The sequence below is a fragment of the Achromobacter sp. UBA2119 genome (assembly GCF_002331005.1).
Taxonomy (GTDB): Bacteria; Pseudomonadota; Gammaproteobacteria; order Burkholderiales; family Burkholderiaceae_B; genus Achromobacter; species Achromobacter animicus.
This window is the reverse complement of the sequence record NZ_DCYD01000003.1, coordinates 94,456-150,644: the sequence shown is the minus strand read 5'-3', so window position 1 is coordinate 150,644 and position 56,189 is coordinate 94,456. Positions and strand designations below refer to the sequence as shown.

51 protein-coding genes (1 of these 51 running past the window's edge) are annotated in these 56,189 nt (G+C 65.5%); 32 read left to right on the top strand and 19 right to left on the bottom strand.

The window, feature by feature from the left end:
* A protein-coding gene (locus B3098_RS02490; RefSeq protein WP_286890563.1) for an MFS transporter crosses the window boundary here: on the bottom strand, positions 1-1,372 show its 5' portion. 80 nt of this gene lie to the left of the window's left edge; the window shows 1,372 of its 1,452 coding nt (coding positions 1-1,372); its start codon is at positions 1,370-1,372; the stop codon falls past the left edge of the window.
* A gap of 96 nt (positions 1,373-1,468) precedes the next feature.
* Here B3098_RS02490 and B3098_RS02485 point away from each other — a divergent pair, with 96 nt between their 5' ends.
* The 3 genes from B3098_RS02485 (at position 1,469) to B3098_RS02475 (ending at position 3,990) form a co-directional block, all read left to right on the top strand.
* Positions 1,469-2,347, top strand: a complete 879-nt coding sequence (locus tag B3098_RS02485; RefSeq protein ID WP_286890562.1) for a helix-turn-helix transcriptional regulator — start codon at positions 1,469-1,471, stop codon at positions 2,345-2,347.
* A 105-nt stretch (positions 2,348-2,452) separates the two neighbouring features.
* Positions 2,453-3,148, top strand: coding sequence for a PadR family transcriptional regulator (locus B3098_RS02480; protein WP_286890561.1), 696 nt, complete (start codon positions 2,453-2,455; stop codon positions 3,146-3,148).
* Positions 3,149-3,174: 26 nt separating this feature from the next.
* Positions 3,175-3,990, top strand: a complete 816-nt coding sequence (locus B3098_RS02475; RefSeq protein ID WP_286890559.1) for a siderophore-interacting protein — start codon at positions 3,175-3,177, stop codon at positions 3,988-3,990.
* A gap of 3 nt (positions 3,991-3,993) precedes the next feature.
* On the opposite strand, the gene B3098_RS02470 is transcribed toward B3098_RS02475, so the two are convergent.
* Positions 3,994-4,881 (bottom strand): LysR family transcriptional regulator, encoded by an 888-nt coding sequence (locus B3098_RS02470; protein WP_286890558.1) that lies wholly within the window; start codon positions 4,879-4,881, stop codon positions 3,994-3,996.
* 106 nt (positions 4,882-4,987) lie between these two features.
* Between B3098_RS02470 and B3098_RS02465 the strand changes: the two genes are divergently transcribed.
* Positions 4,988-5,848 carry an isocitrate lyase/PEP mutase family protein gene (locus tag B3098_RS02465; RefSeq protein ID WP_286890556.1) on the top strand — a complete coding sequence of 287 codons (861 nt, stop codon included), beginning with the start codon at positions 4,988-4,990 and terminating at the stop codon, positions 5,846-5,848.
* On the opposite strand, the gene B3098_RS02460 is transcribed toward B3098_RS02465, so the two are convergent.
* Both B3098_RS02460 and B3098_RS02455 read right to left on the bottom strand, forming a co-directional pair.
* Positions 5,842-8,739 carry a WG repeat-containing protein gene (locus tag B3098_RS02460; RefSeq protein ID WP_286890555.1) on the bottom strand — a complete coding sequence of 966 codons (2,898 nt, stop codon included), beginning with the start codon at positions 8,737-8,739 and terminating at the stop codon, positions 5,842-5,844. The two genes, B3098_RS02465 and B3098_RS02460, sit on opposite strands and share 7 nt — an antisense overlap.
* Before the next feature lie 2 nt (positions 8,740-8,741).
* Positions 8,742-11,867, bottom strand: a complete 3,126-nt coding sequence (locus B3098_RS02455; RefSeq protein WP_286890702.1) for a WG repeat-containing protein — start codon at positions 11,865-11,867, stop codon at positions 8,742-8,744.
* A gap of 421 nt (positions 11,868-12,288) precedes the next feature.
* On the opposite strand from B3098_RS02455, the gene B3098_RS02450 reads away from it, so the two are divergent.
* Positions 12,289-13,530 carry an MFS transporter gene (locus B3098_RS02450; RefSeq protein WP_279973603.1) on the top strand — a complete coding sequence of 414 codons (1,242 nt, stop codon included), beginning with the start codon at positions 12,289-12,291 and terminating at the stop codon, positions 13,528-13,530.
* A gap of 16 nt (positions 13,531-13,546) precedes the next feature.
* On the opposite strand, the gene B3098_RS02445 is transcribed toward B3098_RS02450, so the two are convergent.
* Positions 13,547-13,927 carry a cupin domain-containing protein gene (locus tag B3098_RS02445; protein ID WP_175137962.1) on the bottom strand — a complete coding sequence of 127 codons (381 nt, stop codon included), beginning with the start codon at positions 13,925-13,927 and terminating at the stop codon, positions 13,547-13,549.
* Between the two features lie 105 nt (positions 13,928-14,032).
* Here B3098_RS02445 and B3098_RS02440 point away from each other — a divergent pair, with 105 nt between their 5' ends.
* Together B3098_RS02440 and B3098_RS02435 are read left to right on the top strand one after the other, a co-directional pair.
* Positions 14,033-14,266, top strand: coding sequence for an Arm DNA-binding domain-containing protein (locus B3098_RS02440; protein ID WP_279973600.1), 234 nt, complete (start codon positions 14,033-14,035; stop codon positions 14,264-14,266).
* Positions 14,263-14,820 carry an ureidoglycolate lyase gene (locus B3098_RS02435; protein ID WP_286890553.1) on the top strand — a complete coding sequence of 186 codons (558 nt, stop codon included), beginning with the start codon at positions 14,263-14,265 and terminating at the stop codon, positions 14,818-14,820. The genes B3098_RS02440 and B3098_RS02435 overlap by 4 nt, the downstream gene beginning before the upstream one ends.
* Before the next feature lie 7 nt (positions 14,821-14,827).
* Here B3098_RS02435 and B3098_RS02430 read toward each other — a convergent pair whose 3' ends face one another.
* The gene (locus tag B3098_RS02430) at positions 14,828-15,403 is read right to left on the bottom strand and encodes a hypothetical protein (protein ID WP_286890552.1); all 576 of its coding nucleotides are present in this window, start codon (positions 15,401-15,403) and stop codon (positions 14,828-14,830) included.
* Positions 15,404-15,574: 171 nt separating this feature from the next.
* On the opposite strand from B3098_RS02430, the gene B3098_RS02425 reads away from it, so the two are divergent.
* Positions 15,575-16,690 (top strand): DUF1254 domain-containing protein, encoded by a 1,116-nt coding sequence (locus tag B3098_RS02425; RefSeq protein ID WP_286890551.1) that lies wholly within the window; start codon positions 15,575-15,577, stop codon positions 16,688-16,690.
* Positions 16,691-16,701: 11 nt separating this feature from the next.
* Positions 16,702-17,628, top strand: a complete 927-nt coding sequence (locus B3098_RS02420; RefSeq protein ID WP_286890550.1) for a LysR family transcriptional regulator — start codon at positions 16,702-16,704, stop codon at positions 17,626-17,628.
* A 17-nt stretch (positions 17,629-17,645) separates the two neighbouring features.
* Here B3098_RS02420 and B3098_RS02415 read toward each other — a convergent pair whose 3' ends face one another.
* The 4 genes from B3098_RS02415 to B3098_RS02400 form a co-directional block, all read right to left on the bottom strand.
* Complete coding sequence (locus B3098_RS02415; protein WP_279973592.1) at positions 17,646-18,452, bottom strand: SDR family oxidoreductase; 807 nt, start codon at positions 18,450-18,452, stop codon at positions 17,646-17,648.
* Between the two features lie 23 nt (positions 18,453-18,475).
* Complete coding sequence (locus B3098_RS02410; RefSeq protein ID WP_286890548.1) at positions 18,476-19,675, bottom strand: ABC transporter substrate-binding protein; 1,200 nt, start codon at positions 19,673-19,675, stop codon at positions 18,476-18,478.
* Positions 19,676-19,707: 32 nt separating this feature from the next.
* Complete coding sequence (locus B3098_RS02405; protein ID WP_286890546.1) at positions 19,708-20,640, bottom strand: 3-keto-5-aminohexanoate cleavage protein; 933 nt, start codon at positions 20,638-20,640, stop codon at positions 19,708-19,710.
* 234 nt (positions 20,641-20,874) lie between these two features.
* Positions 20,875-21,156 (bottom strand): peptidylprolyl isomerase, encoded by a 282-nt coding sequence (locus tag B3098_RS02400; protein ID WP_006385706.1) that lies wholly within the window; start codon positions 21,154-21,156, stop codon positions 20,875-20,877.
* A 262-nt stretch (positions 21,157-21,418) separates the two neighbouring features.
* Between B3098_RS02400 and B3098_RS02395 the strand changes: the two genes are divergently transcribed.
* The 8 genes from B3098_RS02395 to B3098_RS02360 all read left to right on the top strand — a co-directional run bounded on the left by B3098_RS02395 (position 21,419) and on the right by B3098_RS02360 (position 28,036).
* Positions 21,419-22,183: a FadR/GntR family transcriptional regulator gene (locus B3098_RS02395; RefSeq protein WP_175122268.1), complete on the top strand. Its 765-nt coding sequence runs from the start codon at positions 21,419-21,421 to the stop codon at positions 22,181-22,183.
* Positions 22,184-22,219: 36 nt separating this feature from the next.
* On the top strand, positions 22,220-23,578 hold the full coding sequence (locus B3098_RS02390; protein WP_175137953.1) for an aromatic ring-hydroxylating oxygenase subunit alpha: 1,359 nt from the start codon (positions 22,220-22,222) through the stop codon (positions 23,576-23,578).
* Positions 23,575-24,144 carry a 3-phenylpropionate/cinnamic acid dioxygenase subunit beta gene (locus tag B3098_RS02385; RefSeq protein ID WP_175137952.1) on the top strand — a complete coding sequence of 190 codons (570 nt, stop codon included), beginning with the start codon at positions 23,575-23,577 and terminating at the stop codon, positions 24,142-24,144. Before B3098_RS02390 ends, B3098_RS02385 begins: the two co-directional genes overlap by 4 nt.
* Positions 24,145-24,249: 105 nt before the next feature.
* Positions 24,250-25,242 carry a Bug family tripartite tricarboxylate transporter substrate binding protein gene (locus B3098_RS02380; RefSeq protein ID WP_286890527.1) on the top strand — a complete coding sequence of 331 codons (993 nt, stop codon included), beginning with the start codon at positions 24,250-24,252 and terminating at the stop codon, positions 25,240-25,242.
* Between the two features lie 5 nt (positions 25,243-25,247).
* Positions 25,248-26,441 (top strand): FAD-dependent oxidoreductase, encoded by a 1,194-nt coding sequence (locus B3098_RS02375; protein ID WP_286890526.1) that lies wholly within the window; start codon positions 25,248-25,250, stop codon positions 26,439-26,441.
* 19 nt (positions 26,442-26,460) lie between these two features.
* Positions 26,461-26,787 carry a 2Fe-2S iron-sulfur cluster-binding protein gene (locus B3098_RS02370; RefSeq protein ID WP_056324760.1) on the top strand — a complete coding sequence of 109 codons (327 nt, stop codon included), beginning with the start codon at positions 26,461-26,463 and terminating at the stop codon, positions 26,785-26,787.
* A 44-nt stretch (positions 26,788-26,831) separates the two neighbouring features.
* Positions 26,832-27,041, top strand: coding sequence for a hypothetical protein (locus B3098_RS02365; protein ID WP_056324762.1), 210 nt, complete (start codon positions 26,832-26,834; stop codon positions 27,039-27,041).
* 17 nt (positions 27,042-27,058) lie between these two features.
* Entirely contained in the window at positions 27,059-28,036 is a 978-nt protein-coding gene (locus B3098_RS02360) for a 2-hydroxyacid dehydrogenase (protein ID WP_286890524.1), read from the top strand.
* 81 nt (positions 28,037-28,117) lie between these two features.
* Here the strand turns inward: B3098_RS02360 and B3098_RS02355 are convergent, their stop codons facing one another.
* Together B3098_RS02355 and B3098_RS02350 are read right to left on the bottom strand one after the other, a co-directional pair.
* On the bottom strand, positions 28,118-29,110 hold the full coding sequence (locus B3098_RS02355; protein ID WP_224776933.1) for a Bug family tripartite tricarboxylate transporter substrate binding protein: 993 nt from the start codon (positions 29,108-29,110) through the stop codon (positions 28,118-28,120).
* Positions 29,111-29,275: 165 nt separating this feature from the next.
* A complete protein-coding gene (locus B3098_RS02350; RefSeq protein ID WP_286890522.1) occupies positions 29,276-30,292 on the bottom strand; it encodes an amino acid ABC transporter substrate-binding protein in 1,017 nt (338 codons plus the stop codon).
* 219 nt (positions 30,293-30,511) lie between these two features.
* Between B3098_RS02350 and B3098_RS02345 the strand changes: the two genes are divergently transcribed.
* Entirely contained in the window at positions 30,512-31,636 is a 1,125-nt protein-coding gene (locus tag B3098_RS02345) for an FUSC family protein (RefSeq protein ID WP_286890521.1), read from the top strand.
* Between the two features lie 52 nt (positions 31,637-31,688).
* On the top strand, positions 31,689-31,910 hold the full coding sequence (locus B3098_RS02340) for a hypothetical protein (RefSeq protein WP_175137947.1): 222 nt from the start codon (positions 31,689-31,691) through the stop codon (positions 31,908-31,910).
* Positions 31,911-31,952: 42 nt separating this feature from the next.
* On the opposite strand, the gene B3098_RS02335 is transcribed toward B3098_RS02340, so the two are convergent.
* Positions 31,953-32,885 carry a LysR family transcriptional regulator gene (locus tag B3098_RS02335; protein WP_279973573.1) on the bottom strand — a complete coding sequence of 311 codons (933 nt, stop codon included), beginning with the start codon at positions 32,883-32,885 and terminating at the stop codon, positions 31,953-31,955.
* A gap of 167 nt (positions 32,886-33,052) precedes the next feature.
* On the opposite strand from B3098_RS02335, the gene B3098_RS02330 reads away from it, so the two are divergent.
* A complete protein-coding gene (locus B3098_RS02330; protein WP_286890520.1) occupies positions 33,053-34,063 on the top strand; it encodes a Bug family tripartite tricarboxylate transporter substrate binding protein in 1,011 nt (336 codons plus the stop codon).
* A gap of 33 nt (positions 34,064-34,096) precedes the next feature.
* The gene (locus B3098_RS02325; protein ID WP_286890519.1) at positions 34,097-35,812 is read left to right on the top strand and encodes an N-acyl-D-amino-acid deacylase family protein; all 1,716 of its coding nucleotides are present in this window, start codon (positions 34,097-34,099) and stop codon (positions 35,810-35,812) included.
* 17 nt (positions 35,813-35,829) lie between these two features.
* Here B3098_RS02325 and B3098_RS02320 read toward each other — a convergent pair whose 3' ends face one another.
* On the bottom strand, positions 35,830-36,825 hold the full coding sequence (locus tag B3098_RS02320) for a LysR family transcriptional regulator (protein WP_286890518.1): 996 nt from the start codon (positions 36,823-36,825) through the stop codon (positions 35,830-35,832).
* Between the two features lie 235 nt (positions 36,826-37,060).
* Here B3098_RS02320 and B3098_RS02315 point away from each other — a divergent pair, with 235 nt between their 5' ends.
* Positions 37,061-38,005 carry a D-2-hydroxyacid dehydrogenase gene (locus B3098_RS02315; protein WP_286890517.1) on the top strand — a complete coding sequence of 315 codons (945 nt, stop codon included), beginning with the start codon at positions 37,061-37,063 and terminating at the stop codon, positions 38,003-38,005.
* A 75-nt stretch (positions 38,006-38,080) separates the two neighbouring features.
* Here the strand turns inward: B3098_RS02315 and B3098_RS02310 are convergent, their stop codons facing one another.
* Positions 38,081-39,049, bottom strand: coding sequence for a LysR substrate-binding domain-containing protein (locus B3098_RS02310; protein ID WP_414631255.1), 969 nt, complete (start codon positions 39,047-39,049; stop codon positions 38,081-38,083).
* A 176-nt stretch (positions 39,050-39,225) separates the two neighbouring features.
* On the opposite strand from B3098_RS02310, the gene B3098_RS02305 reads away from it, so the two are divergent.
* The 4 genes from B3098_RS02305 to B3098_RS02290 all read left to right on the top strand — a co-directional run bounded on the left by B3098_RS02305 (position 39,226) and on the right by B3098_RS02290 (position 46,262).
* Entirely contained in the window at positions 39,226-40,455 is a 1,230-nt protein-coding gene (locus B3098_RS02305) for a metal-dependent hydrolase family protein (protein WP_286890513.1), read from the top strand.
* A 49-nt stretch (positions 40,456-40,504) separates the two neighbouring features.
* Positions 40,505-41,860: an MFS transporter gene (locus B3098_RS02300; protein ID WP_286890512.1), complete on the top strand. Its 1,356-nt coding sequence runs from the start codon at positions 40,505-40,507 to the stop codon at positions 41,858-41,860.
* Positions 41,857-42,402, top strand: a complete 546-nt coding sequence (locus B3098_RS02295; protein WP_218342763.1) for a GAF domain-containing protein — start codon at positions 41,857-41,859, stop codon at positions 42,400-42,402. The genes B3098_RS02300 and B3098_RS02295 overlap by 4 nt, the downstream gene beginning before the upstream one ends.
* A 314-nt stretch (positions 42,403-42,716) precedes the next feature.
* Entirely contained in the window at positions 42,717-46,262 is a 3,546-nt protein-coding gene (locus tag B3098_RS02290; protein WP_286890511.1) for an autotransporter outer membrane beta-barrel domain-containing protein, read from the top strand.
* An 82-nt stretch (positions 46,263-46,344) separates the two neighbouring features.
* Here the strand turns inward: B3098_RS02290 and B3098_RS02285 are convergent, their stop codons facing one another.
* Positions 46,345-47,190 carry a DMT family transporter gene (locus tag B3098_RS02285; RefSeq protein ID WP_286890510.1) on the bottom strand — a complete coding sequence of 282 codons (846 nt, stop codon included), beginning with the start codon at positions 47,188-47,190 and terminating at the stop codon, positions 46,345-46,347.
* A gap of 45 nt (positions 47,191-47,235) precedes the next feature.
* A complete protein-coding gene (locus B3098_RS02280; protein WP_286890509.1) occupies positions 47,236-48,129 on the bottom strand; it encodes a LysR family transcriptional regulator in 894 nt (297 codons plus the stop codon).
* A gap of 110 nt (positions 48,130-48,239) precedes the next feature.
* Here B3098_RS02280 and B3098_RS02275 point away from each other — a divergent pair, with 110 nt between their 5' ends.
* From B3098_RS02275 to B3098_RS02250, 6 genes are all read left to right on the top strand, one after another.
* Positions 48,240-49,244, top strand: coding sequence for a Bug family tripartite tricarboxylate transporter substrate binding protein (locus B3098_RS02275; protein ID WP_286890508.1), 1,005 nt, complete (start codon positions 48,240-48,242; stop codon positions 49,242-49,244).
* A 66-nt stretch (positions 49,245-49,310) separates the two neighbouring features.
* Positions 49,311-50,030 (top strand): PIG-L deacetylase family protein, encoded by a 720-nt coding sequence (locus B3098_RS02270; RefSeq protein WP_286890506.1) that lies wholly within the window; start codon positions 49,311-49,313, stop codon positions 50,028-50,030.
* Positions 50,027-50,716 (top strand): 4-carboxy-4-hydroxy-2-oxoadipate aldolase/oxaloacetate decarboxylase, encoded by a 690-nt coding sequence (locus B3098_RS02265; RefSeq protein ID WP_286890504.1) that lies wholly within the window; start codon positions 50,027-50,029, stop codon positions 50,714-50,716. The genes B3098_RS02270 and B3098_RS02265 overlap by 4 nt, the downstream gene beginning before the upstream one ends.
* 188 nt (positions 50,717-50,904) lie before the next feature.
* Entirely contained in the window at positions 50,905-53,100 is a 2,196-nt protein-coding gene (locus B3098_RS02260; RefSeq protein ID WP_286890502.1) for a TonB-dependent receptor, read from the top strand.
* Between the two features lie 10 nt (positions 53,101-53,110).
* On the top strand, positions 53,111-54,280 hold the full coding sequence (locus B3098_RS02255) for a PepSY-associated TM helix domain-containing protein (protein ID WP_286890499.1): 1,170 nt from the start codon (positions 53,111-53,113) through the stop codon (positions 54,278-54,280).
* Positions 54,277-54,495 (top strand): hypothetical protein, encoded by a 219-nt coding sequence (locus B3098_RS02250; protein WP_286890497.1) that lies wholly within the window; start codon positions 54,277-54,279, stop codon positions 54,493-54,495. Before B3098_RS02255 ends, B3098_RS02250 begins: the two co-directional genes overlap by 4 nt.
* Positions 54,496-54,525: 30 nt before the next feature.
* Here the strand turns inward: B3098_RS02250 and B3098_RS02245 are convergent, their stop codons facing one another.
* Together B3098_RS02245 and B3098_RS02240 are read right to left on the bottom strand one after the other, a co-directional pair.
* Positions 54,526-55,155 (bottom strand): HAD family hydrolase, encoded by a 630-nt coding sequence (locus B3098_RS02245; RefSeq protein ID WP_286890495.1) that lies wholly within the window; start codon positions 55,153-55,155, stop codon positions 54,526-54,528.
* Between the two features lie 151 nt (positions 55,156-55,306).
* Positions 55,307-56,062 (bottom strand): hypothetical protein, encoded by a 756-nt coding sequence (locus B3098_RS02240; RefSeq protein ID WP_286890493.1) that lies wholly within the window; start codon positions 56,060-56,062, stop codon positions 55,307-55,309.
* Positions 56,063-56,189 lie beyond the last annotated feature (127 nt).

Sequence of the window (56,189 nt, the reverse complement as noted above, 5' to 3'; positions counted from 1 at the left end):
ACGCCTGCGCATGACGCTCCGCTGCGCTGGCTTCCGCGTAAGCCTCCAGCGCACCGCCATACAGCATGCCCGCCGCCGACAGGCCCAGCGCGGCGCCCACCTGCTGCAAGGTCGACACCACGCCCGCCGCCATGCCGGCCTGGCGGTCGTCGACCAGCCCCATCGCCAGGTTGACCAGCGGCGTGTTGACCGCGCCTTGCGCAGCGCCCAACCACACCAGCGCAGGCAGCAGCGTCCACGGCGACCGGCTGGCGCCGCCGATGCCGGTTTGCATCATCAGCGCCGCCGTCGCCCCGCCGTACAACAGCGCGGCCAGCGCGATCGCGCGCGTGCCGTACCGGGTGACCAATCGCGGCGCCACCATCGATCCCGCCACGAATCCGACGCTGGCCGGCGCGAAGATCATGCCGGCCGTCAACGCATCCAGGCCAAAGCCCGTCTGCACCAGCAAGGCGTAGCAAAGAAACATGGCGCTGGCGGTGGAGAACACCAGCATCACGACGAGGCACCCCGCCGCAAAGCGTGGTTGCGCCAGCAAGTCCATGTCCACCAGCGGCACGCCGCCGCGCGCGGCGATCCGGCGCTGCAGCCGCACGAAGGCTGCCAGCGCAACCACCGATGCCCCGCCGCAGGCGAGCGTCCAGGCGGGCCATTGCTGGGCGGGGCCTTCGATCAACGCCAGCAGCAGCAACGCCAACCCCAGGCCCACGAGCGCGGCGCCGGGCCAGTCCATCGCCGCGCCCGAGGGCTCGGCGGATTCGGGGATGTGCCGGGCAAGCCAGCACGCCAGCAGCCCCAGCGGCAGATTGATCAGAAAGATGGCACGCCACGCCAACCCGAACAGATCCGCATGGACGATCCAACCGCCGAGCACCTGCCCGGCGATGGCGGCCAGGCCCAGCGTCATGCCCAGCAGCCCGAACGCCCGGCGCCGCGCATGCCCCTCGAAGCTGACGCGGATCAGCGCATACACCTGCGGGAACAGCAGGGCCGCGGCGGCGCCCTGCAGGATGCGCGCGGCGATCAGCGTGTCCGGCGTGGGCGCCAGGCCGCACAGCGCGGACGCCACCGCAAAGCCCGCCATGCCCAGCATGAACAGCCGTCGCCTGCCATGGCGGTCGCCCAACCGGCTGCCCGCGATCAGCAGCACGCCATACGCCAGTTCATAGGCGGCGATGATGAAGTTGATCTGCGCGAAGCTGGCCGACAGCGTGGCCTGCATGCTGGGGATGGCCACGTTCACGACGAACAGGTCGAAGATCGTGATGAAGCCGCCGGATAGCAGCACCGCCAGGCCGAGCTTGCCGAGTCGTGGCGAAGCGGGGTCGGCAGGGGCGGCCGACGGCGTGGCGGGAAGGGTAGTGGTCGACATGAAAGCGTCCAAAAAGTCAGGATCGGCGCTATTCTGGGCGGACCTTTAGCCTTATACAATTTAGCTGTTTATGCTATTACTCTGTGCAACCCCGTCATGACCGAATCCGCCATTTCACGCCGTCTGGACCGCACCCGGGCCGACCTGTCCGAATTCATGCGCCTGCGCCGGGAACGGCTCACTCCCGCTGACCTGGGGCTTCCGCCCGGCCGCCGCCGCCGCACGCCCGGACTGCGCCGCGAGGAAGTGGCGGCGCTGGCCGGCGTCGGACTGGCCTGGTACACGTGGTTTGAACAGGGGCGCAACATCAGCGTGTCGGCCACCTTTCTCGAAAACCTGGCGCGCGTGCTGCGGTTGGACGACGCCGAGCGCCGCCACCTGTATCTGCTGGCGCACCAGCGTCCGCCGGCCGAGACCGGCCGCACGTGGTGCACCGTGCCCGCGCAGGTTCGCCGTTTGATGGATGACCTGCCCGCGCGGCCCGCCTACATCCTGAACCTGCGTTGGGACGTCGTCGTGTGGAACGCCGCCGCAGACAAGGTGTTCAATTTTTCCGGGCAGGCGCCGGGCCGGCGCAACCTCCTCTGGATGCTGTTCGTGGACCCCGCGATGCGTGAACGCTTTGTGGATTGGACGGTGCAGGCGCCCCGCATGCTGTCCTCGTTCCGGCGCGATTTCGCCAGCGCGACCGGCGTGTCCGATATCGCTGAACTGGTTGATGAATTGGAACGTGTGTCGCCTGAATTCCAGTCGTGGTGGCGCGAACACGACGTGCATGGCTCGTGCATGGGACTGCGCACGCTGCATGTGGATGCGTTGGGCGATATCGCGTTCGAGCACGCCACCTTGAGTGTCGATGAAAGCCGGCACTTGCGATTGGTGGTCTATGCGCCCGCGCCGGATGAAGCCCGTGCCGCCGACTTCGCGCGATGGGTGCAGGCGGGTCCCGCTGTGCCGCTGGCGCCCTCGGAGTAGGATTTTTCGGGGGCGCCAGCACAAGACATTGGCAGGGGATTTGACGCGACGGACAATGCGGCTATATCGTACGAGCTATCGTAAGACATATCGTAAGAGCTATCTATGCGCCAAACGGCTTTCCGCGAACACCCGCACCATGGGCGTCCCCACCATGGCCACCATCACCCCAGTCACCGCCACCCGCGTCACACCAGCGCGGGTGGCGACTGGTTTTCCGGTTCCCCCGACGGCCGCGGCGATGCGGACGGGTTCGGGGGCGACGGACGCGGCTTCACTCGCAGCCGCAAAGTATCCAGCGACGACCTGCAATTGATGCTGCTCGGACTGCTGGAACAGAACCCCAGCCACGGCTACGAACTCATCAAGGCATTGGGCGCGCTCAGCAACGGTTTCTATACGCCCAGCCCCGGCATGGTCTACCCCGCGCTGACGTATCTGGAAGAGCTGGGCTACGCCACCGTCGAGCAAGAGGGCGCCAAGAAGCGCTATCACCTGGCGGAACCGGGCAAGGCGCATCTGGACGCCAACCGCGAACGCCTGACGCTGATGTTCAACAAGCTCAAGCATGTCGCGCGCAAGATGGACTACATGCGCCAGGCCTGGAGCGGCCAGCCGCGTACCACCGGCCCGGAGGGCGAGGACGCCCGCACCGGCTGGCTGCCGGAGTTCGTGGAGGCGCGCCAGGCGCTCAAGCGCGCGCTTCTGGACCGTACCGACGCCTCGCCTGCAGAACAACGACGCATCGCGGCCATCCTGGCGCGTGCGACCGACGAGATCACCGGCAAATCCGGCGCGTGATCCCGTCCCACCCTACTGGAGTTTCCATGACTCAAAGCGACCTGACCGTGGCGCGTGTGCGCCACACCCTCAAGATGCGCACGCTGACCGTGGCGCGCGTCGAACGCATTGCCGGCCTGCTGGCGCGCGTCACCTTCACCGGCGAAGACCTGCAGGATTTCGTGTCCGCATCATTTGATGACCACGTGAAGATTTTCTTTCCCGCCGATCCCTCGCAGCCGCCCGTGCTGCCCACGGCCGGGCCCGACGGCATCAAGTTTCCCGATGGCGTGGCCCGGCCTGCGGCGCGCGACTACACGCCGCGCCGCTTTGATACGGCGCGCCAGGAACTGGAAATCGAATTCGTGCTGCACGGCGATGGCCCTGCGTCGACATGGGCCGAACAAGCCGCGCCTGGCCAGCAACTGGGCATCGGCGGCCCGCGCGGTTCGTTTGTGGTGCCGACGGCGTTCGACTGGCATGTGCTGATCGGCGACGAGACCGCATTGCCCGCCATCGCACGGCGGCTGGAAGAACTGCCGGCCTCGGCGCAGGCGCTGGTGCTGATCGAAGTGCCGGGGGCGACCAACGAAATCCCGCTGCAAACGGCCGCGAAGGCATCGGTGCGCTGGCTGCATCGCAACGGAACGGCGCCCGGCTACAGCACGCTGCTGCTGGAAGCGGCGCGCGAACTGGCGCTGCCGTCAGGCGATGGCTATGTGTGGGTGGCGGCGGAATCGGCCACGGCAAAAGCCGTGCGCGAAATCATGGTGGTGCAGCACGGCATCGACAAGAGCCGCATTCGCGCGGCCAGCTATTGGAAGCGCGGCGCGGTCGCCGTGCATGAATCGCACGACGATTGAGCGTCAGGACTTGCGGGCGGCCCGCGCGAGCGCCAGCAGATTCGCGGCCCGTCCACCCGGCGCGTCCCGCAAAGCCAGCCCCAGCACCGCGCGCGGCCATTCCAGCGCAAACGGCCGATACACCACGCCATCCGGCCGCAGGTGACGCAGCGACGCCGGTACGATGGCCACGCCCATGCCCGCCGCCACCAGATTCACCGCCGACGACAACTGCGGCGCTTGTTGTCCGATGCGCGGACTCAGCCCGTGCTGCCGGCACGCCGCCATGATGTCCGCGCTGAGTCCATAGCCCGATTTGCGCGAATACAGAATGAAGGTCTCGTGCTGCAGGTCGGCGGGGGCGAGGCGCTTGCGGCGCGCCAGCGCATGACCCAGCGGCAGCGCCACCACCAGCGGCTCCTCTACCAACTGCGTGAACGCCAACCCGCCATCCAGCGCGAAAGGCGGACGCACGAACGCGGCGTCGATCGTGCCGTCGCGCAACTGCGCCACCAGCGTTTCACTATCCCCCTGAGACAGCGTCATCTCGACCTCCGGATAGCGCTCGCGATATTGCCGGATCAGCTCGGTCACCGCGCCATTGAAGGACGCTGATTCGGTAAACCCCAATGTCAGTTCACCGACCTCGCCGCGCGCGGCGCGCTGCGCCGTGCGCACTGCGGCGTCCGCGCGTTGCAGGATGTCCTGGGCGCACGCCAGGAATGCGCGTCCCGCGTCGTTCAGCGCCACGCCGCGGCCCATGCGGTCAAACAGCGGTGTGCCGACTTCCTGTTCAAGCTGGCGAATCTGCTGGCTGAGCGGCGGCTGCGCCATGTTCAGCAGTTCGGCCGCGCGCGTGAAATGCTGGGCTTCGGCAGTGACGACGAAATAGCGCAGATGGCGCAGTTCCATTTTGATATCCAAAAAGTACTGATGAACAATTTTCAATATATTGGACATTCTAGTGGCGCGCGCCGATCATGCAGGCATCAGATCCCCGAATGAAGGAACGCCCATCATGACTGCCAATCCATCCCCCGGCGCGCGACTGCGCCAACACCTTGCCGACAGCATCGTGGTGGCGCCCGGCGCATACGACGGCCTATCGGCCCGCCTGGTCGCCGCGGCCGGGTTTTCAGCGGTGTACGCCAGCGGCGGCGCTATTGCGCGCGCCGCCGGCTATCCGGACATCGGACTGCTCAGCTTTACCGAAGTCATGGACCGCGTTGAAAAGATCGTCGAGGCCAGCGGCCTGCCGGTGATCGCGGATGCGGACACCGGATTCGGCGGCTCGGCCAATGTTGAGCGCACGGTGCGCACGATGGAACGCGCCGGCGTGGCCGCGTTCCATATCGAAGACCAGTCCTTTCCCAAGCGCTGCGGCCATCTGGACGACAAGAGCCTGGTGGACGCTGCCGAGATGGCCCGCAAGGTCCACATCGCGCGCCAGACGCTTGCGGACGCGGACACGCTGGTCATCGCGCGCACGGACGCCATTGCGGTCGAAGGCTTTGACGCCGCCATCGCGCGCGCCGAGCGGTACCTGGAGGCCGGCGCCGACATGATCTTCGTCGAGGCGCCCGAGACGCTGGCGCAGATCCGCGCCATTGCTGAGCGGTTGCCGGGCCTGAAACTCATCAACATGTTCTACGGCGGCAAGACGCCGCTGGTGCCGCTGCCGGATCTGGCCGCGATGGGCTATCGCCTGGCGATCATCCCGTCGGACCTGCAGCGCGCGGCGATCCACGCGATGCAGGCCACGCTCCAGGCCATCCGGCAGACGGGCGACAGCAGCGCGCTGGCGGATCGCCTGACCAGCTTCGCGGAGCGCGAAGAGATCGTGCAGACCCGCCGCTATCTGGCGCTGGACGCTCAGTAGGCCCGAGACGCCGCCGTGCGGTTGCAGCCGTGCGGCATGCGCAGCGGCCACAGCCGTTGGCCGACTGCACCGTACAGCGTGCGGATGCCGCATTGCATCTTCACCTGCGCCAGCATCTGGCCGGCGTGGTCGATGATGCGCGAATCGTCTTCCGTGGACACCACCGCGCGTTGGTCCGTAAAGCCCGACAAGGCCCGGAACTCGGCTGGAATGGCGAACTGGCCCTGGCCGTTCACGTAGCCATAGCTGCGGTCTTCGCTGGCGGGCGCCAGGCCTTCGCGCATCGGACCCAGCGCGTCGAAAGCCGGTCCCGTCAGCGCACCCTTGGCATCCACCCAACGCGCCCCGCCGCCGGACAGCTGCGTCACGGCGCGTCCTTCCGAAAACGCGGACGCAAAGCCTTCGACTGTCACTCGGGTCTTGCCCGAGAGGTCGGTGTAGTCCGTCATGGTGCCGCGGTCCGCCGAGTAATGGCGGATCAGCAGGTCGGAACGCGACGGCCAGCTCCATTCGCCCTTGGGCAGGGTCGCCAGGATCTTGCCGCTGGCGTCCATCACGTGCGTGCCCGCCGCGTCCGCCGCCAGCGCGCGCGCCGGCGAGCCCTGGAACGCGGTGCCGATACGGGACGACGGCGCGATCTGCCAGGCGCCCTTCGCGTTCAGGTAACCCTGACGGTCGGCGCGGCGGATCTCCATCCAGTCACCCAGACGGACGTAGTCGGCGTCCTTCATGTCCAGCGCGTCCTCGCCGTCCGGCGAGATGATCCAGCGGCGCTCGCTATTGCCCGCGCTGACCGAGCCGTCTCCAAAATCGCCCACCTGCAAGCCGCGCATGAATGCGGTCAGCGCCTTGCCCTTGGTGTTGAAGACCGCGGCGGGACGTTCGTATTCGTTCTCTTGCTTGCCCGGCTGCGTCACGCGCCACAGCGTGTCGTTCACGCGTTCCGCGCCTTGATGGCTGGCCGGCAGGATCCACCGCCCCTGCAGGTCGATGACGCCGACGCGCCCCGTGCCCAGCGAAGCGACGGCCTGGCCATTCTGGAACTCGCCGATGCTGCGGAACGCCGGCGCGGCCAGCTCCTTGCCGGCGACGAAGTCGTACAGGCCCCACGGCGCGCCGTCGGCCGCCGTCTTCAAATAGCGAACCACGCCCGGGGCGACGACCTGCGTATCGAAGTTCTCGGGCAGTTCGAACGTCTTGCCGGCACGGTCGATCATGCGTACCACGCCGTCGCCATACACCTGCGCGTAGCCCTGGCGGAACATACCGATGTGCTGCTGCGCGGGCAGGTCCAGCGGCTTGCCGCGTGCATCCAGCAGCACCATGCCGTCGGCCGTCTCGGCTGCATAGCGCAACTGGTCCGCCGTGAGATCGGCGCCTTCGCCGGCGTCGTCCAGCGGCGTCACGGCGGTCCACGACGGATCGGTGACCGTGCTGCCGTCGGCCAGCAGCAGTCCCACCTGGACATCGTCGCAGTGGCAGTGGCTTTGACCCAGCAGGCCCAGCGGCGCGCCAGGCACGCCGGCCGGCAGTGACTGAAGCTGCTGGTTCTGAAGCGTCTTCACTATCTCGGGCTTGAGGAGCGCCTTGCCGTTCTTGTCCAGCACATTGAGCAGCGCGCCTTGCGCGTCGGACAGCCACAGATTGCCTTCCCGCGTTTCCATGCGGCGGGCGTCCGCCAGCCACGCGGGCGCCGCGTCGCCGTGCACCCACGCGCCCGTGGGCGTCAGTACGCCCGCGGTGCGGCTGGCGCCGTCCACGAACAACACATAGCCTTCGCGTTCGTCGCCGGCCGACAGGCCCTTGCCCAGCGTCAGGGGCTGCGGGCGCCCCGGCACCAGCGCCACGAGGTTTTCTCCGGACGGGTACACGATGGTGTCGGCAAAGCGTTGGGATGCGTGGCCTTCCGCGTCCGTCAGCGTCGCAATCACCGCGCCGTCGCGGTCCAGCACCGCAAACCCCGCGCGGCGCGGCAGCGCTGCACTGTAGAAAGCCTTGCCCACGGGGTTCATGCTTTCGTATTGCTGGTCCGCGCCGATCAGTTTGCCGTCCGCCGTCACCAGCACCGAACCATCCGGGCCATAGCCGGTGGCCAGGTTGCCGCTGTCCTGCGCGTAGATGTCGTCCAGCACCGGTTCCACGACCCAGTTCCAGTCCTTGTCCACCACGCCGTACTTGGACTCGCCATTGGTGGCGATGTACAGGCCCTTGTCGCCCAGCGGCCGCGTGATCACGACGCCGGTTCCGCCGTAGCGCCGCTCGCCCTTGGCCGAGCGGTATTCCTCCTTGTACTGGACCGTGGCGCGCGCGGGCACGCCATCGTACAGGCGCACCGCGCGCACCACGTCCTCGAACGGTTCGCCCGCAGGATTGCCCTGGCGATCGATCAGCAGCGGCTTGCCGTCCAGCGTCACAACTGCCAGTCCGATCTCGACAAAGTCCTGCACCGCGTCAAAGCGGGGCGGAACGGCCATGCGGCCATTGCGGTCGATGTATCCCCACTTGCCTTGCCAACGCACCGCGGCCAGCCCGTGGCGGAAGTCGCCAACCGCCTCGAAGATCGGCTCGATCGCGACGCGGCCGTTCTGGTTCAGAAAACCCCAGGCGTGGCGGCGCAGCGAGTTGTCGCGCGGTACGCGGTCGATGTTCTCGATGGCGGACGGCAGCAGCACCGCGGCGCGGCCGTCGTGCAGGTCCCGGATGCAGCCGTTGCCGAAGGGGTTGCGCGAGGAAATGTCGTCGGCTGCCGGATAGGCCTGGTACTCCGCATCGCTCATGCAATACAGGTGCATCGACTGTATATAGCCGTTCTGCGCCTGGGCGGACAGGGATACGCCCAGCGCGGCCAGGGCGCAGGCAAGGCGGGTGGTTCGTAGCACGCGTGACGTCATGATCATTCTGCGTTGGCGTTGGCGTTGGCGTTGGCGGTCTCGGCGACGGGCGGTTTGACGCCGGTGGCCTCGGGGCAGGTGAGCTTCTGGGGCGGCCAGCTCTGCTGGTCCTTCGCATCCACGATCACCATCGTGTCGCACAGCACGCCGAACAGCGCGGTCGTGTTGCCCTTGGTGTCGATGTACTCGATCAGCCGATTTCGGCGGACCAGCGCGCGGCCTTCGTGGAAGCTGTCGGCCCAGGTGAACGCCGGCGCAATCGCATAGCGTCCGGTCAGGTCGACGTACCCGAACAGCTTGCCGGTGCGTTCCAGGCGGCGGGCCCGCGCCAGGCCGTCCTTCAAGGGGCCAAGCTGATTGAAGTGCGCGCCCACGACGCGCTTGCCGTTTGCGTCGATGAAGCCGTACTTGTTGTCGCCATCGCTGTAAGGCACGACGCCTTCGCTGGCTTTGTCATAGTCGACGGTGTGACGGCCCGGCAGGCGCGCGATCTCGCGTCCTTGCAGGTCCACCAGGATGCTGGACGAGCCCTCGTCGTCGTTGAATACGACGCGCTGCATCGAAGCCAGCGGCATGCCATCGCCCCATTTTTCCAGCATCGTCTTGCCGGTCTGGTCGATCACGCGGTAGCCCGCGCCGCTGTTGGCGCGCGCCAGGCCTTCGGGCTGGGTGAAGAACGGATTGAATTCTCCATAGCGCGCCGGCACCTTCATGTTGCCGCGCGCGTCGATGGCGCCTTCGCGCTCGTCGAACTTGATGTAAAGCCAGTCGCCGTACTGCTGCTTGTCTTCGGGACGGCCGTCGGACACACGAATCGCGCCGCCTTGCGCGTCGAACAACACGGCGCTCGCGTCGGCCAGTTCGCCCAGAAAGCGCCCATCCTTCAGCTTCTGCGGCTTGCCTACTACCGGCTCGCTTGCCTTGCCGGTGCGCAGGTTGATGACGCGATAGGCGCGTTCGGTGTAGCCGCCGCGCTTGCGCGTGTCTTCGGGCGCTTCGGCCAGCATCATGCCGTTACCCAGGTATTCCAGGTCATAGGCGCCGTTGTAGCGGGCAGGCACCACCCACTGACCCTCGCGGTTGACCACGCCCCAGCGATTCTTGTCCCGCACCTTGGCCCAGTCGTCCTCGAACTCCTGGACTTCATCGAAGGCCGGCTTGAGCACGGGCGCACCCTTGCGCACGTTCCACAGGCCCATGCGGCGCTGGCGGTTTTCGTTCACCGCGCGGTATTGCAGCAGTTCGCCGTCGAGGCGCGATGCGTCTTCCAGCACGTTGGCCGGAACCGCCACCGTCTGGCCGCGGGTATCGATGAGCAGCGCATCGCCGCGCAGCATGTCTTTCGTGCGGGCCCAGGTGTAGGGGCCTTTGAAGGGGCGCATTTCGCTGTACTGGGGCTCGATGGCCCACGTGCCGTCCGCGCCGATCGCGCCCACCGCGCCGGCCCGATCGGCCTTTGAACGCGCCACGATCGGCAGCGTGACGTCGTAGGTGTCGATGTTTGCCCAGTCTGGATTCGTGACGATATCGCCCGCCGCCGTCAGGATGCCGAGCGGCTGGTCATATTCGCTGGGTCGCAGGAGGGCCAGCGGCGCAGCGGCATCGGCGGCCGACTTGCGTGCGTAGTGGAACTCGCTGATGTCGTAGCCGCGCAGCTTGGCGACGGTGGTTTCGTCAAGGATGCCCAGGCCGTCGGGGTTGTAGATTTGATGCAGCGTCTCGTCGTCCGCGACGGCGTTGACGCTGCTTTGCACGGCGTCGGCGGCTGCGGTGGCGGTGTCGCTGGCGGCGTCCATTGCCGCGTCCCTGGCAGCGTCTGCGGTCGCTTCTGACGGCGTTGCGGGGGTTGGGGCTGCGTCCGCGTAGGTCGCCTCCTGCGCGGCGTCCGCGGCGTCAGCTGCGACCGGCGGATCCTGGATCGCGGCTGCGGTCTCCGCTTGCGACGCGGCCTGCACGGCTGCACCCACCGCAGCAGCCGCGGCCTCGTCTTCCGCGCTCATGTCGTCACGGGTGGCGTCCATGCCGGCGCCGGTAGCGCCTGCCGAAGAGACAGGCACGCCATACACCCACGCGCGTCCCTGATGAATCTTGACGTCGCCGTTGCGCAGGGCGAGCAGCTGCACGCTGCCTGCGGGATCGATCAGCAGCGTCATGCCGGGTTCGGCGGCAAAGCCCCAGCCGTCGCGGCGCTGCACGCCCAGATAGTCGCTCTTGAACGCGTGCAGGGTTTCAAGCTTGCTGTCCAACAGCACCGAACCGCCCTTGGCGTGCCGCGCCAGCCAGACGCCCGGCGCCAGCAATTCGACGCGTTCGTAGCGCTGTTCAGACAGCGGTTCGCCGCGTGCATCCACGAATTCCCAAGCGCGTTCGCGGTTCACAGCCAGCACGTCGCCATCGCGCAGCGGCGGGGCGAGCGAGCGCAGCACCTGCGGACTGATCGCCCATGCGCCGGTCTGGTCCAGCAGTCCCCACCAGCCGCCGTAGCGCGAGTCGCGCGATTGCGCCGGCAGATAGTCGCCCGTCGGTTCGGCCAGCGCCATCACGCCGTCGGGCAGCGTGGCCGGTTTGCCGGTTGCGGTGTTGAAAAGGCGCGGCGGGGTAGGGATCTCCATCGCCGCGAGCTTTTGGCCGGGCTGGAACCCGCCAGTGCGCGTGCCCAGCGGAAAGGTCTTCACGACCTTGCCCTGCCGGTCGATCAGCACGTCCCGGCCATCTTCCTCGGCCAGCGCCGTGCCTTCGGCATTGAAGCCGGTGGCTTCCGAAAAGCGCGGCTCGATGACCCAGCGTCCACGCTTGTCGATGTAACCCCAGCGTTCATCCTGACTGACGGCGGCCAGCCCGTTCTGGAAGGATCGGGCGTCCGAATACGCAGGCGTAATCGACATCACGCCCTGCTTATCGATGTAGCCCCACGCCGCGGATTCGCCATCGGCGGTGCCCACGAGCACCGCGGCCAGACCTTCCTGGTAGGGCTGATGACACATGGTCCCCGCGCCTTCGCCGTAGCTGCTGTAGGAGCACTGCTGCGTCCAGTCGGGCCGCGCCTGCGCGTTGCCCGGCGCCAGCAGCGTCACCCCGGCCAGCGCCACGACCAGCGCCAAGGGCTTGAAGAAGGGCGCCGCCGTCATGGCTTGCAAGCGCGGCGCAAGACCGCGGAAATGAGAGAGCCAGACCGGGCGTGCCACATGATTCGATGCCTGCCGAATGATTGGGAAGGCAGCACTGTAACCAGGGGTACCCGGGGACGGATCGGCAGATGTAACTATTGCGGACGAAGCGTTAACACCTCTGGCTCTTTGATCTGAAATGTGGCTAATTTCGGTTAATGGTTCGCAAGTCAGGCATATTTAGATGTCACTTGCTGTGAAGAGACATTTTCCCTCCAAGCGTCATCGTTTCAGGCCCGGAGGGCTTGAATCTCGCCAGCACACATTCCCCCCGCGCATGCAGCGGACAAAAATTAATCGGTTGAATCGCCTGCGCGCCAGTTCTGTAATACATCCACTGCCCGCCCGGACGGGGGCGACGTTCCCCTGCAAGAGGTTCGCCATGTCCACCCCCCAAAAACCTTCATTGGACGCATCCCAGCTTTGGCTGCTGGTCCTCGCCGGCGGCGGCGTCATGGGCCTTGCCCTGGGCGTGCGCCATGTGCAGGGCCTGTTTCTCCTGCCCGTCACGATGGACCGGGGCTGGAGCCGCGAAACCTTCGCCATTGCCCTGGCCGTGCAGAACCTGACGTGGGGCATCGTGCAGCCTTTCACCGGCATGATTGCCGACCGCTATGGCTCGGCCAAGGTGATTGCCGGCGGGCTGGTGTTCTACGCGCTGGGCCTTGCCGGTATGGCGCATGCCACGACGCCCGCCGCCTTCATGTGGACGGCGGGTGTGTGCATCGGCATCGCGCTGTCCGGCACGGCGTTCGCGGCCATCTACGGCGCGCTCAGCCGCCTGGTGCCGCCGGAGCGCCGAAGCTGGGCGTTGGGCGTGGCGGGAGCGGTTGGCGGCCTGGGACAGTTCACGATGGTGCCGGCGGCGCAATGGCTGATCGGCGGCTGGGGCTGGGTCGCGGCGTTGCTGGTGTTCGCGATGGTGCTGATGATCTTGCTGCCGCTGGCGGTTCCGCTGCGCGAGCCCGCGAACCGGGTGCGCGATGCGGCCGCGCCCGACGCGAACCTGTCGCTGTCTGACGCCATCCGCGAGGCCTTCACACGCCCCGGTTTCTGGCTGCTGAATCTGGGATTTCTGGCGTGCGGTTTCCAGCTGGCGTTCATCGGCACGCACCTGCCCGCCTACCTGATGGACAAGGGCCTGCGCGCGTCGGACGCGGTGGCGGCGCTGGCCATTATTGCGCTCACCAACGTCATGGGCACGTATGTCTGCGGCATCCTTGGCGCGCACCATCGGCGCAAGTATCTGCTCGCGGGCATCTACTTGGTGCGGACCGCGGCGATTGCACTCTTCGTGCTCGTGCCGCTATCCACGTGGTCGGTCTATGCGTTCGCGGCCGTCATGGGGTTTGTGTGGCTGGGCACGGTGCCGCTCACCAATGGGCTCATCTCGCAGGTGTTCGGCGTGCGCTACATCACGACGCTCTTCGGCTTCGTGTTCTTTGGCCATCAGGTCGGCTCGTTCCTGGGGGTGTGGCTGGGCGGCGTGGTGTTCGAGGCCACGCGTTCCTATGACCTGATCTGGCTGGGCGCGATGGCGCTGGGCGTGCTGTCGGCCGCCTTGCATTGGCCGATCGACGACCGCGAGATCCAGCGCGCGCGGCCAGCGGGCGCGGCGGGATAACCAAGCGGGGACGCGGCTACGCCAGCCGGTGCTGCGTGCCCGCGCCCATGGTGATGTGCAGCATGCGGCAAGGCTCCATGACCTTGACCGTATGCCATGCCCCTTTGGGGATGACGTAGGCGTCGCCGGCCAGCATCTTCACCACCTGAATGCCGGTGGGCCATTCCAGGTGCAGCTCGGCCGCGCCGGCCATCAGGCGCACGATCTCGTCGGCGCCGGGGTGCATCTCCCATTGCGGCCAGTCCGCGGCGAACTCGTATTCGGACACCAGCCAGCCGCGCCCGTATTGCTCGAGGTCTACCGGGGATTGGGACCAGAACTCGTCGCCGCCCGTCACGGTGGCGGCGGCGCCGGAGGCGTCCAGGTACACATAGTGCGACGTCAGGTCGATAGCCATGTTGCGGGTCCTCGGGTGTGGGGATCAGGGCAGTGTATGTCAGCGCGCAGCCTGTCACATCGTTGCGTTTATCATGTCTGCCATCGGCAACAGGGAGAGCATGCGATGAGCAAGGGATTCGAAGGGGTGCGCCCCGCGTCCGAATCGTCCATTGAGATTGGGTTCTTCCACGACGGCCGGCATTGTGTCGAGCGTATCCGGGTCAAGCCCACCGCCGCCAACCTCAAGCGCGCTGCCGACCGGCGCGTTGCCATCCTGGAGGCCATTGCGCGCGGGGACTTCGACCACGACGCCGAATTCCCCAAACGCGGCGCTAAGCCATCACAGGGTCCCGCATGACGAGCAACACGCAGCTTGAAATCCACGATCTGTCGCCTGATGCCTTCAACGCCTACGGGTGGATGCTGGGCAAGCCTATGCCGGACGGCAACGGCGTTCCGTTGTACACGCACCCGGCCACCGACTTCTGGCACGAACACCAGTTCAACACCGGCGCGGGTGGCGATGCCGAACTGCTGTGGGTCAATTACCGCAGCCAATCGCTTGAGGTCGCCAGCCTTGAAAAGCATCTGCTGACGCAGCAGGCAATCGTTCCGCTGACCGGCAGCATCATCCAGATCGTGGCGCGCAGCGCCGCCGATGGCTCGCCGGACCTGTCCACGCTGGCGGCCTTTCATGTGGCGCAGGGGCAGGGCGTATGCATGCGGCCGGGCTGCTGGCACGCCACCCGCGTGGCGGGCGACGAGGTGACCTGCATGATGCTGACGCGTCGCTCCACGACGGTTGATCTGATCCAGCATCTGACCACGGACGCCAACGCCACCGAAAGCGCCATCACCGCCATTCCCGCGCGTCAGCTGGAAGTGCCTCAGGATCTGCTGCAAAGCGCCTGAGAAAGGGTCATTCCGCTTCGCTGCATTCGTAGCCCAGGCGCGCGAACAGGGGCCACTTGTTGCGGTAGCTGTCCGTCCAGCACATGCCGAAGAAGGCGGCAAACGGTGCATCGATCCGTTGCGCGGATATCCGCGCTGCCGCGTCGGCATCCCGAGGGCAGAAGGGCTGGCCTGGCGTCGGGTACAGCGCACCGTCCCAGACCGGCTGCTCGCAATGCTCGCAAAAGTTGGACCATTCGCCGGATCGTGCCGGGTTTTCGCGGTAGAACGGCGCAATCGTGCGCAGGGTCTGCGCCACCTCGGGGGCGAGCGCCCGGGTCGACGAGATCATCGCCGGGCCGGGCATCGCCTGCCATTGCGCCGGCCCGAACAGCCAGTCCTGAAACGCCTGCGGATCCAGGCCGGGGCTGTCCGCGTCGTCTTCATTTAGCTCCAGTTCACCCTCGGTGCTTTCATGACCGGGCGGCAGTGCCAGCGCCGCCACACGCGTCAGTTTGCTGCAGGCCGCGCAGGGGTGCTCGGCCTGCAGCACGAAGTACGACGACGCGCGAATGTTGAAAGCCTCTCCGTTCGGGCCGGTCATGCTGGGGTCTTGCGCTGCCATGCTGCTGTGTCTTTCCTGTTGCGTCGGCAAGGTGCGCCGATTCTTTGATATGCGGGGGAAATATGCCAGAATCCCCCGGAATTCGAGCCTGGCGCATTACACGCCGCCGTCACCGGGCGCCCGCGCCATCCCGTCATGCCGGAGCCCTGAATGCGCCACCGCCAGATTAGCACCGCATTTCGCAGCGCCACCTGCCGTCCGTTCATCGGTCTCGTTGCCGTCTTCGCATTGGCGGGCGCCATGGCCGGCTGCACCTTCAGGTCACCCGACGCCGCTTCCGGCTCGCAGTGGGTCGGCATCGAAGGCGTCTCGGCGCAACAGGCGCGCACCATCGCCCGCGAATCCTACCTGTACGGCGCGCCCATGGTCGCCAGTTATCAGGCCATGTATGCATACAGCATCGACAAGAACGGCGCGCAATACAAAGGGCCGCTGAACACCATCAACCCCATGGGCACTGCAGCCGCTGCGGCGGCCGGGCTGGATCCCGCCTATCTGTATTCGTACGCGGCCCTGGACTTGCGCGCCGAGCCCGTAGTCGTCACCGTGCCTCGCGTGGAAAAGCAGCGCGACGCCTCGTTGCAGGTGATGGACCTGTATATGCACCACATCGGCGACCTGGGTTCGCGTGGCCTGGGCGGCGGCGTGTTCCTGGTGGCGGGTCCTTCCTGGAAGGGCAAGACACCCGCGGGCATCACCAAGGTGATTCGCGCCGAGACGGAGCTTGCCACGCTGGTCGCCCGCACGCAGCGCTTCAATCCCGCCGACCAGGACAACGCCAAGCGCATCCAGTCTCGCTTCAAGGTCCAGCCCCTGTCGGCGTTCCGCAACCGTTCCGCGCCTGCGGCGCCCGCCAAAGTTGAATGGATGGCGCCCGTACCGCGCACGCAGATGTATTCGTCGCTGGAGTTCTACGACGAGCTGGCCTTCCTGCTGCGGTTCGCGCCCGCGCACAAGTCCGAGACGATGCTGCGCGAGCGCATGGCCAGCCTGGGCCTGCGGCCGGGTGATGCATACGACACGGCGTCGTTGAACCCAGCCTTGCGGCGCGCGCTGCAAGAAGGCATGCACGACGGACAGAACGACATCGACAAGAACCGCGCGGCGCAGGGCGCCAACACCAATGCACTGTTCGGCGGCAGGGAGACACTCAAGAACAACTACCTGACGCGGGCGACCGGCGCGCAGATGGGGCTGTTTGCGTTTGGCGGCATGAGCGCGGCCAAGGCGCCTCCCAAGGCGCCGCCCAAAGCCCCGACGCGTTAGGCGCGCACCGCATGAAGCGCAACTTCAACATTCACGATCTGCGGATTTTCTATGCCGTGGTCATGACCGGCTCGACGCGGCAGGCGGCGTTGGCCATGCACTTGACGCAGCCGGCGATCAGCCACGCGATCTCACGCCTCGAAAGCGCGACTGGCATCCAGTTGTTCGATAGATCGCACAAGACCCTGCGTCCCACGGAGGCCGGGCAGTATCTCTACAGCGAGGCCAAGTTCGTGCTGGACGAACTGGTGCGCATCGACGAGGCCCTGCACAGCATCGAACAATTCGGCGGGCGTGGCTTGCGCATCGCTTCGTCGCCCGCGTTGGCGCTGGGTTACGCGCCCGACGCCGTGCGCCGCTATCTGGATATCAACGGTACGCGGCCGTTCTCCATCGACGTGGAATCGTCGATGCAGGTCATCAGCGCGGTGGAAACGATGCGCGCCGACTTCGGCCTGGGCGCCGTGGGCCGCGACAGCACGCGGCTGACCTTCACCCCGTTTCTGCGTGCGGACGTCATGGCGATCGCGCATCGGGAACACCCGCTGGCCGGACGCGAGACCATTTCGGTGCTGGATATTCCGCCGGACACCTACGTCAAGCCGTTGTGGTCAGACTATGTGGTGGCGCAGGGCGACATCGCCGACTCGCTGCTGCTGCGGTCCGGGATGCAGGCGCACATGTCGCTGCTGCCGGGCACGGTGCGCGCGGTCAGGGGCATCAGCCTGGTGAACGCGCTGTCCGCGTCCGATATCGTGGCGTCGTTTCCGGATCTGGTGGCGGTGCCGCTCGCCTCGCGCCAGTGGTTCGACTTCCTGCTCATCACCCGCGCCGAGTCCCGCAACAACGAGCTGACCGGGCGGCTGATGGATGCCTTGCGATCCACGGCGCAAGCGCGGCGGCAGGGCGTTTATGCGGAGACGATCGCGCTGCTGTAGCGGCGATCGCCACGCCGTCATTGCGCCGGCGGCTGCCATGGCAGCGATTGCAGATCGCCGTCGATGCTGATTGCCTGGCCGCTGACCATGGCCCCGAACGGACTGGCCAGAAACAACGCCATGTTGGCGATGTCCGCCGCGCGCACGAACTGCCGCAGGCTGACGCCCGACAGCTCCAGTCGGGTCTGTTCCTCCACCGACAAGCCCATGTTCTTCGCCCGGGCCGCAATCACGCGTTCTATGCGCGGTCCGGCGACCAGTCCTGGCAGCAGCGCATTGACCCGGATGTTCAACGGCCCCAGTTCCATCGCCAGCGAGCGGGTCAGCCCCACCACGCCCCATTTGGTGGCGGCATACGGCGTGCGCATGGGCAGGCCCATCCGGCCTGCCACCGAACTGATGTTGATGATGCTGCCACCGCCCGCCTCGCGCAGCGCCGGCAGCGCATGCCGCACCGTGTGGAATTGCGAGGCCAGATTGATGTCCAGCGTCGCGTCCAGCTCCGCTTCCGTGATGTCGGCGATGCCCGCCGTCGGCCCCGCGATGCCGGCGTTGTTCACGAGCACGTCAAGCCCGCCCAGATGCGACAGCGCGGTCTGCATGTAGCGGTCGATCTCGTCACGGCTGCCCACATCTGCGCGCGCCCAGGGTTGGCGGCACGCGGCCAGGGCTTGCTCATCCACGTCGCACAGATGCACGCGCGCGCCGCGCTCCGCAAAGGCGTCGGCCAGCGCGGCGCCGATGCCGGACGCGCCGGCGGTGACGATGACGCGCTTTCCGGACAGGTCGACGGGCAGGGCGGTGATCGCGGCGGGCGTATGCATAGGGGTTTCCGGTCGGTTCATGGTCAGGGCTTCATCAAGCGGCAGGTCGATTCCGCAGGCGACGTATACACCTGGTCGCCCGGCACCCGCGCCACCAGCTTGTAGTAATCCCACGGCGCCTTCGATTCCGCCGGCGTCTTCACCTGCATCAGGTACATGTCGTGCACCATCAGCCCGTCCGCACGGATCTTGCCGTCCTTGACGAAGAAGTCGTTCACCGGATTGGCCTTCAACCACTTCATGATGGTGTCGCCGTCGGTGCTCTTGGTGGCTTCCACCGCCTTCAGATAGGTCGTTGCCGCGGAATAGTCGCCGGCCTGCAGCATGGAAGGCTTTTTCTTCATCACGGACTCGAAACGCGACGCCCATTTACGCGATGCGTCGTCCTGATCCCAATACCACGCCGTGGTCAGGTACATGTTCTGCGCCGCTTGCAGGCCCAGCGCATGCACGTCGGTGATCAGCACCAGCAGGCCGGCGATCTTCATCTTGGGCGTCAGGCCAAACTCGTTGGCCGCCTTGACCGCATTGCTGGTGTCGCTGGCGGAATTGGCCAGGCCCAGCACCTGCGCGCCGGAGGCCTGCGCCTGCAGAATGAACGACGAGAAATCGGCCGTGTTCAACGGGTGCCGCACCCGGCCCTTGGCGTTGCCGCCATCGTCCTGCACCACCTTCGATGCGTCCCGCTCCAGCGCGTGACCAAACGCGTGGTCTACCGTCAGAAAGAACCAATCCTTGTTGCCTTCCTTCATCATCGCGCGCGCCGTGCCTCGCGCCAGCGACACCGTGTCGTACACGTAATGCACGGTATAGGGCGTGCACTGCGAGTTCGTCAGCTCGGACGCGCCCGCGCTCACCACGAAGAACGGCGTTTTCTTTTCCTCGGCCACCTTCGCCATCGCCAGCGCCGCCGCAGAGTTTGCGCCCGCGATCAGCATGTTCACGCCGCGCTGATCCAGCCATTCCCGGGCGCGTGACGACGCGATATCAGCCCGGTTCTGATGGTCTGCGACCAGCACCTCCACCTTCTTGCCCGCCACGGTACCGCCCAGGTCCGCGATCGCCATCTTGATCGCCTCGGCGCCGCCCGGTCCATCGGCGTCGGCCGACAGCCCCGACATATCCGTGATGAATCCGATTCGGATGACCCCGTCATCGGCCTGGGCCGCGCCCGTCATGCCCAACAGCGCGGCCAAGGCCGTCGCACGCAACGTTTTCTTCATGTCTCGTCTCCCCACTGGGTGGATGTGTGTTTTCAGAACGCGACGTTGCCGCGTCCCTTCAGTTGCAGGGTCTCGCGTGCGTCGTCGGGTGTGGCGACCTGCAAGGACAGGCTTTCCAGAATCCGCCGGATGCGGCGTACCTGGTCTGCGTTCGAGTGTGCCAATTCGCCGGGGCCGTCCCACAGCGAATCCTCCAGGCCCACGCGCACGTTCCCGCCCATCGTGGCCGCCATCGTTGCCAACGGTGTCTGCTTGCGCCCCGCGGCCAGCACCGACCAGATGTAGTCATCGCCAAACAACCGGTCCGCCGTGCGCTTCATCATCATGACGTCTTCCGGGTGCGTGCCGATGCCGCCGCGGATGCCGAACACAGACTGGATCAGGAACGGCGGCTTGAGCAGCTTGCGGTCCACGAAATGCGCGGCCGTGTACAGGTGGCCGATGTCGTAGCACTCGATCTCAAAGCGCGTGCCGTTGTCACTGCAAGACGTGAGGATGTGCTCGATGTCCTTGAACGTGTTGCGAAAGATCAGGTCGTTGCTGCCCTCCAGATAGGGCCGTTCCCAGGCGTGTTTGAACTCCTTGAAGCGCTCCAGCAGTTCATACATCCCGAAGTTCATCGATCCCATGTTCAGCGACGCGACTTCGGGCTTGAACTGCAGGGCCGGCGCCATGCGCTCGGCAATGGGCAACACTGGCGATCCACCCGTTGTGATGTTGACCACGACGTCCGACGCCTCCTTGATGCGTGGCAGAAACTGCCCATACAGCGGCGGATCCTGCGTAGGCTGGCCGGTGTCCGGCTGACGCGCATGCAGATGCACGATGGCCGCGCCCGCCTCGGCGGCATCCAGCGCAGACTGCGCGATCTGATCGGGGGTGACGGGCAGATAGGGCGACATCGACGGCGTATGGACCGAACCGGTGATGGCGCAGGTGATGATGACCTTCCTGGACTTTTTCATGGGCCTCTGGCGCCGTGTGATTGCGCTGTAGATTCTTGTGGCCCCGGCTGTCTCCTCCGGGTGTAGGCCATTCTGTCGCAGGCCTTCGGGTCCTGTCACCTGAACAGAAATTATCAATTGATAGGGAATCCGGTGCTGCGGTGCAGCGTGAGGTGACGCTGGCGCCAGGCGAAAAAAAACCGCCGCCAGGATCGCTCCGGGCGGCGGCTTTTTGAGCCAATTGGCTGCGAGGACTTAGTCCTTGCGGCTGGTCACTTCAACCAGGTGGTAGCCGAACTGGGTCTTCACCGGGCCTTGCACTTCGCCGACCGGGGCGCTGAACACGACGGTGTCGAATTCCTTGACCATCTGGCCCGGGCCGAAGGTGCCCAGGTTGCCACCGTCGCGGCTCGACGGGCAGCTCGAGTTTTCCTTGGCGAGCTGGGCGAAGTCAGCGCCATTTTCAATGGCGGTCTTGAGTTCGTTGGCCTTCGCTTCGGTGGAAACGAGGATGTGACGGGCGGAGGCTTGTGCCATGTGGGAACTCCTTGCAGACTGATTTGGGGAGGGGAGAGTAACGCATTCGCGTGAACTCGCTACGTTGGCAATGATAAACGGGGATTGATCCGGCCCCGGATCAGGCTTGGTATGCGCATGTGACCAGCATCCGCACTTCCCCTAATACCTGCCCATATCCTTATACGATTATCGTATTTTCAACGCGCCCCTCCCGGGACGCGTCCACAGCCGAGGCAACGCGGGCTGGCAATGAGATGCACGTTTTCGGACGAGACTTCCTATGCCTGATTCAGCTTCCCGAGTACTGTTGAAAAGAGAGTCGGTACCGCCGTTCTCGTCAGAGCCCAATCTGACGGACCGCGTCACCGAGATGCTGCTGGACGAGATTACCAGTGGCGACTACCAAGTCGGCGAGGTCCTGCCCCCAGAGCAGACCATCGCCACCCGGCTTGGCGTTTCGCGCACCGTGCTGCGCGAAGCGGTTTCCCGCCTGAAGGGCGACGGCATTGTGCAAAGCAAGCAGGGCCGCGGGCTGACCGTCATGCAGACGGCGCGGCCGTCGGTGCTGCGCATGCAGGCGGCGGACATTGGCGATGCGGATCAGGTGCTGCGCATCGTGGAATTGCGCCGCGGCTTCGAGATCGAAGCTGCTCCACTGGCGGCGGCTCGGCGGGACGAGGACGATCTGGCCGCGATGCGGCTGGCGCTGCGCAAGATGGCCGATGCGATCGCGTCCGGCGACGTGGCAGTTGGCGTGGATGCCGACATGGAATTCCACCGCTGTGTGGCGCGCGCCACGCGCAATGAACACTATCTGAATTTCTTTGATTTCCTGGCGGTTCTGCTCAAGAAGAACCTGCGCGTGTCGCGCTCTCGGTCGGCCAAGATCGCGGGCCGCGGGGCGCAGGCGCAGAAGGAGCATGAAGCGCTGTTTGCCGCCATCGAGAAGGGCGACGTGGAGCTTGCGCGGCAGTACGCGCGCACGCACGTCGACAACACGGAAGCACGTCTGCGTACAGCGGCGGCCACGGCTGAGAAGCCGTAGGCGCCCAATAAGGGCATCCTCCAAGGGGAAGTGGTGATGGGTCAGAAGACGATCGATGAGTTGGTGCGCGCCGAGGAAGGACTGGTCAGCCGGTCCATCTTCGTGGACGAAGAGATCTTTCAGCAGGAGCTGAAGCAGATCTTCTCGCGCGCGTGGCTGTTTGTGGGGCACGAAAGCCTGGTGCCCAAGCCGGACGATTACTTCGTCTCGCGCATGGGAACGGAGTCCGTGATCCTGACGCGCGACCGGCAGGGACAGATCCAGGTCATGCTCAATAGCTGTGCGCATCGCGGCATGAAGCTGTGCCGTTATGACCACGGCAACAACCGGACCTTCACCTGTCCGTACCATGGCTGGAGCTTTTCCACCGACGGCAAACTGGTGGAACGGCCCGGCGAGCTGGTCGGGGTGCCCGGCCACGCGACGCACTACAAGGGCGAGCTCGACAAGAAGCAGTGGGGCCTGAAGACGGTGGCGCAGGTGGTGAACTACAAGGGCGCCATCTGGGCAACGTGGGATCCGAACGCGCCGCCGTTCCTGGACTACATCGGCAACATGCGGCTGTATCTCGATGCAGCGCTGGACCATCGCAACGGCAGTCCGGGCGGCTCGGAGGTGATCGGCGGCGTGCAGAAGTGGCGCGTGAAATGCAATTGGAAGTTCGCGCCCGAAAACTTCATTGGCGATCTGTACCACGACATCAGCCACCGCTCGGTGGACATCGTGGGCATCGGGCCGGGCGGCGGCAAAGGCCGGCGCGATGCGTCGGCCACGAGGTCGGCGATCTGTTTTCCGGAACTGGGCCACGGCCTGCTGGGCCGCTTGCCGTTCTACGAAGAAGGCCCCTACGCGCCGCAGTACGGCCGCTACCCGGAGGTGGAAGCCTACTACCGCGAAATCCATGAGCAGCGCGAACGCACGCTGGGTTCGGCGATGCGGGTGCAGACCAGCGTGGGCACCATCTTTCCGAACATGTCGTTCCACGGACGCCAGCCGCGCACGCTGGCAGTGTTTCATCCGATCAGCTCGACCGAGATGGAAATGTGGCGCATGTATCTGGTGGACAAGGATGCGCCGGAGGCGGTCAAGGAGGCGGCTCGCCATTATTTCCTGCGCTATTCCGGACCGGGCGGCATGACGGAATCGGACGACATGGAAAACTGGACGGGCGCCACCGAGGCCAGCATGGGCGCGATGTCGCGCGAACTCTTCTTCAATTACCAGATGGGCGTGGGCCACCGCCAGGACGTACCCGAGATTCCCGGCTGTGCGGTCAACGGCGAGTACACCGAGGAAAACGCCCGGATCTACTACCGGCGCTGGGCGCAGTTCATGAACGGCCTGTCCTGGGACCAACTGATGGCGGGCGCGGTGCGCCTTGAGGAGGCGGCATGAACGCACCCATCGAGAACGCGCCGCCCGTGGCGCAGGACGACAGCGTGGACGACATGCTGCTGTGGTGGGAAGCGCACCGCTTCCTGCACTACGAGGCCGATCTGCTGGACCACCGCGAGTTCGACAAGTGGCTCACCCTCCTGGACGAAGCCATCACGTATCGCATGCCGCTGACGCGCAACGTTCGCCGCGACGCGATGGCCCAGGAATACTCCGGCAAGCAGGATGCCGCCTGGTTCGACGAAGGCATCGACACGCTGCGCCAGCGCGTCGCGCAGATCAAGACCGGTATTCACTGGGCCGAAGAGCCGGCCTCGCGTGTGTCCCATCTGGTGACCAACATCCGCGTGCTGGACGTGACGCCCGACGACGACGGCGGCGACCTGGTGCGGGTGCGGTCGCGCTTTCTGATCTACCAAAACCGCCTGCAATCCGAAGTGAATCTGTTCGTGGGCAAGCGCGAGGACGTGCTGCGCAGGCGGGACGGGCGCTTCACGATTCTGTCGCGCGAGATCCACCTGGACCAGAACGTTCTCTTATCGAAGGCGCTGACGATCTTCTTCTAGCGCGCTGATGCCGGACCCGGCCCGTCTGCCGGGATTCGATGGTTTTCCTTCCACTCGGGGCCTGACCGCCGACAGGACGCGCTCGCCCATACCTGGAGTTGCAGCATGCAAAGACGTACTGTACTGAAGGCCATTGCCGGCGCGGCCGCGATGACGGCGACGGGAATTTCATGGGGCGCCGACGCGGCGTATCCCAGCAAGCCGATCCGCCTGATCGTGCCGTATCCGCCGGGCGGCGTCACGGACGTGGCGGGTCGCCTGGCCGGCGAGATCCTCACCCGCAAGTTCGGCCAACCGGTGGTGGTGGAAAATCGGCCGGGTGCAAACGGCATGATCGGCAGCCAGCAGGTGGCTTCGGCGCCGGCGGACGGCTACACGCTGCTGCTCAACGGCCTGGGCGGCATGGTGTTGCCGATGGCCACGGTGACCGGCCTGCCGCTGGACACGGCGCGCGCCTTCACGCCGATTGCGCAGATGGCCGAATTCATCAACGTGCTGATCGTGCGGGCGGATTCGCCGATCCGCAGCGTCGACGACCTGATCGCCACGGCGCGCAAGCGCAGCAAGGATGGCCTGAACTATGGGTCCAACGGCATCGGCTCGTCCGTGCACCTGACCACCGCATTCTTCGCGCAGCACACGGGCACCAACCTGCTGCACGTGCCGTACAAGGGCAGCGGCGAGATGCTGGTGGACGTGGTCAATGGCAATCTGGACTTCAGCTTCAGCAACCTGCCGCCGGTGATGGGCCTGATCCGCAAGGGATCGATTCGCCCGATTGCGGTGACCAGCAGCTATCGCAGCAAGCAGTTGCCGGATGTGCCGACGATGGCCGAGCAGGGCGTGGCGGACTTCGACGTGACGAGCTGGCTGGGTGTGTACGGCCCCGCCGGCATGCCGCCCGACATCGTGCAGAAGCTCAGCGCGGCTTTGCAGGAAGGTATGGCGCAACCCCAGTCGCTGGAAACCTTGACCGCCGCGGGCTTTGAGCCCAAGCCGAGAGGGGCCGACGCCTTTGCGGAGCTGAACCGGGCTGAGCTGGCCCGCTGGAAGCAGGTGGCCACCAAAGCCAGCATTTCCCTGAAATTTGGAGCCTGAGCATCATGGAAACCTCATCAGCCCCGCTGCGCGTCCACACGGCCATCATCGGCGCGGGGCATGCGGGTGTCGAATGCGCGTGGGCCTTGCGCGCCGCGGGCGTTGAAGGCGATATCGCGCTGTTCGGCGCGGAAACGCATGCTCCCTATGAACGGCCGCCGCTGTCCAAGGCCCTGCTGACCGGCTCGACCAGCGCCGAGCGCATCGCGTTGCGCGCGGGCGCCGCCTACGAGAAGTCGCGTGTGATCGTGGTGGCGGGCGATCCGGTGGCCGCCATCGATACCGCGGCGCGCACGCTGCGCACGGCGTCGGGCCGCGAGGTGGCCTATGAACACTGCGTGCTTGCCACCGGCGCCAGCGCGCGTGGCATTGCGGAGGTGGCGGGCGAACAGGTGTTTTCCGTGCGCGGCCTGGACGACGCGCACCGGCTGCGCGAGGCGCTGCGGCCGGGCATCCGGCTGCTCGTCGTGGGCGCGGGTTATCTGGGGCTGGAGGCGGCCTGCTCGGCGCGCAAGCTGGGCGCCGAGGTATTGGTGCTGGAACAGGGCGGCAACGTGATGGCGGGCAAGGTGTCCGAATCCACTGCCACGCGCATCGGCGACCTGCACCGCGAAGCCGGCATCGAGATCCGCCACGGCGCGGCGGTGCGGCGCTGGGAACGCACGGCGACGGGTTGGCGCGCCCATCTGGCCAGCGGAGAGTCCATCGACGCTGAACTCGTGCTGGTGTCCATCGGCGCGGTTGCCGAGACGGCGCTTGCCGAAGCGGCGGGCCTGATCTGCCTGGACGGCGTGGTCGTCGATGAATGTTGCCGGACCTCTGCGCCCGGCGTCTACGCCATTGGCGATTGCGCAAGCGCCTTTCGCGGAGAGCTGCAGCGTTATGCCCGCATCGAAAGCGTGCAGAACGCGCTGGCGCAGGCGCGCACGGCGGCGGCAACCATTGCCGGCAAGGCCCCGCCAGCGGCGCGTCCGCCCACCTTCTGGTCCGAACAGCAGGGCCGCCGTCTGCAGATGGCCGGCCTTGTCGACCCGGCCGCGCCTTGCCGTGACGTCCTGCTGCCCACCGCCAAGGGCTGGCTGGTCGAGCGATACCAGCACGGCCGACTGGCCGCGATCGAAGCGGTCGACAGCCCCGTGGAATTCATCAAGGGCGTGCCACGCATCGGCGCGCCCGAAGCGGTTGCGGCCGCTGTTTGACGCTACTTCTGGAGACAACATGCCCGTTGCGATATTTGAATTGCCCGATGGCGCCGAACAGGTGCTGGACGTGCCCGACGACTGGTCGCTGATGGAAGCCGCGCGGCGCGATGGCCTGGAAGGCATCGTCGCCGAATGCGGTGGCGGCGCCATCTGCGGCACCTGCCACGTGCAGGTGGACGCGGATTGGCACGCGCGGCTGGAGCCGCCCGGCATGGCCGAGGAGGCGCTGCTGGAAGTCGTGCCCGAGCGCTGTCCCACCAGCCGCCTGTCCTGTCAGGTCATCATGACGCCCGAGCTGGACGGCATTCGCGTGCGCGTGCCTTCGTCGCAGCTTGAGCTGTAGCCGCGGCGCCTGAATCGCAAGACGCGAACCGAAGGAGCAATCGCATGGCCGACAACAAATCCATCAATCTCGTCGATCTGCAACCCGGCGTGCGTGTGCGCATGGCGGGCGGCGCGTTGGCCGAGATCGTCGAGAACCCGCAAGACGGCTTCTGGCTGATCGTCCGTTACCTGGACCATCCCGCCGAGCCCGCGCTGGTCGACGCCGGAGAGCAACAGGTGTTTGCCACCGACGTCGAAGCAATCGAACCCTGACCCCACTGGAGCCCCCAATGAATCAAAAGCCCAAAGTCATCGTCTCCGCACCCGTGCCGCCCGACCTGCGCGAGCGCCTCGCTGAGCGCTGCGAAATCGTCGAAGTGCCCACCGGACAGAATCCGGCCGAGGTGCTGGGCGCGGACGAGCGTGCGCAGATCGAAGGCATGGTGTGCACCGTGCGCACCAAGGTCGATCAGGCGCTGCTGGATGCATTGCCCGCGCTGAAGGTCAGCTCGAACTTCGCAGTTGGGTTCGACAACGTCGACCTGGCGGCCGCCACGCGGCGCAAGGTGCTGATCTGCAATACGCCGGGCGTGCTGGATGGCGCGGTGGCTGATGTGACCATCGGCCTGATGCTGTGCCTGTCGCGCAACCTGGTGGCGGGCGACGCCTTCGTGCGCAGCGGCGCGTGGACCAAGGGCGCCTTTCCGCTGACGCGCGACATCCGCGGCAAGACGCTGGGCCTTTTGGGCATGGGCCGCATCGGCCGTGTCGTGGCGCGCGCGGCGCAGGCCTTCGACATGAAGGTGGTCTATCACAACCGCCGCGAGGACCCACAGGCCGAAGGCCTGGCCACCTATGTGGACCGCGATGAACTTTTCAAGACGTCGGACGTGCTGAGCGTGCATATCCCGCTGTCGGCGGAAACGCGCCATTCCATCGGCAAGCGCGAATTGGAACTGATGAAGCCCACGGCGTATCTGATCAACACCGCGCGCGGCCCCGTGATTGACGAGGCCGCGCTGATCGAAGCGCTGCGCGCCGGCACCATCGCGGGCGCGGGGCTGGACGTGATGGAGCAGGAACCGCTGCCGGCCGACAGCCCGCTGTGCGCCTTGCCGAACGTGGTGCTGCAGGCCCACGTAGGCAGCGCCACGCACGAAACGCGGCGCGCGATGATCGACCTGGCGGTCGCCAATCTGATGGATGCGCTGGGAGGCCAGAAGCCGCAGGCCATGGTCAATGCCGAGGTGTGGCAGGCGCGCGTCTGACGGCACTGCGCCGATAGACGCGGCCCCGCCAAGATGGGGCTGACGGGCGGGACCCGCGCATGCAGCCGGTCCCGCCTTTTCCTATTTCCCGCCGTAATCCACCACGATTCCCGCCTGCTGCGCGACCTCGCTCCAGCGCTTGAACTCCGCCTTGGAGAACGCCTGGAACTGCGCGGCGTCGCGCAACTTGGGTTCAAAACCGGCGTTGATGATGCGGTTCTGGTATTCCGGCGCGGCCAGCCCGGTGACGATGGTGTTGGACAGCTGGGCGATGATGGCCGGGTCCACCTGCGCGGGCGCATACATGCCCAGCCAGCTCGTTACGTCGAAGTCCTTCATGCCCTGTTCCTGCATCGTCGGCACGTTGGGCAACTGCCGCGCGCGATAGGCGCTGGTCACCGCCAGCGCCTTCAGACGCTTGCCGTCCACCATCGGCAGCGTGGGCGGCAGATTCATGAAACAGAGGTCCAGATCGCCGTTGGCCGTACCCACCAGCGCCTCGCTGGCGCCCTTGTACGGCACATGATCGAACTTCAGGCCCGTGCGCATGGCAAAGAGTTCGGCCGTCATCTGTGACGAACTGCCGACGCCGTTGCTGCCGTAAAGCGGCTTGCGCTTCGTGGCGCGCAGATATTCGATCAGCTCAGGCACCGTATTGGCCGGATGGTCCACGCGCACGACGAGCGCGTTGACGAACTCGGCCACCTGGGCGATGGGAAGCAGTGCGGTGGGGATGTCGATGGGCAGCCCGCGCAGGGTGGCGGGGGGCAGCACGTTGTGGCCAAGACCCCCGGTGGTGAGGGTGTAGCCGTCAGGCTTGGAGGCGGCGGCGGCCTGCATGCCGATGACGCCACCGGCGCCGGCGCGGTTTTCGATGACCACGCTCTGGCCGTACTTGGCATAGAGCAGGTCGCCGACCAGCCGTCCCGCAAGATCGGTGGCGCTGCCTGGGGTGGATGAGACGATGATCTTGATGACGCGGGACGGATACGCCCCGTTCTGTGCCCAGCTTGCGCCGGTCAGGTGCAGGCCGGCGGCGGCCCCCATCAGCTTCAACGCACTGCGACGTTTCATGACGACTTCCCCTTGGGTTATAGACCTACTGCTTCACGTGCTGCTCCAAAAATGTGATCCGGACTTTGTACGATAAACATATTTCTCGTACGGTACGGGGCACACAAGCGCACGCAAATTGCGGCTAACCCTAGGGGAGTCGTTGCGGGCCTTGCGGCCCGTTTTTTAGCGCACCGGCCAGCCGTACATCAGGCCGCCGTTGCGGTACGAGGCGTTAAGCCCGCGTTCCAGTTTCAGGGGGCTGTTGGGGCCCAGGTTCTTCTCGAAGCTCTCGCCGTAATTGCCTACCGTCTTGATGATGTTGTAGGCCCACTTGTCGTCCACGCCCAGGTTCTTGCCCATGCCCGGCGTCACGCCCAGCAGGCGCTGGATGTTCGGGTTGGTGCTTTTCAGCATCTCGTCCACGTTCTTGGACGTGACGCCGTATTCCTCGGCTTCCAGCATGGCGTTCATGGTCCAGCGGACCAGGTTGAACCACTGCTCGTCGCCTTGGCGGACCATGGGGCCGAGCGGTTCCTTCGAAAAGTTCTCCGGCAGGATGTCGTACTTTTCCGGGCTTTCCAGGTTGCTGCGCGCGGCGGCAAGCTGCGACTTGTCGCCCGTGAATGCGTCGCAACGGCCGACGGCGAAGGCGCGGATGATCTCGTCCAGGCGCTCGACGACGACCGGCTTGAAGTTGACGTTCTGCGAGCGGAACCAGTCGGCCAGGTTCAGTTCGGTGGTGGTGCCCGGCTGCACGCAGACGGTGGCGCCTTCCAGTTCCTTGGCGCTTTTCACGCCCAGGGACTTGTTCACCATGATGCCCTGGCTGTCGTAGTAGTTGACGCCCACGCCGATCAGGCCCAGCGTCGTGTCGCGGGTCAGCGTCAGGGTGGTGTTGCGGGTCAGCACGTCGACTTCGCCGGATTGCAGGGCAGTGAAGCGCTGCACGGCGCTGAGCGCCTGGATCTTGGCCTTGGACGCGTCGCCGAACAGGGCGATGGCCAGCGCGCGGCACAGGTCCACGTCCAGGCCGATCCAGCCGCCCTTGCTGTCGTTCACGGAAAAGCCCGCGACGCCCGTGGATACGCCGCAATGGACAAAGCCCTTGCTCTTGACCGCGTCGAAGGTCGCGCCGGCATGGGCGGTCCAGGACGAGATGAACAAGGCGGTTCCTGCCGCAGCCAGTTTGAGTGCTTTCATGGTGTCTCCGCGCAGCGTTGCGCATGTTTATCGCTCAGCCGAAGGCTGAAGTGCGGCGCATAGTACCAGTGGGTCCGGGAGGGAGAATCGGGGAATTCCCCTTAAATCCGCAAGACGGAATTTGATGAGGAATAGAATCGGGCATGCGCGGCTCGTCGCGCCGCGCTTGCCCGCGGCGGCCGGCGGGCCGGATACGCCAGACCGCACCCACGCCAGCCTATGAAACGACACGACGATCCCGCAGGGCCGGACGACCGCCCGAGGCGCCCCTTCGCCTTCGTCAAGGACCAGCTGCACGGCACCTGGACCGAGCTGACCCGGGTCAACGCCAGCGACCGCCCGTGGGAAATGCCCCTGGCCGCCGCGCTGTCGTCGGGCCTGCCGCTGATGGTGGGCGCGTATTTCGGGCGCATGGACTACGGGCTGATGTCCAGCCTGGGCGGCATGGTGTTCCTGAGCCTGCCCAACGCCTCGCTGCAGATCCGCATGATGATGCTGCTGGCCGCGTCGTTCGGCATGGTGGCCTGCTACGCACTGGGCGCGCTGACGCAATTCTGGCCAACCGCCACCATCGCGGCGCTGACGCTGATTGCCATGGTGGTGAACATGGTGTGCCGCTGCTATCGCCTGGGACCGCCGGGCAGCCTGTTCTTCATCATGGCCACGGCGATTGCGGCGTACACGCCCGGCACCGTCCACGACGTGCCGCTGCGCGTGGGCATGGTGGCGCTGGGCTGCCTGGTTGCGTGCCTGGTGGCCTTTGCTTATTCGCTGCACATGACGCGCGTCGCGCCGCCGCCCGCGCCCATCGAGCTGCCCAAGCCGACCTTCGATTTCGTGGTCTACGACTCGGTGATCATCGGCCTTTTCGTCGGTATCTCTTTGCTGGTGGCCGAACTGCTGCAGCTTCAACGGCCCTATTGGGTGCCGGTGAGCTGCCTGGCGATCATTCAGGGCGCCAGCCTGCGCGCGGCGTGGAGCCGGCAGATGCACCGCATCCTGGGCACGGCGGTCGGCCTGTGCGTGGCGTGGGCGCTGCTCAGCCTGCCGCTCAACGTCTGGACGCTGAGCCTGGTGATGATGGCGCTGTCCTTCGGCATCGAGACGCTGGTGGTGCGGCATTACGCCAGCGCAGTTGTGCTGATCACGCCCTTGACCATCTTCCTGGCCGAGGCGCCGCATCTGGGGCAGGGCTATCCCATCGACGTCATCGAGGCGCGCTTTGTGGACACGGTGCTGGGCGCCTTCATCGGCGTGCTGGGCGCGGTGCTGCTGCACAACCAGCGCATCCGTCCCGTGCTGTCGCGATGGATGCGGGCGGTGCTGCCCCGCCGGGTGAATTGACGCCGCCGCGCCAACGCGGCAGCATGGGCTTTCCAAAACCCTGGAGGCACTTATGGATTGTTCTGTCGAAGGAAAGGTCGCGTTCGCCGACGGCCAGTCGTACCACTTCGCGACCGTGGACGCGGCGCTCGCATTCGCCGAATGCGTCAAAAGCACCCAGAATCCCGCGCAGTGCGCCGCCACGCACGGCAGCACCAGTCAGGTCAAGCTTGAAGACGTGGCCGCGCAGGAAGACGCGGAGCGGCGCGAGCAGGATCCGGGGGCGGGTGTGTGAATCGCGTGGCGCGGGGAATGACACCGCGCCATCGCTCAGGGATCAATCCGCCGCCCCGTCAGTCCCTTCGCCCGCCAGATACGCCTGCACCAATGTGATGATCCGTTCCGCGGTAGGCGACAAGCTGCGGCGGGCGCGGTGGATGACGCTGTAGGTCAGCGGGCCGGAGGCCGGATAGGGCAGGGGCAACGGCACGAGCGCCCCTTGCGCCAGCTCGGCGACGATGGCCTCGCGTGTGCAGAACAGCACCACGTCGCTCCCCACGGCCACGTCGCGCAGCGCGCTGACGCTATCGCACTCGAAGGCAATCGGCAGTTCATCCACGCCGGCCACTTGATACAGCTTTGCCAGATACTCGCGCGCGCGTTGCGGCAGGTCGGTGGCAGCCAGCCGATATTGCGCCAACGCGGCACGTAACTTTGGCTTTCGGACCGATTGCAGCGGATGTCCGGCCCGCACGAAAAGGCCGCCGTGCTGCGGTGGCAGCGCACGCACGATGAAGTCCGCCGGCGGCGGCAGGCTGTGCGTCACCGCCACGGCGAAGTCCAGCTTGTCCTGCAACAGCTTGTCCAACAGCCGCTGCCAGCTTTCGATTTCTACATGCACGCTCAGGCCCGGGTGATCGCGTGCCAGGCGGACCAGCAGCGGCGACAGAAACCCCGCCGCCGGAAAGGCCCCGACCCCGAAGCTGACGCGTCCTGTGTCGTGGCCCCTCATCAATTCGGCCTCGCGCCGAAGGGCGAGAACATCGCCCAGGATGCGGCGCGAACGATCGAGCACCATTTTTCCTGCCTGCGTCGGCGTCACGCCGATCGACGCGCGATCCACCAGCACCAGGCCCAGCGTCTCTTCAAGGGACTGGATGCTGCGCGTCAGCGCCGACTGCGTCAGATGCAGCCGCTGGGCCGCCCGCGAGAAGTGCCGCTCTTCGGCAAGGACGGAAAAGTGCTGGAGCGAACGTATCGTCAGGCCCATGTATTTTTCTCATCGGAATTGCGCCAAATATGCAATTGATTCGAGTCAGTTGCAAGACTAAAACAGCTTGACCACGGGCCGGCAGCAAATGCTGCAAGCACCCGGGAAAACACCATACAGAGCGATGCGCGGTCCCGCGACACGCCAACCTCGCAGGAGGAGACAACATGAACTGCAAGCCGATATTCCATCTGGCGGGCTGGAGCGCAGCCGCTGCGCTGAGCATGCTGGCCTGTACGGCGGCCGTCGCGGCGCCATCCCCGCAACCCGATGCCTGGCCTGCTTCGGGCAAGCCGATACGCATGGTCGTGCCGTTTCCGGCGGGGTCAGGGTCGGATTCGCTGGCGCGCATGCTGGCGGCCAAGGTGTCGCAGCAGACCGGCGCCTCCGTCATCATCGACAACAAGCCGGGCGCGGGCACGATGATCGGCGCGCAGGACGTGGCGCGCGCCAAGCCGGACGGCTATACGCTGCTGTACACCATCGTCGTCACGCACACGCAGAATCCGCATCTGTACAAAAAGCTGCCGTACGACCCGGTCAAGGACTTCACGCCGGTCCTGCAGGCGGTCAGGTCGGCCACCGTGCTGGTCGCCAACAACAACGCGCCGTTCTCTACAACCGCCGAGCTGATTGCCTACGCCAAGGCGAACCCCGGAAAACTGAACTACGCCTCGTACAGCGCCGGGTCGACCTCGCACCTGAATGGCGAGATTCTCAAGATGAAAACGGGCACCGACATCGTCCACGTGCCCTACAAGGGCACTGCCGACGCCAGCCGCGCGCTGTTGGCGGGCGATGTGCAGGTCTACTTCGACGGCACCGCCACGGCGGTCGAAAACGCCCGCGCCGGCAAGGTCAAGCTGCTGGGCCCGGCGACGGACCGGCGCCTAAGCGTGCTGCCTGAATTGCCGACGCTGGAGGAGCAGGGGATCGAGGGTCTGAACATCGTGGGCTGGCAAGGCATCTTCGGTCCGGGCGACATGCCGCCCGCACTGGCCGAACGCGTGGCCCAGGTGTTTCGCGCCGCGCTGGAGACCCCCGAAATCACCCAGACCATTCTGTCGCAAGGCAATGAGGTCAGCGGCGCCGGGCCGAAGGAATTCTCGGCCATCGTGCAGCGCGACAGCGCGCGGTGGGGCGACGTGATCCGCCGGATCGGGCTGGTATTGGAATAAGGCTGACGGGCCCGCGGGCCCCAGGAGACAACAATGCACGATGTAGTGATACGCGGCGGCACGCTGGTGGACGGTTCAGGCGCCAGCGCCCGGGTGGGCGACCTTGCCATCGACGGCGGCCGGATCGTACAGGCCGGCGGCAAGGCGGGCGCCGCGCGGCGAGAGATCGACGCGGCGGGCGCGCTGGTGACGCCGGGCTGGGTCGACATCCACACCCATTACGACGGCCAGGCGACGTGGGACCCGTACCTCAGCCCGTCGACATGGCATGGCGTCACCACCGCCATCATGGGCAACTGCGGCGTGGGCTTTGCGCCGGTCAAGCCCGACAGGCGCGAATGGCTGATCAAGGTGATGGAGGGCGTCGAGGACATTCCGGGCTCGGTGCTGTCGGAAGGCATCGAATGGGACTGGGAAACCTTTCCCGAGTATCTGGATGCGCTGGATCGGCGGCCCAAGGCGCTGGATATCGGGGCGCAGATTCCGCACAGCGCGGTGCGCGCTTACGTGATGGGCGACCGCGCCATTCATCACGACGAGGCCTCGCCCGCCGACCTGCTGGCCATGCGCGAGGTCGTGCGCGCAGCATTGCAGGCGGGGGCGGTCGGCTTTTCGACGTCGCGGACGTTCCTGCACAAGTACGACGAGCGCAAATACCCGCCGGGCACGTTCGCCACCGGCGAAGAGATCAGCGCGCTGGGCTCCGTCATGGGCGAAGTCGGCCACGGCGTGTTCCAGATGACGGCCAACCATCCCGCGATGGAGGGCGAGATTCCCTGGCTGGAACAGCTTGCCCGCCACAATCGTCTGCCGGTGCTGTTCAACCTTCAGCAGACTGACGGCGCGCCTGACGTCTGGAAGCAGATCGTGCGCACGCTGGACAAGGCACGCGATGAAGGCGTGCCGCTCATGGCCGGCATCAGCGGCCGGCCGCTGGGCATCCTGTTCTCCTGGCAAAGCTCGTTGCATCCCTTCATCGCCCATCCGACCTATCAGCCGCTGCACGCGCTGCCCCTGCCGGAAAAGCTCGCGCAGCTGCGCGATCCGCAGGTGCGCCAGAAAATCATGAGCGAGCAGCGCGGCCTGCTGGACCGCCGGGCCGAGACCTTGTTCAGCAGCTTTCACAAAATCTACCGGCTGGGCCAGGATCCCGATTACGAGCCGCTGCCCGAAGACAGCGTCGCGGCCATGGCGGCGCGCACCGGGCGCCCGCCGTTGGAACTGGTGTACGACCTGATGCTGGAGAACGAGGGCCGGGCGATTCTCTACTATCCGTCCTTCAACTACTCATACGAAAACCTCGATCACCTGCACCAGCTGATGCAGCACGCAAACACGGTGAACAGCCTGTCCGACGGCGGCGCGCATTGCGGCTACATCTGCGATGTCAGCATGCCGACCTTCATGCTCAGCCACTGGACGCGAGACCGCCGCCGAGGTCCGCTCCTGCCGCTTGAACACGTGGTGCGCCGGCAGACCCGCGATACCGCGCTGGTGTATGGCTTGCACGATCGCGGGCTATTGCAGCCGGGATACAAGGCCGATATCAACGTCATCGACCCGGATGCGCTGAAAGTGCATTGCCCGGAAATGGTGTTCGACCTGCCGGGTGGCGGGCGCAGGCTGGTGCAGCGTGCCGATGGCTACGCGGCCACGCTGGTCAACGGCCTGCCGATCTTCGAGCGCGGCGAGGCAACGGGAGAGCTGCCGGGCAAGTTGTTGCGGGGGGGCGGACCGCAACCGGGATGAGCATTGGGGCGTTCCTGTCAGACCCCGGAAGGCGGCGCCTTTTTGGTCCTTCTGCCCAGCACCTTCACCCCCGCTGGCACCGGCTTGTCGTGGATGACGTCCCGGATGTACTGCAGGAACAGTTCCGAACTTGCCGACAGCGACCGCAAGCGTCGCGTGATCAGACAGACCTCGCGCGACAACCGGGGCGAACTCAGTTCCCGGAACACGAACGGCACCGGCTCGCTCCCTAGCGTCTGCGGCGGCGCGATGGAGCTGGCCGCAAGCGCCGGCAGGATCGAATATCGCCCGCCGCCACGCAGCACGGCGTGCAGCGACGACGTGCGCGACACCTCATCGTGCTGCTGCTCGAAGAACCCCGGCTTGCCAGCGTGTGCGCGCAGGAACGCGCCGATGCCGGTGTCTTCGGTAAACCCCACGTATTGCGCCGGGTCCAGGTCGGCCCACTTCAAGGGCTTTGCGCCTTGCGCGTACGGATACGATGCGGCACAGATCACGCCGTAGCGGTCCTCGAAGAGCGGCGTATAGACCAACTCGTCAAAACCATGATGCGAGGTCGAGATCGCAAAGTCGATGTCGCCGTTGGCGATCATTTTCTCGACGAGCTCCGAGCTGGCGTCGTGCAGTGAAAACGTGATCTTGGGATAGGCCTGGCGAAAGGCCGCGATGGCGTCGCCCAGAAAGTAGTTGGTGACCGACGCCACCACCGCGATCCGCACGTGTCCCTGGCGGCCCTGCGACAGCGCCTCCAGGTCGCTCAGCGCGCCGTCGAACTGGCTGAGGATGCGCTCGGCCTCCGCCTTGAAGCGGGCGGCCTCCGGCGTCATCGCCACACGGCGCGTACTGCGGTCGAACAGTTTGACGCCCACGGCGTCCTCAAATTGCTGGATGGTCGCGGTCAGCGAAGACTGCGTCAGAAATAGCTGCGACGCCGCCACGGTGAACGAGCCGGTGTTGGCCACCGCCACGAAACTGCGGAAGTGCCGCAGGGTGATGCTGCGCTTGGTCGACATGCTTCGCCACCGATCTATTTATTGGCAAAACCGAATAATAAGCAGAAACCAACAATTTGTAGTGAAGAACGCCACGCTCTAGAATTTTTCTCGACTCGGCGTCCCGTGCCGCCGTCATCGCGTGCAAGAGGGAGCAATCCGAGATGAGCAGTGCAGATTTATCGCAGACCGCATCATGCTTTTCGCGCGTGGGCTGCCGCCCATGACCAGACCACAACAACCGCTGCGGATCCTCATGTCCGAACCGACGCTAAGCCGCATCGGCAGCGAGATCGCGCAGGCGTTGGATGGACGCGCGTTCGAACCCGTCATCGCGGCGCGGACGCAGGGCAACGCGCCCGCCGGTGCCGACGTCGCTTTCATATCGCGCGATGTGACCGGCCTGTCGACCAAGCACCGCGTGCTGGAACCGCTGGAAGCCTTCTACGTCTCGCTGCGTCAATCGCCGAAGCTGGCCTGGGTGCACGTGCACTCGGCGGGCGCGGACCGGCCGATCTTTGGCGAACTGAAATCCCGCGGCGTGCGTGTCACCACCTCGTCCGGCGCCAACGCGCAGGTGGTGGCGCAGACCGCGCTGGCCGGGATTCTGGCGCTGGCGCGCGAGTTTCCGCGCCTGTTCGACGCCCAGCGTGCCCAAACCTGGACGCCGCTGATCGGTGACCGGATGCCGCGCGATCTGCCTGGGCAGACCGCCGTGATCGTGGGATGGGGGCCGATCGGCCGCGCGCTGGGCGGGTATCTCCGGATGCTGGGCCTGAGCGTCATCGCCGTGCGCAGCGAGGCCGCGCCGCCTGCTGACGGCGTCGAGACCTACGCCTTTGAAGACCTGCCGCACATTGCGGGCCGCGCCGACTGGCTGGTGCTGGCGTGCCCCTTGAGCGACCGCACGCGCGGCCTGGTGAACGCCCGCGTGCTGGCCGCCATGGCGCCGCACGCCCGGCTCATCAACGTCGCGCGGGGCGAAGTCGTTGCCGAAGCCGACCTGATCGAGGCACTGCGCGCCAACGCGCTGGCTGGCGCCTTTCTGGATGTCTTCGAACACGAGCCGCTGGACGCCGCGTCGCCACTCTGGACGCTGCCAAACGTGATCGCCACGCCGCATTCGGCTGGGCACTCCGACGGCAACGAGGCGCGCGTGGACCGCATCTTTCTTGATTACCTGCGCGACTGGCGGCAATGATGCCGCCCGCGATGCCCGCGACCCTTTCAGGGACCTTCATGATCCAGACCGCCGCGCGCATCCCGCGCGGACCGTCTACGCGGCCGCCACGCAATACGGGCAATCGGTCGTGCACGCTTGTCCGTTGGCAGGTTTGCCAAGATCCGGCTTTCCTGGCGCCTGCCCCGCAGGGTCCGTGCCGCCGCCATGAAAGCACTCATGCGCCAGCCACTGGCTCAGCCGCTCGTAGCTTTCCATGTTGCTGCGCCAGTTCGGCGCGCAAAGATAATAGCCAAGCGGGCTTTCAAAGGTGCGGTCGAATATGTCGACCAGCTGCCCCGTGGCCAATTCCTTTTCGATCAGGCAGTGCGGCATCAGCGCCACGCCAAAGCCGGACGACGCGGCCTGGATAATCATTGAAAACAGATTGAAGCCGGGGCCAAAACGGGCGCGGTCATAATCTCCAAGGTACGTCGAAAACCAGTATTCCCAGGACAGCGGAATCTCGATGTGCTGCAGCAGCGTGCACTGCTTGATGTCTTCCAGGCTGCTGATCGGATGCTGATCCAGGTATTCCCGCGAGCACACCAGGCGGGTTTCGCGGCCCGTCAGGTATTTGGCCGCGCCGTCGTGCCAATCGCCGTATCCATACTGAATGGATGCGTCGAAATCGAGCTCGGTGCTCTTGTAGTCCGCGACGCTATAGCGCACGAAGTTGATCGATATATCCGGATTGACCTCGCGGAACGTCTTCAGGCGCGGAAACAGCCATTGCGCCGCAAACGTGGGCGCGGCCGAGACATTCAGGGATTTTGCCGACTGCTGCGTCGCCATGACCTGCGACGTGGCGCTTTCCAGCGTATGCAACGCCGGCCGAATCAGGCTGAGGTAGGTGGCGCCCATGCGCGTGAGCTGCAACCCGTTCGTGCCCCGAATGAACAGCGCGTGGCCAAGATAGCTTTCCAGCGTGGCGATATGCCGGCTGATGGCGCTTTGCGTGACGAACAGTTCCTTGCCCGCCTTCGAGAAAGACAGATGCCGGGCGGCCGCGGAAAACGCGTTCAATTCGGACAGGGTGGGGCAGCGGCGTCTCATAGGGGGGTATGAGTAAAGCTCATAAGGCTCTTCAAATTTGTGTCGAGCGCATAGGGGGAGACCCGGTATCGGACCCCGGAATTGTACCGGTAGAGTTCGGCATGCCGCGATTTCCCGGCGTTTTGAACTGTTTACGTGGTCGATTTATGAATCCGGTTGTCATCAAGAATTGCAGGATCCTCAATACCCGAACCTTGGTCCTCGAAGCCGCTTCGACCGTGCTGGTCGAAGACGGGGTCATCACCCGCATCGCCGCCGACGCAACGGCGCCGGCGGATGCGCAGGTGGTGGACGCCAAGGGCATGACCTTGATGCCCGGCATGATCGACTGCCACGTGCACGTGGTGGCGTCGTCGTTCAACCTGGGCCGCGTCGCGGCCCTGCCCAACGCGCTGGCGCTGCTGCGCGCGCTGCCCATCATGCAGGGCATGCTCGACCGCGGCTTCACCTCGGTGCGTGACGCTGGCGGCGCGGATTGGGCGCTGGCGCAGGCCGTGCTGGATGGCACCATCGACGGCCCGCGTCTCTTCTGCTCGGGCAAGGCCCTGTCGCAGACCGGCGGCCACGGCGACTTCCGCCAGCGTAACGACGAACTCGATCCGTGCCCGTGCTCGGTCAAGATCGGCAACATCGGCCGCGTGGTCGACGGCGTCGATAACTGCCGCCTGGCCGTGCGCGAAGAAATCCTCAAGGGCGCCACGCAGATCAAGGTCATGGCGTCCGGCGGCGTGGCTTCGCCCAACGATCCCATCCAGAACCTGGGCTTCTCCGAAGCCGAGCTGATCGCCATTGTGGAAGAGGCCAGCAACGCCAACACCTACGTGATGGCCCACGCCTACACCCCGCGCACCATTACGCGCGCTGTGCGCTGCGGCGTGCGCACCATCGAGCACGGTAACCTCGTCGATCGCGAGGCCGCCGAGGTCATGAAAGAACACGGCGCCTACATGGTGCCCACGTTGATCACCTACGAAGGCCTGGCCAACGACGGCGAGCGCTATGGCCTGCCGCTGGACTCGGTCAAGAAGATCGCCACCGTGCGCACGCAAGGCCTGACCGCACTGGAGATCCTGGACGAAGTCGGCGTGAAGATGGGCTACGGCAGCGACCTGCTGGGCGAAACCCACTACATGCAGTCCGACGAACTGGTGCTGCGCAGCCGCGTGCTGGGCAACGCCAAGGTCATCCAGCAAGCCACGCTGATCGGCGCCGAGATCCTGAACCAGGAAGGCCTCTTGGGCGAAGTGTGCGAAGGCGCCTACGCCGACCTGCTGCTGATCGACGGCAATCCGCTGGACGACATCGAACTGCTGACCAAGCCGGATTCGATCAAGCTCATCATGAACCGCGGCCTGCTGCACAAGAACGCCTGCTGACGTTCGCGCGCTTCGTTCCCCTCTTCTTTACTCCGGAATTTCCCCCATCATGTTTTCCGTATCCGACCGCCTGGAGCGGTTGCCCTTCAGCAGCTTTCATTTCCGGCTGCTGATGATCGGCGGCCTCGGGCTCGCCTTCGAAGCGCTGGACGCCGGCATCATCGCCTTCATCATTCCCTCGCTGCGCACGCAGTGGGGCCTGACCACCGGCCAGATCGGCTGGATCGCCAGCAGCACCTATGTCGGCTTCCTGGTCGGGGCGCTGTTCTCCGGCATCCTGGGCGACCGCTACGGCCGCAAGAAGATCATGATGTGGGCGCTGCTGCTGTTCTGCGTCGCCACGTTCTTCAACGCCTTTGCCCGCAACTATCACGAGTTCTACATCCTGCGCATGATTGCCGGCATCGGCATGGGCGCCGAAGGCGCCATCATCGCGCCGTACCTGGCTGAATTCGTCAGCAGCAAGTATCGCGGCCGCTTCACCGGCGCGCTGGCGGGCTTCTTCTCGTTCGGCTTCGTGATGTCCGCGTTGCTCGGCTACTTCATCGTGCCGATGAGCGACGACGGCTGGCGCTGGATCATGATCATCGCTTCTGTTCCCGTCGTGTTCCTGTTGTGGTGGCGCAAGTCGCTGTTTGAATCGCCGCGCTGGCTTGAACACACCGGCCAGACCGCGGAAGCCAACCGCATCTGCGAAGCCATCGAAGCCGAAGTCCTGAAAAGCACCGGCCGCCCGCTGCCCACGCCCGTTGCCACGCGCAAGGCCACGGCCACCGCCGCGCCGCAGCAGACCGCGATGGCCAAGCTGGCGCAGCTGTTCTCGAAGGAATACCTGGGCACGACCGTGCTGGTGTGGGTGTTCTGGATTACGGTGCTGTTCTGCTACTACGCCTTCCTGGTGTGGATTCCCAGCCTGCTGGTCGAGCGCGGCTTCACCATCACCAAGAGCTTCTCGTACACCATCCTGATCTACCTGTCGCAGATCCCCGGCTACTTCTCGGCCGCGTACTTCAACGACAAGATCGGCCGCAAATACACCATCCTGGCCTACATGCTGCTGTCGTGCCTGTCCGCGCTGGGCCTGGCGCTGGCCACCGGCGAGCACCAGATCATCATGCTGAGCATGCTGCTGTCCTTCGGCATGAATGGCGTGATCGCCGGCCAGTACACGTACACCGCCGAAATCTATCCCACGTCCATCCGAGCCACCGGCATGGGCGCGGCGTCGGCCTTCGCCCGCATCGGCTCCATCGCTTCGCCGACCATCGTCGGCGTGGCGTACCCGGTCCTGGGCTTTGCCGGCGTATTCGCGATGATGACCGCCATCCTGCTGGTCGGCGGCCTGGGCATCCTGTTCTACGGCAAGAACACGCGTGGCGTCGTGCTCGAGGAGATCAACGCATGACGAAGGGCTCCGCATTCCGCCCGCTGGCCGGGCACGCGCGCGATCTGGCGCTGGCGGCGGACCGGCAGGCGCAGTGGAGCGTGATCTCCAACCTGCTGCACGCCTGCTTTGGCCACAAGCTGTTCACTGCGTTGCTGTACCTGCAGGACCACCGGCTGATGAAGCGTCTGCATACGTCGGACGAATCGATCAGCCCGCTCGGCGGCTTCAAAGCCACCGGCAACGGTCCTTGGTCGCGGCTGGTGCTGGAAGAAGGGCGGCTGTATGTCGCCAGCAATGAAGACGATGTGCGCACCGTGTTCTCCGAGGCGCCGATGCTGATCGAACGCGGGCTGCAGTCGGCGTTCAACATTCCCGTGCGGCATGAGGGACGCGTGATCGGTTCGCTGAACATGCTGGCCGGGCGTCATGCCTATGACGACATCGATCCGGATCTCGCGGCAGTTGTCGCCGGGCTGTGCGCGCCGGTCTTCATCGAAGAGATGAAGGACGCGGCGTCCGCGGCGGCGAGCGTGGACCGGTCTGCGCTGGATAGCGTGTGATGGTTTGAATTTGAGTATCCGTCCCGGTGCGGGACTGGGTTTGCGGGCTGCTTGCCGGAGCGGCCCGTTTTTTTTGGGATTGCCTCGCGTGGCAATCCCTTTTTTTTGCGCATTGTTGCGGTATTGGTCCGAATTGTTGCGTGCTACTGCATTTTTGCAAGGGGGGGACCGAGTTTTAGAAATTGTTCGATGGGCGAGGTTGCGTAGCGTCAAGAGAATGGTCGCTTTTTTCCGTGGCGGTTGTGCGGTGCTGCAATTGGCCGGCATCTGGCGGTTCGCATCTCCAAAGCCGCGCACGGTTTACGGAGCTCGCAATGCACTTCCCCCATTCCCCGATTGTCGCGGCGATTCTCGCCGCTACGATCCCGGCCTTTCCCTTGATGGCGTCGGCGGCGCCGACAGCGCCCATCGTTGTCGATGACCCGTTGGGCAACACGTCATTGTTGTTGTTTCCCGGCTGGAACGTCACGGTCAGCACCGGAGAGGCAATCCGCGTCAACGGATCGGGCAATAGCGTGGAGGCAAATGGCATCACGCTGATCGGAGAAGCCGACAGCCGGGGTGCGCACGCCCAGGGCGGCGGGATGATCACGCTCACGGATAGTACGGTTCAGACGCAAGACGGCGCCGCATTGTCCGCGTCCGGGGTCAGTAGTCTGGCGAGCGCGACCAACTCCCAGCTCTCCTCGATGGCAACCACGGTTCGCGCGGCGGATGGCGGCCGCATCGAGCTGAACGGCACAAGCGTGTCCGGGTCAGGCGGGTTCGAAGCGACGACGCATGTGAGCGGAGGGCGCCTCATCGCAAAGAATCTTGAGATCACCAGCGTGGCTCGCAATGGGATCGAAAGCTATGTGGTGCGCGCGCAATCGGGCGCGAACGTCCAGTTTAAAGATGTCATTTTTTCCAGCGTGGACGAAGTTGGCGCCGCAAGGACCGCGCTCATCTCGGTGCAGGACGCTGACTTCGCGATGACCAATAGCCACACCAAGGCAGGAATCGTACAGGGCGCTGCCTCGTCTCTGCATGTGTCAGGCAACTCCGTGGCGACCGTGAAGGGAAGCGTCATCGAGGGCGCCATTACCGCATCTGACGGGGCAACCCTGGACATCTTCGACACGGTCTTGGCAGGGCCCAACAGCGTCTTCATTGGGGTGTACTTGTTGGGTGCGACGGCATCCACCGCGTCACTCGATAACGTGACAATCGGTAGCGAGGCCGTCGCAGTCACTGACGGTGTCGTCGCGCGGGCCAACCATGTGATCAACGCGAAGGACGTGGATATTCACGCCAGCCGGTTCGGGATTCGCACTGTCAACGGGTCGGCTCAGGTTCAAGGGGGCACACTGCGTGCAGGACAAGCCGGCCTGTATGCGCTTTCGGAGGATGACACGGCGCCATCGACGATTGCCGCCGTCAGCACGCATGTGCTGGCCGAAGCCACCAATGCGGTAGGGGCAAGCGCCGCCCAACGCGGTGCCCAGGTTTCGCTGGACGGCGTCACGGTGGACGTGTCCGGCACAGGGGGAATGGCGCTCCGGGCCACAGACGGGGCGCACATCGACGCTGTCCATTCCCAATTAAATGGCCAGTCCACAAACGCGACCGGCGTGCAGTTGCTTGGAAGCATTGGCACCGGCGACACGGCTGTTTCGCTGAGCGACACGCAAGTCATGATGACGGGTCAAAACGCAAACGGCGTGCAGAGCGTGCGCTACGAGCCGCAGGGCGCCAACTCGCTCGTGCTGTCGAACGGCAGCGACCTTCAGACCCACGATGGTGTGGGGTTTCTCGTCAGGGGTGGAGATCACGACATCACCGTTCAGAACGCGACCGTGGTGGCCCGAGCCGGCGGCGACGACGCCAGCGGCATCCTGCTTAGAACGCAGGCGACTCCCAACGCGGGAATCATCCCCGGGCAACCGTACCAGACGCAACGCGTCACCCTGAATGCCACGGACGCGCTCCTGACGGGCGACGTGCTGACTTCCGACAGCGGCCGCGTCGACATCGGTCTGGCGAGCAGCAGTGAGTGGACCGGCGCGGTGCGCGCGGGGCAGGGTTCGGTCGACAGTGTCTCGATAGACGGCAGCAGCGTCTGGAACATGCGCGGCGATTCCGCCGTGAAGACTCTGACCAACGCGGGCGTCGTCCGGTTCGTGTCTCCCAGTGCGCAATCTGGATTCAAGACGCTGACCGTGTCCGACTACATCGGCGGCGGCACCTTGGTCATGAATACCCATTTGGGTGACGATACTTCCCTCACCGACCGGCTCGTCGTGGACGGCGGGGCTGTGACGGGAGCCACCGGTCTGCGTATCTTGAACGCCGGCGGCGCAGGCGCGTTGACGACTCAAGGCATCCGGCTTGTGCAGGCCGTCAACGGCGCAACGATTGCAGGTGATGCCTTTCATCTGGACGCGGACTCGACTGGCTTCCGGGACACGACCAATAGCCTGGCTATGAACGGCTACGACTATTTTCTGGTGCAGGGCGGAACGGGCGGCGTTGCGTCCGATTGGTATTTGACCTCCACGACGTCGCCGGGAAGTGGCGTTGAGACGCCTCCTGGCAGCGGTACCGAAACGCCGCCGGGTAGCGGTACTGAGACGCCTCCTGGCAGCGGAACCGAAACGCCGCCGGGTAGCGGCACTGAGACGCCTCCTGGTAGCGGAGCCGAAACGCCGCCGGGCAGCGGTATTGAGACGCCTCCCGGGAGCGGTACCGAGACGCCTCCTGGCAGCGGAACCGAAACGCCGCCGGGCAGCGGCACTGAGACGCCGCCGGGCAGCGGTACTGAGACGCCTCCCGGGAGCGGTACGGAATCGCCTCCCGGCAGCGGTGGTGGTTCTCCCGGGTCTGGCGCGGGCAATATGAAGAACGTCTCACCGGAAAACGGCGTGCATATCGGCAACCAGTCCGCGGCGACACGGATGTTCGTACATCGCCTGGCGGATCGGACCGTGGCGCAGTCGTCGGCGGGCCAAGCAGCACCCGTCGGTGCATCCCGCCAGTTGTGGGCTCGTACCGAGGGCACGCGGCACACCGGCATGAAACTTCAGCAAGGCCAGGTAAGCATCGACACCGACACCGCCATGCTGCAGATGGGCGCGGACCTGTTGAGCACGCGCCTGGGTCAGCAAGGCGTCCTCAAGGCAGGCGTCATGGCGGGCGCGGGCGATGCGCGGACACACGCCACGTCCCAACTCATCCATCCGGGCACAGGCATGGCGATGCGTGTCGATGCCCGCGGCAAGGTCACGGGGTATTCCGTGGGCATCTATGCCACCGCCTACGCCGACGACGCGACCCGACTGGGCGCCTATGCCGATTCATGGTTGCAGTTCGGCCGCTACTCCAACGAAATCAATAGCGAACTGGGCTCGGCCCGATACCGTTCGAACACCTGGACCGCATCGGTGGAAGCGGGATACGCGCTCAAGCCCTTCGCCGCCGATTCGGCATTGGGTTCGATGGTGGTGGTGCCGCAGGCACAACTGGCCTATACGCGTTACAACGCCCAGGACGCCGTCCTGCCCAGCATGACGCTGAAAAACTCGCCCGCCAGTTCGGTCACTTCGCGCGTGGGTGTCCGGGCGTACCCGCTTGGCAACGACGCCGCCACTCCGGTGCGGCCTTATGTCGAAGCCAATTGGCTGCACAACTCGGGCACCGCGAAGGCCAACGTGGGCGCATCGACCTTCCACGCAACGCCGATGCGCGACGCGGCGGAACTGCGAATGGGCGTGACAGGCAATGTGCGGGAGTCGCTGCAGGTCACCGGAGAACTGTTCGGCCAAGCCGGTAACGGCGGTCAGCGTGGCTACGGCGGCATGCTGAACGTCGGGTATCGCTGGTAGCCTTGCACGCGGAAGGGCGGACTGCAATGCGGGCCGTTGATGGCCGCGGCGGTCCGCCCTTCATGTCGACGGGCAAGGCGATTCAAGCCACGCGCTTGTTGAGAATCACCAGCGACACGCCCGCCAGCACGAGCGCGGACGCGGCCACCAGCAAAACCGTCAGCGGCTCATCCAGAAACAGCGTCCCGCCCAACGCCGCCAGCACCGGGACACTGAGCTGCACGGTGGCGGCGCGCGTCACGTTCAACTGTTTCAGCGCGGCGTACCAGAGGATGTACCCCAGGCCCGATGTCACCGCGCCCGACGCCACGGCATAGGCGGCGCCCGCGGCGTCGAGCCGAACGTGCGACATGACGAACTGCGCAAGCAACAACGCCAGCGCAACCGGCGCGGCGCGGATGAAATTCCCCGCGGTTGCCGCCACCGGATTCCGTGCGCCCCGGCCCAGCAGCGAATAAACGCTCCACGCCACGCCGGACAGGATCATCAGGAATCCGTAGAACACGGGTGGCGCGTCCGTACCGGGCAGCATCAACGCGAAAAGCCCGGCAATCGCCAACGCCATGCCAACGCATTGCAGCGGCGCCAATCGTTCGCCAATCGCCAGGCCGTACAGGATCATGCTGATCTGGATCGCCCCAAACAGCAGCAGGGCGCCCGTGCCGGCGGGAATATGCGTGTACGCAAAGGAGAACGCCAGTGCATACGCCAGCAGCGCCAACGCGCCCGCCCAGGACCCTTCCAGACGCTCGGACTGCCGGCGCAGTGCCAGCACCAGCCATAGCATCAGCGCACCCGACACAACGCGGATGACGACGAAGGTGGTGGGATCGATCGCCGTCTGTTTGAGCGCGAGGCGGCAAAGCAGGGAATTGCCGGCAAAGGCCAGCATGGCGGAAAGGGTGAGCGCGAAGAGGCGGAGGGTCATGGCGGGGGCCTTTGAATCACCACTGCGATCCGCGGCCTCTGCCGTCTACTGCACGGCCGAAGCGGTCTCGCGGAACCGCTGCACCAGCGGGGAGCCGTCTTCCGAACGATACGCCAGCAGCACCTGGCTTTGGGCGTCTGGCGTATCCAGTTCGCGATAGGCCACGCCGGGAATGCCCGTCTTCATGTAGGTGTCGGGGAGGATGGAAATGCCCATCCCCGCCGCGACCAGACCGATGATGGTCGCGCCTTCGCGCGCCTCCTGGCCGACTTGCGGGGCGAAGCCCGCCCGGTTGGCCAGTACGCTCACGTGGTCGAACAGGCCGCAGCCCAGTCCGCGCGGGAACAGGATGAAGGATTCGTCCGCCAGGTCCGTCATTGACAGCGGCGTGTCACGGCGCGCCAGCGGATGCGATTGCGGCAGGGCGGCCATCAGCCGGTCGGTCCACAGCGGCAGCGTCGCGATGTTGGGCGGCGGCACGAACAGGATGGATGGCCGCAGAAATCCCACGTCGATGTCTTTGGAAGCCAGCGCCCGCAATTGCTGGCCCGTCGACTGATGGCTCAGGTCCACGCCCACGCCGGGAAAGTCCGTGCGAAAGGCATGCACGATGCGGGGAAAGGCGTCGAACATCGGCACCGACGCCGTGAACGCCACGCGGATTTCCCCGGTTTCTCCCAGCGCCGACTGCCGCACGACCTCGCCGGCGCGCTCCAAGTGGGACAGCGCGCGGCGCGCCTGGTCCAAGAACAGCGCGCCCGCCTGCGTCAGTTCCACGCTGCGGCTCGTGCGGGTCAGGAGCGGCGCCCCGAGTTCTTCTTCCAGCGCCTTGATCTGCAGACTGAGGGGCGGCTGGCTGACGTGCAGCCGGCGCGCGGCCTGGCTGAAGCTCAGTTCCTCGGCGACGGCAACGAAGTAACGCAGTTGGCGGAAATCCATATTGATTTGGAAAGCAAATAGATGGTCTTGAAAAACGGTATTGGACGGTATGAGTGTACGCCGCGCATCATTCGGCCATACCAACACGTATAACGACACAGGAGACAACCATGAAGGCTTTTCAGCCCTCCCGGTCCCGCCGCACGTTTGCCGCCGCCGCAGGCGTGGGCGCATTGATCGCCGCCATGCTGGCGCCGCTGCCGGCTGCCGCGCAGGCCAATTTCCCCGACAGGCCGATCCGTATTGTGGTGCCGTACGCCGCCGGCGGTGGCGTGGACATCGTCACCCGCCTGGTCAGCCAGAAAATGGGTGATGCGCTGAAGCAGACGATCATCGTCGAAAACAAACCTGGCGCGGCCACCAATATCGGCTTGGACACCGTGGCGCGCGCCCCGGCGGACGGCTATACGCTGCTGACCGCGTCGAATACGCTGGCCGCCAACGGTGCGCTGTTCTCCAAGCTGACCTTCGATCCCGCGCACGACTTCACCCCCGTGGGCGCCATCGGTTATGCGCCGCTGGCCGTGGTGGTGCCGGTCGAGTCGTCGTTCAAGACCTTGAAGGACCTGACGGACTATGGCCGCGCGCATCCCGACAAGCTGACCTACGCGTCGGCCGGCAACGGCAGCTCCGGCCATCTGGCTAGCGAACTGCTCAAGCGCGAGAGCGGCATGAAGGCGCTGCATGTGCCGTACAAAGGCGGTTCGCCCGCGGTCACCGACCTGTTGGGGCAGCGGATTTCCTTCATGTCCATCAACCCGCTGGAAGTCGTCTCGCACGTGAAGGCGGGCAAGCTGCGCGCATTGGCCGTGCTGGACGACGAGCCGGCAAGCATGCTGCCCGAGGTGCCCACGGGGGTGTCGCAGGGCCTGCCGGGCGCGATGGCCACGGTGTGGTGGGGCCTGATCGGCCCCAAGGATTTGCCGCCCGAGGTCACGGCAAAGTTGAATGCCGCGCTGCAATCCGCATTGAAGGACCCCGCCGTAAAGCAGCGCTTCGGCGAAATGGGCGCGGTCGTCACGCCCGGGACGGACAAGCAGTTCGCACAATTTGTCGCGGCGGAAACCACCAAGTGGACCAAGGTCATCAAGGACGCGGGCATCAAGGCTGATTGACCGCGCTCGCGCCGGTACGGGTCCGCAGCGCGGGTCCGGCCGGCAACCATGCATAGAGGAACTGAAATGGAACGGCAAAAGAACGGGCTGGTGGTCAGCGCGCACTCCGCGGACTTCGTCTGGCGCGCGGGCGGCGCCATCGCCCTGTACGCCAAACGCGGCTGGAAAATGACCGTGGTCTGCCTGTCGTTCGGCGAACGCGGCGAATCCGCCAAGCTGTGGAAGCAGCCGGGCATGACGCTGGAACGCGTCAAGGCCGACCGCCGCGACGAAGCACGTCTGGCGGCCGACATCCTGGGCGCGGACATCCGGTTCATGGACTGCGGCGACTATCCGCTGCGCGTCTCGGACGTGGCCCTTTTTGAACTGGTGGACGTGTACCGCGAATTGCAGCCGGAATTCGTGCTGACGCATTCGCAAAAAGACCCCTACAACTTCGACCATCCGCTGGCCACGCACGTCGCTCAGGAAGCCCGCGTGATCGCGCAGGCGCACGGGCACCATCCCGAGCAGGCCGTGCTTGGCGCGCCGCCCGTATTTCTGTTCGAGCCGCATCAGCCCGAGCAGTGCGAGTGGAAGCCCGAAGTGCTGCTCGATATCTCCGAAGTCTGGGACCAGAAGCGCCGGGCCTTCGAAACCATGGCCGCGCAGGAACACCTGTGGGAGTACTACACGCGCGTCGCCTTGCAGCGCGGCGTGCAGGCATCGCGCAACTCGAACCTGAAGATCAAGTACGCAGAAGGCTACCAGCGCGTGTTCCCGCAAGTCACCGGGGAGCTGGCATGAGCATCGCCGTCAGGAACATCGACCGCGCCGACAGCAGGGTCATCGCACGCCTGGCGTCGGCAGGCGTGGCCACCGCACACGAGGCGCAGCATCGCACCGGCCTGCTGCAACCCTACCTGCGGCCCGTGTACGCAGGCGCATCCATCGCAGGCAGTGCCGTGACGGTGTTGGCGCAGCCGGGCGACAACTGGATGCTGCACGTTGCGATCGAACTCTGCCGGCCGGGCGATATCGTCGTCGTGGCCTGCGCGTCGTCGAGCGAGGACGGCATGTTCGGAGAACTGCTTGCCACCTCGATGCGCGCACGCGGCGTACAGGGGCTTGTCATCGACGCGGGCTGCCGTGATGTCGCGGCGCTGAAGGACATGCAGTTTCCCGTGTGGTCCAAGTGCGTCTCGGCCAAGGGCACGGTCAAGGCGACGCCCGGGTCGGTGAACGTGCCGGTCGTGTGCGCGGGAGCGCTCGTGCAGCCCGGAGATGTCGTCATCGCCGACGATGACGGCGTGTGCATCGTGCCACGCGAGCGTGCGGTGCAGGTCGCCGACGCCTGCGAGGCGCGGCTGATCAACGAGACGGCCAAACGCAAGCGGTTGGCCGCCGGGGAACTGGGGCTGGATATCTACGGCATGCGGGAAAAGCTGGCCGCGGCGGGGCTGGCGTACGTGGACCGTAATCCCGGGAGCTGAAACGCCGGCGCGGAAACCTAGGGCGACCGCCTCAAGCGATGGATGAGGCCATCTGGATGACTTTTAGGGCCGCCAGCACAGAAGGCACGATTGATGCGCCGATGCCACATCAAGATAACCCCCATAGCGATAACGAATAAGAATGCTTATCATGCGCGTTTTATATAAAAGAACGCATGGGGTGGGCTGTGGGTAAAGCATCGAAAGGCCGTCAAGGCAGGCAGAAGGGCGTCGCCCTGGCAGTGAAGCAGGCATTGGCGGGCAGCGCCGCGCTCTATGCCGCGTCGGTTTCCGCGCAGACGCAGGCCCCGGCTCCCGCCGCGATCACCGTCCTGCCCGCCGTCACCGTGACCAGTGCCCCGATCGCCCTGGGCGAGGCGCCTGCGCCCATCGCCGGCGGCCTGATCGGCGGCGGCGCCCGCATGGGCATCCTGGGCAACACGTCCGTCATGGACACGCCGTTCAGCGTCACCAGCTATACCGCCCAGACCATCGAGAACGAGCAGGCGCGTTCCGTGGCCGACGTCGCCACTATGGATCCGTCCGTGCGCATGAGCAGCGCGCGTTCGAACATCAACGAAGACCTCACCATCCGCGGCTTCAATGTGCCGACTGCGGACTTCGCGTTCAACGGCATGTTCGGGCTGACGCCGTACTGGCGCGCTCCGGTCGAGACCCTGGAACGCGTGGAGATCATCAAGGGCCCGTCCGCGGCGCTTTTCGGCATGACGCCGGGCGGCAGCGTGGGCGGCGTGGTCAACCTGGTGCCCAAGCGCGCGACCGATGAGCCCATCACCCGGCTCACGGGCTCGGTCATGTCGGACTCCGTCTTTGGCGTGCATGCCGACGTCGGCCGCCGCTTCGGCGAAGGCAACGCGTTCGGCATCCGCGTGAACGGGATGCTGCGCGACGGCGACACGCCCATCAAGGACCAATCCACGCGCGAAGCGCTCGGCTCGGTTGCGCTGGACTATCGCGGTGAAAGACTGCGGTCGTCCCTGGACCTGATCTGGCAGAAGGAACGCATCGACAACGTCGTGCGCCAGTTCCAGCTTGGCGACGACCTGACCTCGATTCCCGAGGCGCCCAGCAACAAGAATCCGTATCCCGGCCTGGGCTGGAGCGATGGCCGCAACACCGCTGGCGTCTTCAAGATCGAATACGACATCACGGACTACCTGACCGCCTACGCGGGCTACGGCCAGCGCAAACTGGACTGGGACGCCTTTGCCGCCAACCCCGTGCTGCAAAATTCGCAGGGCGATTACTCATTTTTCGGCGGCTGGCAGCGGATGACGGTGGACAGCAAGTCCACCGAAGCGGGCCTGCGCAGCAATTTCAAGACCGGCCCCGTGAGCCACAAGGTCGCCTTCAGCTACACGCTGCTGGACCAGGACTCAGACCTGGGCTTCAACACCGGTTTCCCGCCCGGCAATTCCAACATCTACGCCGGCAACACCTTCGACACGCCGTCCATCTCGGGTGTCAGCAATCCCCTGAACCGCTACCAAAGCGTCAAGCTGACCAGCTACGCGCTGGCCGACACCCTGGGCTTCATGGACGACCGCCTGCAGTTGACGCTCGGCGTGCGCCGCCAGAACGTGCAGGGCCAGAACTACAACTTCACCAACGGCGAGCCCAGCGGCCCGCGCTACGACAAGAGCGCCACCACGCCGCTGGCGGGCGTCGTCTTCAAGGTGCGGCCGGACCTGTCGGTCTATGCCAGCTACGTCGAAGGCCTGTCGCAAGGCGACACCGCGCCCACCAGCGCGGCCATCACCAACCCGGGCGAGACGCTGTCGCCGTTCAAGTCCAAGCAGAAGGAAATCGGCGTCAAGTACAACCTGAACGACAACATGCTGGCTACTGTCGCCCTGTTTGAGCTGACGCGGCCCAGCTCCGGCATCTCTGGCAACACCTTCGGCGAGTTCGGCGAACAGCGCAACCGCGGCATGGAAGCCAGCTTTGCCGGCGAAGTCACCAAGGGCGTGCGTCTGTTGGGGGGCATCAGCTATATCGACGCCGTCATCAACAAGGCCACCACGCCCGACCTTCAGGGCAACAAGGCCATCGGCGTACCCGACTGGCAATTCAACCTGGGCGCCGAGTGGGACACGCCCTTCGTCCCGGGGTTGACGCTGTTGGGCCGCGTCATCTACACCGACAGAACGTATGCCAACGCCGGCAACAGCTTGTCGGTGCCAAGCTGGACCCGCGTCGACGCCGGCGCCCGCTACGAAACCAAGATCAGCGGCACCCCCGTCACTTTCCGCTTCAACGTCGAGAACCTGTTCAACCGGAACTACTGGGGCACCGCCACGGCCGGCTATCTGTTCGTAGGCTCGCCGCGCACCTACACGCTCTCGACCAGCATCGCCTTCTAAGGAGGCAGATATGTCCACGCAAGCCTGGTCCTGGATACACAAGTGGAGCAGTCTGATCTGCACGGTCTTCATGCTGCTGCTGTGTCTGACCGGGCTGCCCCTGATTTTTCATGAAGAGATCGAGCACCTGTCAGGCGTGGTCGAAGCGCCGCCGATGCCCGCCGGGACGCCCAACGCCAGCATGGACAAGATCGCCCAGACCGCGCTGGAACGGCGCCCGGGCGAAGTCCTCCGCTACATGTTCTGGGATCAGGACGAGCATCCCGACATTACGTATGTCTCGATGGCCAGCGCCGTCGACGCCCCGCCCGAGGAGAACAACGCGGTTGTCATCGATTCGCGCACGGCCAAGGTCCTGGACGAGCCGGCCACCGACGAAGGCTTCATGTACGTGATGCTCAAGCTGCATACGGATATGTTCGCGGGCTTGCCGGGCATGCTGTTTCTGGGCGCCATGGGCCTCTTGATGGTGGTCGCCATCGTGTCCGGGGTGGTGCTGTATTACCCGTTCATGCGACGTCTGAAGTTCGGCGCGCTGCGCACCCAGCGCAGCACCCGCGTCAAATGGCTGGACTGGCACAACCTGCTGGGCATCGTCACCGTCGTCTGGCTGCTGGTCGTCGGCATCACGGGCAGCATCAACACCTTGAATCGCGTTGTGCTGAGCCTATGGCAGATGGACCAGATGGCGGAAATGACCGCGCCGTTCCGCGGCCTGCCGCCGGTTACGCAACCCGCACATCTGGAAGACTCTATCCGCACCGCGCGTGCCGCGGTGCCGGACATGGCGGTGAGCCTGGTGGCGTTTCCCGGGACCATGTTCTCCAGCCCGCACCATTACACGTTCTTCATGAAGGGCAATACGCCCGTGACTTCGCGCCTGCTCAAGCCGGCGCTGGTGGACGCGACGAATGGGGAACTGACCGACACGCGCGAAATGCCGTGGTACGTCAAGACCTTGTTCCTGTCGCAGCCGCTGCATTTTGGGGATTACGGCGGCTTGCCGTTGAAGATCCTCTGGGCGGTGTTGGATCTGTTTGCGATCGTGGTGCTGGGTAGCGGGTTGTACTTGTGGCTGCGCAAGCCCAAGGCTGCGACGGCTGCCAAGCCCTTAACCGATGATGCTGCCGAAGCCGCCAATGCGCTGCGTCAGAGCGACCATCAGGAGGCCGCGCAATGAACAAGAACAAGATGAGCGAGGCGCGCGGCGCGCGCACCGAACACCTGCAGTCGGCTGGCGAGGTGTTCCGCGTGCCGATCTGGCTGGGCGTGGCCTCGGTGGTGGGACTGGTGTCGGCGCTGCTGGGCGATGGGGCGTGGGATGGCGTGTCGTGGTTGGCGATCTTTGCGCCGATCGGGGCGGTGTGGTGGGCCTGGCGGGGGCGGGGCGGGTGAAGTCTCCTTCATCTGGCCGCCGGCCGCTCGTCAGTGGCGCGCGGCCATCAGCGTAAGCACGTCGCTTAGCGATTGAACGGCGTCCGCTGACTTTGACGTGGCTGTGTGCCGGTCAAGGTGATAGCCGTGAATGCCGAATTTTCGTGGCCCGATCATGTCGGCCTCGATGGTGTCGCCGATCATCAGCACTTCATCGGGCCGGCACGCAATGCCATCACAAAGGTATTGGTAGATCTCGGCTTGCGGCTTCACGGCGCCGGCTTCGTACGACCAGGCGCAAAAGTCCGGCCGAATGGGCAGCAAGTCCAGCACCGGCGGGCCATACGGCGCCGCCAGGTTGGAGCAAAGCGCGACCTTGATGCCGCGTTCCCGCAATGCAAGCAACGTCGGCGTGGCATCCGCGAAAAGCGAGATGGATTGAATCTCTTCACGCAATTCGGCTTCAAGCGCGTTCAGGTCTGCGTCGCTGACCACTCCGCCAAACAGGCTGGCGGCCTGTCGCAGGTCGATCGGATTGCTCATCGCGCGGACCCCGTCGTCGCGCTGGCGCGGTCGACCCGCTTCATGCAGCAGCCGGACCAGCTTGCGGAACGGTCGGGTCGGCCGTTCGATGTGGACCAAGGTTCCGAATACGTCGAATGCCACGGCCTTGATTGCCATTGAACCTCCTGCGCCAATGAGTCTTTCCGGTGATTGGCCGGACCGTGATGTCCAACCTGTCTGCGACGGATTCTAGCGGCAAAACTTCTGGCGGCTTGCTGGATCCCTCGGTCTTCGGATGAGTAGGGAGGCAGGCGCACCGGGTGAGGGGCTACTCGTCGCGCGCGATCGTGACGAATATGCCGTCGGCTTCGTTCAAGCGGGGGCCCGCCGGCAGGATCATTACCGACACGTCATCAGGCAGGTGAGACGCCAGCGCTTTCAGGCGTTCGCTGACGATGCTGTCCAACGAATCGCGGCGCGACTCTGCTGACACCGCAAGGCTTACCCCAACCTTGTTCCAGCTTTCCCAGGATTCTGGCGCTTGCCGGTATGCCACTGTCGTCCATTCCGATGGGTTGATGATGGTGCCGTCCGCCAACCGTGGGGGCGCATCGCTCCAGGCTTCCAGCTTCTCACGTGTCGCGCCGGAGTAGATCCACGCAGGGGGCGGGCGAATGCCCTGGGTGGGCTGGGCGGAAATATCCAGTTTGGCGGCCAGCGCCTCCAATGCCTGATCCGTGGACAGCTTGGCTTCCTTAAGCCGGGCGGGATCGATCGACAGCCATAGCTGGATGGGTTCCGGCGTATTGCTCCAGATCTGGGTGATGGTTTGGTTATCGCCAATCCCACGACCGATCCTGTCGGCGACCAGTTGTTGCAGCTCGGGCTTGCTGAGGCGCGGACTGGCCACCAGCAGGTAGAGATCCGCGCTCGGGACGGCGCCCCACACGAGGGCCGGCGGCTGGATGGCGTCTGATGGCGTTGCCTGCGCGGCATTTGCGGGCAGGTAGACGCAGAGGGCCAATGCGGCAAGCCAGCTGCAGCGCGCCGGCCAAAAGCGGTGAATCCAGGTCATCAGAGGCATAGGTTTTTAGTTGTTTAAATGCTGTTAAATCCCGCGCGCGATGGTCACGAGCGGGGATTTGATGGACATGATCATTGTTTCGATACCGGTCTGGAAGCGCTGAGTCGCGCTCCTGACGGATCTGACG

Excerpts from the sequence above, each read along its gene's own strand:
- B3098_RS02385 (WP_175137952.1), top strand. The coding sequence starts at position 23,575 with ATGAACGCACCCATCGAGAACGCGCCGCCCGTGGCGCAGGACGACAGC.
- B3098_RS02290 (WP_286890511.1), top strand. The coding sequence starts at position 42,717 with ATGCACTTCCCCCATTCCCCGATTGTCGCGGCGATTCTCGCCGCTACG.
- B3098_RS02330 (WP_286890520.1), top strand. The coding sequence starts at position 33,053 with ATGAACTGCAAGCCGATATTCCATCTGGCGGGCTGGAGCGCAGCCGCT.
- B3098_RS02320 (WP_286890518.1), bottom strand. The coding sequence starts at position 36,825 with ATGTCGACCAAGCGCAGCATCACCCTGCGGCACTTCCGCAGTTTCGTG.
- B3098_RS02380 (WP_286890527.1), top strand. The coding sequence starts at position 24,250 with ATGCAAAGACGTACTGTACTGAAGGCCATTGCCGGCGCGGCCGCGATG.
- B3098_RS02450 (WP_279973603.1), top strand. The coding sequence starts at position 12,289 with ATGTCCACCCCCCAAAAACCTTCATTGGACGCATCCCAGCTTTGGCTG.
- B3098_RS02350 (WP_286890522.1), bottom strand. The coding sequence starts at position 30,292 with ATGAAAGCACTCAAACTGGCTGCGGCAGGAACCGCCTTGTTCATCTCG.
- B3098_RS02245 (WP_286890495.1), bottom strand. The coding sequence starts at position 55,155 with ATGGCAATCAAGGCCGTGGCATTCGACGTATTCGGAACCTTGGTCCAC.
- B3098_RS02425 (WP_286890551.1), top strand. The coding sequence starts at position 15,575 with ATGCGCCACCGCCAGATTAGCACCGCATTTCGCAGCGCCACCTGCCGT.
- B3098_RS02280 (WP_286890509.1), bottom strand. The coding sequence starts at position 48,129 with ATGGATTTCCGCCAACTGCGTTACTTCGTTGCCGTCGCCGAGGAACTG.
- B3098_RS02410 (WP_286890548.1), bottom strand. The coding sequence starts at position 19,675 with ATGAAGAAAACGTTGCGTGCGACGGCCTTGGCCGCGCTGTTGGGCATG.
- B3098_RS02455 (WP_286890702.1), bottom strand. The coding sequence starts at position 11,867 with ATGACGGCGGCGCCCTTCTTCAAGCCCTTGGCGCTGGTCGTGGCGCTG.
- B3098_RS02445 (WP_175137962.1), bottom strand. The coding sequence starts at position 13,927 with ATGGCTATCGACCTGACGTCGCACTATGTGTACCTGGACGCCTCCGGC.
- B3098_RS02475 (WP_286890559.1), top strand. The coding sequence starts at position 3,175 with ATGACTCAAAGCGACCTGACCGTGGCGCGTGTGCGCCACACCCTCAAG.
- B3098_RS02395 (WP_175122268.1), top strand. The coding sequence starts at position 21,419 with ATGCCTGATTCAGCTTCCCGAGTACTGTTGAAAAGAGAGTCGGTACCG.
- B3098_RS02400 (WP_006385706.1), bottom strand. The coding sequence starts at position 21,156 with ATGGCACAAGCCTCCGCCCGTCACATCCTCGTTTCCACCGAAGCGAAG.
- B3098_RS02420 (WP_286890550.1), top strand. The coding sequence starts at position 16,702 with ATGAAGCGCAACTTCAACATTCACGATCTGCGGATTTTCTATGCCGTG.
- B3098_RS02300 (WP_286890512.1), top strand. The coding sequence starts at position 40,505 with ATGTTTTCCGTATCCGACCGCCTGGAGCGGTTGCCCTTCAGCAGCTTT.
- B3098_RS02470 (WP_286890558.1), bottom strand. The coding sequence starts at position 4,881 with ATGGAACTGCGCCATCTGCGCTATTTCGTCGTCACTGCCGAAGCCCAG.
- B3098_RS02370 (WP_056324760.1), top strand. The coding sequence starts at position 26,461 with ATGCCCGTTGCGATATTTGAATTGCCCGATGGCGCCGAACAGGTGCTG.
- B3098_RS02440 (WP_279973600.1), top strand. The coding sequence starts at position 14,033 with ATGAGCAAGGGATTCGAAGGGGTGCGCCCCGCGTCCGAATCGTCCATT.
- B3098_RS02375 (WP_286890526.1), top strand. The coding sequence starts at position 25,248 with ATGGAAACCTCATCAGCCCCGCTGCGCGTCCACACGGCCATCATCGGC.
- B3098_RS02480 (WP_286890561.1), top strand. The coding sequence starts at position 2,453 with ATGCGCCAAACGGCTTTCCGCGAACACCCGCACCATGGGCGTCCCCAC.
- B3098_RS02390 (WP_175137953.1), top strand. The coding sequence starts at position 22,220 with ATGGGTCAGAAGACGATCGATGAGTTGGTGCGCGCCGAGGAAGGACTG.
- B3098_RS02315 (WP_286890517.1), top strand. The coding sequence starts at position 37,061 with ATGTCCGAACCGACGCTAAGCCGCATCGGCAGCGAGATCGCGCAGGCG.
- B3098_RS02285 (WP_286890510.1), bottom strand. The coding sequence starts at position 47,190 with ATGACCCTCCGCCTCTTCGCGCTCACCCTTTCCGCCATGCTGGCCTTT.
- B3098_RS02305 (WP_286890513.1), top strand. The coding sequence starts at position 39,226 with ATGAATCCGGTTGTCATCAAGAATTGCAGGATCCTCAATACCCGAACC.
- B3098_RS02275 (WP_286890508.1), top strand. The coding sequence starts at position 48,240 with ATGAAGGCTTTTCAGCCCTCCCGGTCCCGCCGCACGTTTGCCGCCGCC.
- B3098_RS02345 (WP_286890521.1), top strand. The coding sequence starts at position 30,512 with ATGAAACGACACGACGATCCCGCAGGGCCGGACGACCGCCCGAGGCGC.
- B3098_RS02485 (WP_286890562.1), top strand. The coding sequence starts at position 1,469 with ATGACCGAATCCGCCATTTCACGCCGTCTGGACCGCACCCGGGCCGAC.
- B3098_RS02365 (WP_056324762.1), top strand. The coding sequence starts at position 26,832 with ATGGCCGACAACAAATCCATCAATCTCGTCGATCTGCAACCCGGCGTG.
- B3098_RS02340 (WP_175137947.1), top strand. The coding sequence starts at position 31,689 with ATGGATTGTTCTGTCGAAGGAAAGGTCGCGTTCGCCGACGGCCAGTCG.
- B3098_RS02430 (WP_286890552.1), bottom strand. The coding sequence starts at position 15,403 with ATGACCGGCCCGAACGGAGAGGCTTTCAACATTCGCGCGTCGTCGTAC.
- B3098_RS02325 (WP_286890519.1), top strand. The coding sequence starts at position 34,097 with ATGCACGATGTAGTGATACGCGGCGGCACGCTGGTGGACGGTTCAGGC.
- B3098_RS02250 (WP_286890497.1), top strand. The coding sequence starts at position 54,277 with ATGAACAAGAACAAGATGAGCGAGGCGCGCGGCGCGCGCACCGAACAC.
- B3098_RS02240 (WP_286890493.1), bottom strand. The coding sequence starts at position 56,062 with ATGCCTCTGATGACCTGGATTCACCGCTTTTGGCCGGCGCGCTGCAGC.
- B3098_RS02460 (WP_286890555.1), bottom strand. The coding sequence starts at position 8,739 with ATGACGTCACGCGTGCTACGAACCACCCGCCTTGCCTGCGCCCTGGCC.
- B3098_RS02360 (WP_286890524.1), top strand. The coding sequence starts at position 27,059 with ATGAATCAAAAGCCCAAAGTCATCGTCTCCGCACCCGTGCCGCCCGAC.
- B3098_RS02255 (WP_286890499.1), top strand. The coding sequence starts at position 53,111 with ATGTCCACGCAAGCCTGGTCCTGGATACACAAGTGGAGCAGTCTGATC.
- B3098_RS02415 (WP_279973592.1), bottom strand. The coding sequence starts at position 18,452 with ATGCATACGCCCGCCGCGATCACCGCCCTGCCCGTCGACCTGTCCGGA.
- B3098_RS02265 (WP_286890504.1), top strand. The coding sequence starts at position 50,027 with ATGAGCATCGCCGTCAGGAACATCGACCGCGCCGACAGCAGGGTCATC.
- B3098_RS02435 (WP_286890553.1), top strand. The coding sequence starts at position 14,263 with ATGACGAGCAACACGCAGCTTGAAATCCACGATCTGTCGCCTGATGCC.
- B3098_RS02295 (WP_218342763.1), top strand. The coding sequence starts at position 41,857 with ATGACGAAGGGCTCCGCATTCCGCCCGCTGGCCGGGCACGCGCGCGAT.
- B3098_RS02355 (WP_224776933.1), bottom strand. The coding sequence starts at position 29,110 with ATGAAACGTCGCAGTGCGTTGAAGCTGATGGGGGCCGCCGCCGGCCTG.
- B3098_RS02335 (WP_279973573.1), bottom strand. The coding sequence starts at position 32,885 with ATGGGCCTGACGATACGTTCGCTCCAGCACTTTTCCGTCCTTGCCGAA.
- B3098_RS02465 (WP_286890556.1), top strand. The coding sequence starts at position 4,988 with ATGACTGCCAATCCATCCCCCGGCGCGCGACTGCGCCAACACCTTGCC.
- B3098_RS02270 (WP_286890506.1), top strand. The coding sequence starts at position 49,311 with ATGGAACGGCAAAAGAACGGGCTGGTGGTCAGCGCGCACTCCGCGGAC.
- B3098_RS02405 (WP_286890546.1), bottom strand. The coding sequence starts at position 20,640 with ATGAAAAAGTCCAGGAAGGTCATCATCACCTGCGCCATCACCGGTTCG.